This is a genomic window from Pectobacterium sp. IFB5596 (genome assembly GCF_021432585.1).
Lineage (GTDB): Bacteria > Pseudomonadota > Gammaproteobacteria > Enterobacterales > Enterobacteriaceae > Pectobacterium > Pectobacterium punjabense.
This window is the reverse complement of the sequence record NZ_LXFY01000001.1, coordinates 1-57,671: the sequence shown is the minus strand read 5'-3', so window position 1 is coordinate 57,671 and position 57,671 is coordinate 1. Positions and strand designations below refer to the sequence as shown.

Genomic DNA, 57,671 nt, shown 5'->3' with positions numbered 1-57,671 from the left:
ACCAGTTTTCTGACGCGCGATGACACCCACTTCGTCAGCCTGGTCTTTACGCTGGAAAACTACACGCGGCTGGCCGATCCACTTTATGCTTCAGTCCTGTTGCATTCGCTGAATATGGCCGTTATCGCCACGCTCTGCTGTCTGATCTTGGGCTATCCGTTCGCCTTTATTCTGGCACGCTTACCGCAAAAAGTTCAGCCATTGATGTTGTTTCTGCTGATTGTGCCATTTTGGACCAACTCGCTGATTCGCATTTACGGACTGAAAATTTTCCTTAGTACACGCGGCCATCTGAATGAGTTTCTGCTCTGGACGGGCTTGATTGATACACCGCTACGGATTATGTACACCTCCGAAGCCGTTATTCTCGGGCTGATTTATATCCTGCTGCCTTTCATGGTGCTACCGCTTTACTCCAGTATTGAAAAACTCGATAAATCCTATCTTGAAGCCGCACGCGATCTGGGTGCCAGTAAATGGCAAACCTTCATTCGCGTGGTGATCCCGCTAACCATGCCGGGAATTATCGCCGGATGTCTGCTGGTGCTGCTGCCTGCCATGGGATTGTTCTTCGTTGCCGATCTGATGGGCGGAGCCAAGAATTTGCTGATCGGTAACGTGATTAAAAGCCAGTTTCTTAATATCCGCGATTGGCCGTTTGGTGCCGCCACTAGCATCTGTCTGACGCTGGTCATGGGCGTGCTGCTGTTTATCTACTACCGTACAGCCCGCCTGCTGAATAAAAAGGGAGAGCTGGAATGATCGGACGCTTAATCCGCGGTGGATTTATGTCCATCATTTACGCTTACCTGTACATTCCGATCGTTATTCTGATCGTGAACTCCTTTAATCAGGCGCGCTTCGGCATCAACTGGCAGGGATTTACGCTGGACTGGTATCGACTGCTGATGAACAATGACAGCCTGCTTCAGGCCGCGCAGCATTCGCTGACCATGGCGGTGTTTTCCGCGACGTTCGCCACACTGATGGGTTCTCTAACGGCCGTCGCGCTGTATCGCTATCGTTTTCGTGGCAAGCCTTTTGTCGGCGGCATGCTGTTCGTGGTGATGATGTCGCCGGATATCGTGATGGCAATTTCGCTGCTGGTACTCTTCATGCTGTTGGGCATATCGCTCGGGTTCTGGTCGTTGCTGTTTTCCCACATCACGTTCTGCCTACCCTTTGTGGTAGTAACCGTCTACTCGCGTCTGAAAGGTTTCGACGTGCGGATGCTGGAAGCGGCGCGCGACTTAGGGGCCAGTGAAGTGATTATTCTGCGCAAAATTATTCTGCCACTGGCGATGCCAGCCGTCGCGGCCAGTTGGCTGCTCAGTTTCACGCTGTCGATGGACGACGTGGTGGTCTCTTCGTTTGTCACCGGCCCCGCGTATGAAATTCTGCCGTTGAAGATTTACTCGATGGTGAAGGTTGGCGTATCCCCTGAAGTCAATGCGCTGGCAACGATTTTGCTCATTCTGTCGCTTGTACTGGTGCTCAGTAGCCAACTGATTTTACGCGACCGCACCGGAAAATAAGATTGCAACTCGCATGATAACTACCGTTATTTCATATCTGCTGATACCAGCAGGTATTTCCTTTGGGACTAGGAGGTAAACATAATGAAAAAGTGGCCACACCTACTGGCAACCTGCGCGCTGGCGTTTGGTATCAACACCGCTAATGCCAACGACGGCAAAACGCTCTATTTTTATAACTGGACCGAATATGTACCGCCGGGCCTGCTGGAACAGTTCACCAAAGAAACGGGCATCAAGGTAATTTACTCCACCTATGAATCCAACGAGAGTATGTATGCCAAGCTGAAAACCTATAAGGACGGTGCCTACGATCTGGTTGTGCCATCGACCTATTTCATCTCCAAGATGAGTAAAGAAGGCATGCTGCAAAAAATTGATACCAGCAAACTCAGTAACTTCCATAACCTCGATCCGAACCTGCTGCACAAGTCCTTCGATCCGAACAATGACTACTCCATTCCCTATATCTGGGGCGCAACAGCGATAGGTATTAATCATGAAATGATTGACCCCGCCAGCGTCACCGGTTGGGCCGATCTGTGGGATAAGAAATATAAAGACAGCCTGCTACTAACGGATGATGCACGTGAGGTATTCCAGATCGCCCTGCGTAAACTGGGTTACTCCGCGAACACCACCGATCCCAAAGAGATTGAGGCGGCGTATAAAGAACTGCAAACCCTGATGCCAAATGTACTGACGTTCAACTCGGACAACCCTGGTAACCCGTTCATTGAGGGTGAGGTTAATCTGGGTATGGTATGGAACGGTTCTGCCTATGTGGCGCGTCAGGCGGGCACACCGCTGGATGTTATCTGGCCCAAAGAAGGCGGCATCTTCTGGATGGACAGCCTGGCAATTCCAGCCAACGCAAAGAATGTTGACGGTGCGATGAAGTTGATCGACTTCCTACTGCGCCCGGAAGTGGCGGCTCAGGTTGCAGAAACCATCGGCTATCCAACGCCAAATCTGGCTGCGAAGAAATTACTGCCTCCTGAAGTGTCAGGTGACAAAACGTTGTATCCAGACGATGAAACCATTGCCAAAGGCGAATGGCAGAACGACGTTGGCAGCGCCAGCACGCTATACGAAACCTATTTCCAACAGCTAAAAGCCGGCCGTTAATCACACGCGCTATCGTGATGTGCATCGGCTAAATCACAGTGGCTTCCCTTATCGGAAGCCATTTTTTTAGCGATGATATCTAAAGCACTCAAATTGACAGCTAAAAGCATTATCGTGACGGCATTAGGAAAATAATTACATGCAACTTCTCCTATAATAACACCATACTCATCAGAACCACGATAAGGAGCACCATCATGCTGCAACTCTCCAGCCACAGTTTTCAGGACGGCGAAACTATCCCAGGCGAATTTGCCTTTGCTATACCGGATGCAAACAGCCGCATTGCGCTGTCTTCTAACCACAATCCCCATCTTGTCTGGCAGGGCACTCCCGCAGGGACACAGTCTTTCGTGTTGATCTGCCACGACCCGGATGTACCTAGCCGCGGTGACGATGTGAATCAGGAAGGCCGTGAGGTAAGCGCTTCTCTGCCGCGCGTCGATTTCTACCATTGGCTATTGCTGGATATTCCCGCCAGCGTCAGCGAAATTGCCGCCGCCTCGCATTCCAATACCATCACTCCTCGTGGGAAAGCAGGCCCAAACGCCCCCGCAGGGCTCCGGCACGGCATCAATGATTACACCGCCTGGTTCGCCGCCGACGAACAAATGAAAGGCAATTACTATGGTTATGATGGCCCTTGCCCGCCGTGGAACGATGCGATCGTCCATCATTATATTTTCACACTTTACGCCCTCGCGACGTCTTCTTTAGCGATAGAAGGTGAGATCAACGGGACAAGTGTCCGTGCCGCGCTCGCTAACGCGCCCGTATTGGCTGAAGCCAAACTCACCGGGCTGTATACGTTGAATCCTCAATTGCTATGAGTGTGACCGCTTTACGCCCTGCTTCTCCGTCTATCATTGCAGAGGCGGACTGGCGTTTGCCATCAGGCCAGCCGCTACAGCGGTATGGCCTGTGTGCATTAGCACAACCTCATCTACGCGCCCCCCAGCAGACAACGCGTTTTCATTTTTATGAAGCCACGCTTCTGCTGGTTCTCTCCGGCCAACTAACCATTCTCGAACAAAACAAAACGACGATTGTCGACACGCCGTCTCAGCTTTGTCTGATTACGCCTGACGCAAGCGCCGATCTGGCGAAAACGCCCGGCGGTCGTGATTCCGCTTTCCGGTCGATCTTTCTGACGTTTTCATCCACGCTTCTGACGCGTTTTTATCTCCGCTATCCTGATGAACACGTTCCTGCGCAACCCCCATCCCCCTTCACGATTTTCACGTTGGATGACGATCTCACCAGCACATTACAGCATCTGGTTGAAGGGATTACCGGCAACACGCTCAATGAATCGCGTCTAGAGCTCCGGTTGATGGACATGCTGCTGGTGTTATCAGAGCGAGGATATCGTTTTGGCGTGCCGCCACAGCCAGGCGTTTCTACCCAGCTACGCGCGCTTATCAGTGAAGAGCCGGAGCGCCACTGGACGGCACAGTCAGCGGGGCGTTTGCTGGCTATGAGTGAAGCTACGTTACGCCGAAGGCTATCCGCCGAGCAGACGCGCTTTGAAGTATTGTTGCTAGAGACACGGATGCAGCACGCGATGATGTTGGTACAGACGACGTCATGGAGCATGCAACGTTTGGCTGAGGCCTGCGGGTATAAATCCTCTGCGCGTTTTTCCGAACGGTTTAAAAACCGTTTTGGCTGTTCACCCACCAAAATTCGTTAATCCGTCATCGACGAGACAACACCATCACCGGCAACATCCAAAACAAAGCGCCCTGTCAGATAGACCAACAGGGCGCTAAGCAACAACTCAAAATATAATCAGAACAACGTTGGCATATTACTCTTTCTGTTCTTGCGCCAAATCGTGAGCGATTTTCACCGTTTCATCCAGATAAGGATCGGGTGCCTGATAATCTTTCGGCAAATCGTCCAGCGATTTGAGTGGCTTCTTGCCTTCTCGCACGAGCCGATCGTTAATCCGGTTCAGACGCAACGCTTCATCATCGTCATTCTCTTTCTCACGCTGGGCAAGATTGAGCGAGACGAAATTGCGCTTATCCTTCATCGCGTTGTAGCGGGCAATATCCTGAGCAACAAACTGGAACTCGGGATCTTTGGCGATACGCTCCTGATGATGTTCATTCAGTTTGCTAATCAACGCCTTCAGATCGCCGCTCTTGATGTAGTTGGCTGCTTTAATGCTATCCCACGGTAACGCGTTATCTTCGAACTTCTCGCCGGTATCTACCGTTTCGGTGCCCGTTGGCATCATCACATCTGGCGTCACGCCTTTCATCTGAGTACTACCGCCGTCAATACGATAGAACTTCTGAATCGTGTACTGCACGGAACCCAACGCAGGCCAGTCAGGGCGCAGCATCTGATCGTAAATCCGATTCAGCGAGCGATACTGCTGTACGGTGCCTTTACCAAACGTCGGTTCACCCACGATCAGTGCACGACCGTAATCCTGCATCGCCGCCGCGAAGATCTCGGAAGCGGAAGCACTGAAACGGTCAACCAACACCACCAGCGGGCCTTTGTAATACACAATGCCGTCGGTATCGCTGTCTTCGCGCACCTTGCCATTATTATCGCGTACCTGAACGACAGGGCCGCTTGGGATAAACAGACCGGAAAGCCCTACTGCTTCCGTCAGCGCACCGCCGCCGTTCGTCCGCAAGTCAATCACGATGCTGCTGACGTTCTGTTTTTCCAGTTTCTGGAGCTGAACTTTTACGTCATCCGTCAGACCGACATAGAAACCTGGGATATCCAACACGCCGACTTTATCTTTGCCAACCGTCTTGACGGACATTTTAACTGCGCGATCTTCAAGGCGGATACGTTCACGCGTCAGCGTGACAATACGGGTTTTCGTCCCTTTACCTGCGGGCAGAATCTCCAAACGCACCTTACTGCCTTTCGGCCCTTTAATCAGCGCAACGACATCATCCAGACGCCAGCCGATAACATCTACCATTGGCTTACCGCTTTGGCCTACGCCAACCACGCGGTCACCGACAGTAATATTTTTGCTCTTCGCTGCGGGGCCACCGGGCACCATGGAATTAATCATGGTGTAGTCATCATCCATCTGCAACACGGCACCAATCCCTTCGAGCGATAGGCTCATTTCGGTATTGAATTGCTCGGTGTTACGCGGTGACAGGTAGCTGGTATGCGGGTCAATTTCACGCGCAAAGGCGTTCATGATCAGTTGGAAAACATCTTCGCTGTTGCTCTGCGCCAAACGACGAATCGCAAACTGGTAACGCTTGGTCAGCGTCTCTTTGATGTCTTTATCATCTTTACCCGTCAGCTTTAGGCTGAGCCAGTCATATTTCACCTTGGCATCCCACAGGCGGTTAAGTTCCCCTGCGTTCTGCGGCCAAGGCGCTTTGCTACGATCGAGCTCAAACGTATCATTACCCGTCAGATCGACCGGTTTTTCCAGCAGCGACAGTGCATATTGAAAACGCTCAAACCGACGCTTCTGCGCCAGATTGTACAACGCGTACGGAACATCCAGTTGACCGGATTTCAGCGCGTCGCCCAATTGGGCTTTTTGCCCGGAAAACTGCGCCACATCAGAGGCCAGCAGCACATTGTGGCTGTAGTCCAGCATGTTGAGGTAGCGGTTAAAAATTTTCTCAGAGAACTGCGCATCCAGCATAAACTGGCGATAATGCGAACGCAGGAAACGTGAGGCCACCCTGTCGCTTACGGTGGCATGTTGAGGCTCCTGATGTAGCTGAGGGATCTGCTCAACACGCGTAATGTTTTCATTTGCAAAACTAGAGCCCGCCAGCAGTAAACCTGCAATGGCGGTTATTCTGACTAAGTTGTTCATGCCCAGGTTGGCCTCCGTATCAGAACTGCAAGTGTTCTGCGCGTACAATCATTGCCAGTCCAGAAGCCAATTGTACTCTGACTTCGCCTTTGGCAATTTCAAGCACGGTGGCATCCATGGCATCTTTGCCGGCTCTGACTTTGATTTCCTGACCGATTTGCAGTTTGGAAACATCCGTAACCGCAACCCGCTGACGCTCATTGCTGGCAGGCTTTGCCTGACGCGGCTGAGCATTCGCTGATTGCTGAGAAGAGGACTGAGATTGGCCGGAAGAAGACTGGCGTGGTTTACGCGGTGCATGGTTTTGAGACGCAGGGTTTCGAGATGCATCGTTTGAAGCATCGCGACGCGGCGCACGTCTCTGAGCAGGACGAGGTGTACGCGCTGCATCTGCCGTTTCTCCGGCTGCTTCACGTTTTTTCGCCTGCTGCTCAGCACGCTGAGCTTGAACTCGCGCTTTCGCTTCTTCCAACTGCGTGCGAGCATGATCAACATGCTGCTGTTCCAACTCGCCACACGGGTTACCATCCAGATCTACACGTTGAGCACCCAATTTTACACCGTATAGATACCGCCAGCTTGAAGTATAAAGACGCAGCGCAGAGCGTAATTGCGTCTTACTGACGTTATCGGATTCCGGTACACGCTCAACAAGATCTTGAAAAATACCGATTTTTAACGGACGTGTTTCACCTTCAGTGGTGAAACAAAGCGGGAACCGCTCTGCCAAAAAGGCGATGACTTCTTTACTACTGTTCAACTTAGGTTGATTTTCCATGAAATTTCCTGATTACAACGGGTTTGCCAACCGGCGCAGGCATGAACAGGCGTCATTATAATGACGCCATCGGCAATTGCCACGTTAACCTTGTCTCAACGAGAGAGAATTGATGAATGTCATCACATCGCTCGCTTCCAGTTGAGCACAAAGTACGCTCACTACGGCCTTCAGCCCTTCTTCATCATCCGCGTCAAAACGTTGATAAAGGGTACTGTCAATATCCAGAACGCCAATCCGTTGCCCATTAACGACAAGCGGTAGCACGATTTCAGCATTACTCGCGGCATCACAGGCGATATGACCGGGGAACGCATGAACATCATCCACACGCTGAATGCGATTTTCAGCTATCGCCGTACCGCACACACCTTTGCCAACTGGAATACGTACACAGGCAACCTTACCCTGAAACGGTCCCAGGAAAAGCGTGTCGTTATCCAACAGGTAAAACCCTGCCCAGTTAACCCCATCCAAACGCTCAAACAGCAGCGCACTACTGTTTGACAAAATCGTAATAAAACGGTTTTCATCCGCAATAAGCGATGACATATCGCGAATGAGATCCTGATAAAACGCTTGTTTATTCATACTTGTTTATTCATAAAGTCTATCGTTGTCTTTTCGAAACAGTGCGGACAATTCCCACACAGGCTGCATTAGCATCGGCTACAGAATGCCATAAGATGAGCGCCTTCGCGCGAAGAATCATCCGCTTTACGGTATCGTTGTCGTGCATATCGTGCTATTTCCATCTGCAAAATAACATCGGTCAGCAATCATATCCTTTTATGAATTTATCATTCAGTTACACTGAGTCGCTGTGAATACGTTATCCATTAGTAATAACGGGGTTCGATACCTTCTACCGGATCGCAGGAAAGATGAAAATACATAATATAACCAGCCCTGCGCCGTTTTCTTCTCCCCGCCCACCGCTAAGCAGTGGCGCAAAAAGCACCGCGTCCGCCATAGACCGCTATCACCGCTGCCCGGAATGCGATGCTGTTTTTACGCTACCCCAGTTGAAGCGGAACCAGACAGCAAACTGTCCACGCTGTGATGCCAAAGTCAGTTCAGGCAGAGACTGGACCATTTCTCGCCTTGCTGCAATGGCCGTCGCCATGCTGGTACTCATGCCTTTTGCCTTCACTGAACCGTTGATCAGCATTCGTCTGTTGGGTGTCACGATTAATGCCAGCCTGTTTGAAGGTATTTGGCAAATCACCCGACAAGGACACCCGCTCACGGCAAGTATGGTCGCCTTTTGTACCGTTGGCGCACCGCTAACGTTAGTTTTTTCGCTGTTATACCTGTTTTTTGCCCCCCGAATCGGTATGAACCTGCGCCCTATTCTGCTCATGTTGCAACGGCTAAAAGAGTGGATGATGCTCGATATCTATCTGGTTGGTATGGCCGTCGCCGCGATCAAAGTCCGTGAATTCGCAGATGTTCAGGCGGGTATCGGGCTCGTTGCCTTTCTGGCGCTGATGATCTTAAGCCTGTTGACGTTGATCCACTTAAATACCGATCAGCTTTGGCAGCGGTTTTATCCGCGCCTGAGGCCGCTCATTTCTCCAGATCGCTACCGAATCTGCCTTTCCTGCCATTTCACCAGTTCGCCCGACAACCGTGGGCGCTGCCCCCGTTGCCATATTCCGCTTCGTTTACGCCAGCGTCAGAGCTTGCAGAAATCCTGGGCGGCGCTGATTGCCTCTATAATTTTACTGTTACCCGCCAACCTGTTGCCCATATCAATTATTTATGTCAACGGTGCACGCACGGAGGATACGATCTTTTCCGGTATTCTTTCGCTTGCATCAGGCAATATTCCGATCGCAATGGTGGTTTTCATCGCCAGTATTCTGGTGCCGTTTACTAAGGTTATAGTGCTGTTCGGCCTGCTGGTTAGCATTCATGTCCAGTCGGAAGGCAATATAATGATGCGCATGAAGCTGCTGCGTGTTATCCGTTGGATCGGCCGCTGGTCCATGCTCGATTTATTTGTGATTGCCCTGACGATGTCGCTCGTCAACCGCGATCAACTACTCGCTTTCACCATGGGGCCTGCTGCTTTTTACTTTGGCGCGGCGGTGATTCTCACTATCCTTGCCGTTGAATGGCTGGATAGCCGACTGATGTGGGACAACACTGATGTGGAATAACAATGCAAGATAATACGCCTGGGACACCAACCGAAGCTACCGTGAAAAACAAGCGCCGTCTGTCGCCATTTTGGCTGCTGCCGTTGATTGCGCTGATGATTGCCGGTTGGCTGATTTACACCAATCAGCAGGAGCGCGGCGCGACGGTTACCATTGATTTCGTCTCTGCCGACGGGATTGTCGCCGGACGTACGCCTGTGCGCTATCAAGGTGTCGAAGTCGGTACCGTACAAAATATCAAGCTGAGCGAAGACCTGCGCACCATACAGGTCGAAGCCAGCATCAAAAGCGATATGAAGGAAGCGTTGCGCAGCGGTACGCAATTCTGGTTGGTCACCCCCAAGGCCTCTCTCGCCGGGGTTTCGGGACTAGATGCGCTGGTGGGCGGTAACTACATCGGCATGATGCCCGGTTCCGGCGAGGCGCAAGAACACTTTTCTGCGCTGGATACCCAGCCCAAATACCGCGTTAACACCGGAGAATTGCTGATTCATCTTCACGCTGACGATCTCGGATCGTTGAATACCGGCTCGCTGGTTTACTACCGTAAAATTCCGGTGGGGAAAGTTTACGATTATACCGTTTCTCAGGATCGTCGCGGCGTGATGATTGACGTCCTGATTGAACGCCGTTTCACCCATCTGGTGAAAAAGAATAGCCGTTTCTGGAATGTATCCGGCTTTAATGCCGACATCAGCGTCAGCGGCGCAAAAATTGAGATGGAGAATCTGGCGGCGCTGGTCAACGGGGCAATTGCCTTCGATTCGCCAGAAGAGAGCGAGGATGCAGGCGCCGAGCAATCCTATCGCCTCTATCCCGATCTGGCGCAGAGTCAACGTGGTGTGAAAATCACGCTAGATTTACCCTCCGGTGACAGCTTATCCGAAGGCCGAACCCCTCTGATGTACCAAGGGTTGGAAGTCGGCACGTTGAACAAAATTCTCTTAAACCCGGACGACGGCAAGGTCAGCGGGGAGCTGATCATCGATCCTTCCGTGGTGTCGTTGATGCGCGAAGGTACACGTATTGAACTCAGCAAACCCCAATTTTCGCTCAGCGACCTGAATGTGTCACGCCTGCTAAGCGGTCCCACGCTGACATTACTCCCCGGCGAAGGCGAACCGCGCCAGCATTTTACTGTATTGGATAGTGGGCAGCAGCAGCTCGCCCAGCCCGGAGCACTTTCTATTCAGCTCACCGCCGCACAAAGCTATGGTATTGATAGCGGTCAACCCGTGCTACTGCACGGCGTACAAATTGGTCAGGTCGTGAAACGCACACTGGATGAACAAGGCGTCAGCTTCATTCTGGTGATCGAGCCACGTTATCGCCAGCTATTGCACCGCGACAGCAAATTCATCGTTAACAGTCGCGTGAATGTGAAGATGGGGTTGGATGGGATTCAAGTGTTGGGTGCCAGTGCACAAGAGTGGGTCAGCGGCGGCATTCAGGTTTTACCCGGTAGTAAGGGAGAGATTCAGGCACGTTACCCGCTGTTCAGCGATCTCGAAAAAGCCGAAGAAGGTATTCGCGGTGCCACCCCCTCGCCTACCCTCACCCTGGTAACCGACAGTCTACCGGATATTCAGGACGGCTCTATCGTGCTGTATCGTAAATTCCAGGTAGGTGAAATCATGCGGGTGCGACCCAAGGCGGATACCTTTGAAGTCGAGGTTTATATCCGTCCAGAACATCGCAAACTGTTGACAGAAAACAGCGTATTTTGGGCTGAAGGTGGAGCCCGTGTGCAGTTGAATACCTCGGGTCTGACCGTGCAAGCTTCCCCGCTGAATCGGGCGCTTAAGGGAGCGATCAGCTTTGATAATCTGGAAGGCGCGCCGGAAATCAAAGGCGGAAAACGCATCCTGTACAACAACGAAACGGCGGCGCGCGCCGTGGGCAGCCGCATCATTCTGCGCACCTACGACGCCAGTAAACTCGCACCGGGTATGCCGATCCGCTATCTGGGCATCGATATCGGCCAGTTGGATTCGCTGAAGCTGTCCGAACAACGCAACGACGTATTGGTGCAGGCGGTGCTCTACCCTGAATACGTGCGTAATTTCGCCCGTTCTGGAACGCGCTTTTCCGTCGTCACGCCGGAAATTTCTGCTGCGGGTGTAAATCATCTGGAGACGCTATTCCAACCTTATATTAACGTCGAACCGGGCAATGGCAGCGTAACGCGTAATTTTGAGCTTCAGCAGGCGACTATCTCTGATTCACGCTATCAGGACGGCTTGAATATCAGCGTTGATGCACCGGAAGCCGGCGCATTGCAGGTTGGTACGCCGGTTCTGTTCCGCGGTATTGAAGTCGGTACCGTCACTGGGCTGTCGCTAGGCACTTTGTCGGATCGCATCGCCGTTTCGCTGCGCATCAGTAAACGCTATCAACATCTGGTACGCGATAATTCCGTCTTCTGGCAAGCTTCTGGCTACAATCTGGAATTCGGACTGGTTGGCGGCGTTATTAAGAGTGGAACCTTCCAGCAGTTTATTCGCGGCGGCATCGCTTTCGCCACGCCGCCTAGCACACCACTCGCGCCGAAGGCTCAGGAAGGGAAGCATTTCTTGCTGAGAAACGAAGAACCTAAAGAGTGGCGGCAATGGGGTACGGCGATCCCAACTCCCCCGGATAATTAACGTTCAGCACCTAACAGGGCGGCGATAGTCGCCCTGTCGTTTTCACGCTATCGATGCAAGATCCGTGTTACACTTCGCCACTTCTTTCCCCTCGTTTTACTGAATAACCGGTACGGAACCACGTCGTGGCAAAATTTACCCCAGCCAATCTGCCTGCTGAATTTCTCGACACAATGCGGGACATTATGCCTTCATCGCTTTCGATGGAGGATTTCGTTGCCGCCTGCCAGCGTCCGCTGCGCCGGAGCATCCGCGTCAATACGTTAAAAATCAGCGTTGATGCCTTTCTACAGCTCGTGCAACCTTATGGCTGGCAGCTTGAGCCGATTCCCTGGTGTCAGGAAGGTTTCTGGCTGCTGAATGCGGAAGAGGAAAACACGCGGCTCGGCAATACATTGGAGCACCTGAGCGGACTCTTCTACATTCAGGAAGCCAGCTCCATGCTGCCCGTCAGCGCCCTGTTTCATCGTAATGATGCATTGGGGACGCTTTTGGATGTGGCCGCTGCGCCGGGTTCCAAGACGACGCAGATCGCAGCACGACTGAATAACGAAGGCGCCATTGTTGCCAACGAATACTCGGCAAGCCGGGTAAAAGTGCTACATGCTAACATCAGCCGTTGCGGCGTCAGCAATACCGCGATTACGCACTTCGATGGGCGTGTTTTCGGCGCGGCGCTGCCGGAATATTTTGATGCGATACTGCTGGATGCCCCGTGTTCAGGTGAAGGCGTGGTGCGTAAAGATCCGGCGGCGATGAGCCACTGGTCGCAAGAGAGTATTCTCGACATTGCGGCTACGCAGCGCGACCTGATTCTGAGTGCGTTCCATGCCCTAAAGCCCGGCGGCGTGATGATTTATTCCACTTGTACGCTGAATCGGCAGGAAAACCAGCAGGTTTGTCATTGGTTACAGGCACAATTCCCTGATGCCTGCGAGTTTGAGTCATTAGACGATCTCTTCACCGACGCCAAACGCGCGACAACGGAAGAAGGCTTCCTGCACGTCTTCCCGCAGATTTATGACAGTGAAGGCTTCTTTGTTGCCCGTTTACGTAAAACTGCTAGCGTACCACCACTGCCACGTCCGAGTTATAAAGTCGGCAAATTCCCGTTCTCTCCCGTCACACACAAAGATCGTGTGTTACTTACAGAGGCCGCGCGTAAACAGGGTATTCACTGGGATGAGGAGCAACTTCAACTATGGCAGCGTGATAGCGAGATTTGGCTTTTTCCTACGGCACTTGCCTCCGCTTTTGGCAATATCAAATTCTCACGCATTGGCATTAAGCTCGCCGAACGCTTCCCCAAAGGCTTCCGCTGGCAGCATGAAGCGGTTGTGGCATTGGCCGATCCAAGTGCGGACAATGCCTACGCGCTGAACGACCGCATCGCCTGCGAGTGGTTTCAGGGTAAAGACAGCTACCCAGACCCGCTTCCTACTGCGGATGAGCTGATTTTAACTTATCAGAATACGCCCGTTGGCCTGGCAAAACGCATCAGCAGCCGGATAAAAAACAGCCTACCGCGCGATTTAGTTCGGGATGGTGCTTCTTCCGCACAGCCTCTTGCTAATGAATAAATGCGCTTTCTGCATCAGGTGGCGATAAAACCACCTGATGAACCGCTCATCCGCCCTTTTCTTACTGATTCTCATCTACAATTACCCTGACAGATAGAGAAACTCAGTAATATCTGGAGAGCGACATGTTTGCGTTAGTGATATTCGTTTGTTATCTCGGGCATGGCTGTGACGATTTGGTCGTCGGTGCCTACAACACCGACGCGCAGTGTCTACAAGCGATGGACGAACAGCGTCTGCGTCGGGCTGGCTGCTTCCCCATTGAAGAGTATATTGATGGCTTCTGGGTTCCTGCCCAAGAGTACGCTGATTTCTAATCCTCTCTCTGCGTATTCTCATCGGCACACGCGGCCAATCCTTCATCTGATTATCAATTCCTATAATTGCGCCTAAATCCTGTCAGTTATTTGATTATCTTAGTGTTTAGGTTCAGTATTCTCCCCGCTCCGCATGCCCAACCAGGGAAATCATGCGGCGTTGCTTATCAATCAGGATACCTACTTTAATAACTCTCACGTGACGGATTACACATGACATTGTTATCAATACCTTCATTATTCTTGTCAGCGACGCTCATATGCGCCTTCTACACCACACCTGCGTTTTCGAGCAAATTTGACAACAAAACATTCGATGAAGTACAAACCGTAGCCAATCAAAATGATGCCGAAGCGCAGAACGCATTAGGCGATATGTATTACGATGGCTCTGGCGTAAAACAAGATTATCAGCAGGCAATCAGCTGGTATCAAAAAGCCGCCGCGCAAAACAATCCTGAAGCCCAATACAGCCTGGGTTATATGTTTGCTAACGGAGAAAGCGTCCAACAAGATTATGCTCAAGCGGTTGTCTGGTACACCAAAGCCGCCGAACAAGGTTATGCATGGGCGCAAACCAATCTGGCAGATTTATATGATACCGGTGAAGGTGTTCAGCAAGATTATGCCCAAGCTCTGATCTGGTATACCAAAGCGGCGGAACAGGGAAGTACCTACGCACAAACCAATCTGGCTTATTTGTATGATAAGGGTAACGGCGTTCAGCAAGATTATGCCAAAGCCCTTGCCTTGTACACCAAAGCGGCGGAAAAAGGGAATGCCCGCGCACAAACCAATCTGGCTTATTTATATGAAACAGGGAACGGTGTTCAGCAAGATTATGCCAAAGCCCTTGCCTGGTATACCAAAGCGGCAGAAAAGGGAAATGTCCGCGCACAAACCAATTTGGGTTTATTGTATGAATCTGGAAAAGGTGTTCCACAAGATTATGCTCAAGCCCTGATATGGTATACCAAGGCAGCAAAGCAAGGGGATGCTGATGCACAAACAGATTTGGGGTATTTATATGATACCGGAAAAGGTATTGCGCGAGATCGTACCCAAGCAATAGCCTGGTATCAAAAAGCCGCTGAACAAGGCCAAGTCCATGCGCAATACAATCTGGGTCTCGCTTATAACAATGGTAACGGCGTTAAGAAAGATCACGCCCAAGCCGTAGCGTGGTACACCAAAGCTGCCGAACAAAATCTACCGGATGCACAATATAATCTGGGTCTGATGTATTATGAGGGAAAAGGTGTTCCTCAAGATAATACGTTAGCCCACACCTGGCTTTCTATTGCATTGGCAAACGGAAAAAATGAAGCATACCAGCCAGTTATGACTCTTACTTTGAAAATGAAGCCTGAAGAACTACTGGAGTCACATAATAAACTCACCGAGTTTAGAAAAAAATTCTCAATACCTGACCCCGTGATTTCCTAACGACTCATCACTACATATCGATCAGGGCGGTGACACTACCGCCCTCACCTCGTTTTCAACGCCACCTTTTTATCGACATACGCCAAAACCGCGCATACCAAAGTGAAAGTGATTAGCATGTGCGGCATTATATTCCGGCCCCAGAGCATTACCGAAAAAATGGCAACTTTCCCTGAATGTAGTACGCAAATAACTGCCGCGTTCATCCATGGCCGGCCACTGACTCAGGACGCTAACCTGTCGACCATCAGAGAACCGAAAAGCGGCGACATCCCACGCATCTGCCGTTGCATGTTCACTCAAACGCCCTTCTGGCCTGTGATACACATTGCGGCAGGCGTAGCTGCCCATATGGTCGATACGCGCCAACGATGTGCCAAGAGCTTGCGCCTGCGGCACCGCAACCTGCGTCACAAACATGGTGCTACTCAACGCCAATGGACAACTGGCGAGAAAACTGGAACTCAGCGTGACCGCACCAAAACGTTGAACCCGAACGGGAGACATTACCGGACATTGCCCACTGATGTCATTGGCCTCGGCGAATCTCAGCCGTCCGTTTTCCTGTGCCTGCTTTAACACCGCCAAACAGGCATCAGGGTCGCTGGCGACAGACTTCATTTTCAATCGGGTAATAAACGTGGGCGGGTCATCGACAGACAGCGGAGAAAAGGGATCGTAACCGGGTGGAAGCTGGCGTTGAATCCAGGGCGACAAGGCAATTAGCGCCCCCAGCATCACAGCAAATATCAACCATCTCCGCATCAGCATTGCCCCGGTTATTTTCTTCTCCTGAACAATATTATGCTATTAATGCGAATTCGGCCGGACTCATCCCCAGTGATATTCCCGCCTCCGCGATTTTCTGCCACTCCTGATCGGACAGATAAATACCGTCAGCATGACGTTGCGCCTGAGACAATTTTTCTGGCTCGCCCGCGATTAAGATAGGCTGTGTCGGATCGGGAGCGGTTGAAGAACGGACGTAGTCCAGCATGGCATCATATTCTTTTTGCAACCACGCCATGGAAACCATGCTGGTGGGATCGATGACAATCGTCGTCATATTATTCACTATCGCCCCCTGACGTGTATTCTCCGGCTGAATAGTTCCGCCACCGGAAAGCAGCCCCGCCAACATTTCAGCCGCTAAAATCAACCCGCCACCTTTATGTTTCGCAATCGGCTTCAATGCCCCGTGTTTTTCGCCTTCCCACATGACTTTCGGATCGTTAGTGGAAACACCGTTGCAATCGAGCATCACCTCTTCATCAAACGTTTTACCTGCCAGGTACGCAACGCGGGTTTTCCCCAGCGCCACCACGCTGGTGGCAAAATCCAGAACAAAAGCCGCATTGTGCTCTGTTGGCGGGAATGCAATACAGATCGGGTTTGTTCCGAAGCGCGCTTCACTACCACACCAGGGAGCCACGATCGGGTCGAGATCGTTAACATTGACAAAGTGTATCGAAACAAGCCCGGCGTCCGCCGCCATTTCCCCATAGGTGCCGATGCGTCCTAGGTGACAGGTCGACGACAGGGTCATTAAACACACGCCTGTCGTTTTCACCCGCTCAATGGCCGCTTGCATCGCTTCTTTACCCGTACGCTGACCAAAGCCACGATCGCCGGTAAATTGCAGTACAGCTCCACTGTCACGGAGTAAACGCGCCGGAGTGTTCGGGTGCATAATCCCTTTTCCGATGAACGCCACATAGTGCGGCAACATCCCTACGCCATGGCTGTCATGCCCTTTTAAGTTAGCGGTCACAAGGTGTTCAGTGACAATACGGGCTTCACTTTTTTCACATCCTGCTTTCTGCAATACGACTTGCACTGTCGCCATCAGACGATTGACTGAAATCTGCATATCCCTTCCTTTCATCCACTGATTGATTATTCACAGAATTCATCCTACTGCGGAACCGGAATGAATGGCATAGGAAATAAAGAACAGTATTTTTGAAAAAGAAAAGCAAATCCCTCTGATATTCATTTCAATCGAGGAGGAATATCATTCAACACATCAAGTAAAAACGCCTAGTTAATCAAATAAACCGTGAAGGAATGAACCATGAAAAGCATCAAAAATTTTATCGCAGTTATCGCACTCTCTACCTTGTCCTTCGGTGCGTTTGCCGCTCAAGAAATCGCGACCGTTTCCATCAGCGGTGCAAAAACGTTGGATTCTTTCGAAGCTCAGGTCGCTCAAAAAGCCCAAAAGGCAGGCGCATCATCATATCGCATCGTTTCTGCTACCGGTCACGATCGGTTACACGGGACCGCTATTCTGTATAAATAATTCATACCAGACGTCAGGGAGCCTCAGGGCTCCTCTGTCGTATTTTGCTCAGCAACGGGGTTGCACAAAGGAGCCTTTTACATCATCCTTGTGGTGATCACGCTTGCTAGGAATTTCGTCCATCGCATCGTGTTCTATTAATTTTCTCGATAGCCTCTATTTCAGAGAAGAATAGACGAATAAAAAACATTGAGATGAACGCCTCTACATTTATATCATTTATTTTAGGTAATCCAAGGACTTACTTATTAAAACCCTCCACATATCAACAGTTTCCTTCCCCTCCGTTACCGAGTTAAAATCAATAGTATCAGAAAGATAATAAAATACCGCCCCCCCTAAAATACCGGGAGGATTAATAATTATTAAGATTTCCTTCTTTAATAACAATGATAATATTCTTCGACATTACTCTTTCAGGTATATATCAATGAAACAGAAACTCCTCATTGTGTTGCTATCTATAGCATTCTCTTCTACTGTTCAGGCAACATCGTCTTATCAGTACCATCATGATAGTAATAGCCAGAGCACTGGAAAAACAAAAATAGAAGATAAAAAACAAGAGAAAAATCGTTTCGTCTGTGATGGTAGACAATATTGTTCTCAAATGAGTTCTAGAGAAGAGGCATATTTTTTCATTCAAAATTGTCCTGATACCAAAATGGATGGCGACAATGATGGAATACCTTGCGAAAACGACTCACGTTTTCCGCCACTTAGAGCAAAGAGATATTAGCTATCCCATAAATACACACTGCATTTAAAATAGCCCGCCACGCTTTATGAGTTCATATTCAGTCACTCGCTGAGATCTAAGTACAGAAGACCAGCCGAAAATCATAATGATTTATAAACAAAAAACCCCAGCTTTACGCTAGGGTTTTTGGGTGCTTTTCTTGGCCGCTCCGGTTCAAACCATCATCGCTATCGCAAGAGAAACATTAATTCAATTTGGCTTATTACAGCGCAACTTGATTACAGCGCAACAACGTTGCCAGCTGATGGGCCTTTCTGACCATTTTCAATGGTGAACTCAACCTTTTGGCCTTCGTCCAGCGTTTTGAAATCGTTGCTCTGAATAGCAGAGAAATGTACGAATACATCTTTGCTACCGTTGTCAGGAGTAATGAAACCGAAACCTTTACCAGCGTCAAACCATTTTACTAAACCAGTCATTTTGTTAGACATAGAAATTACCTTAATTTTTTATAGCGCCTTCCGGCAAATAGGGCCTGTGCACAGAATTTAATTAGCAACAATAAGGAGGCTCAAAAGAAGGGATATCTATGGATAACACTTTGAAATGAGAACTGCTTTACTAAACTGCTTTTTAGGTCTGCGAATCAAACCGACGAGCTATTAACGCACGTATAAAAATCTTTAGCAAGCATTTATTTTAAAAGCGTTTAAAAGACACGGCACCAGACGCTGAACCGCGATAATCATGAAAATAAGCGGATGTTTTATCAGCAGCCAAGAGGATTTTTACCATTTATTTAGTTTGCCATAGCCTAATTGTCCCCAGCCCCAGCCTCTGCGACACACTCTTGTTCGTTTCCATTTGCGATAACATCAACAGCCTCTCTTATTTCCGATTGAAAGCGCATTGCACTCACTCCAGAGTAAACACTCTAGATTATTAACGTAGCGGGTATATCGCGTACGACTTGCTCCTATTACAGTAGCAACCCAAAGGTGATGGGTGTCTGAATATCCGCGGTTATCTGAGCTTTGTATGGTACTGTTGTCATTGGAGAACTTAAAAATTTCCTGTCCTAGAGAGGGATTTAGATGTTTGGCTGGCGTAAAAAAGAGTACGAGAATAACTATATCAAGCTATTGCTCAATATTCCGTCGCCCCCGACTGCATGGCATCCCAGAGTAGAGATTGCTGTTGGAGGATTAACAGAGATCGGCTTTTCTCATCGACAAAACCATCTGTTACTGGTCATATCCTCCTCAGGACGAGGAGTGTTCAACTGTATTACTGGCGAAAAGGTTGCCAGAGACGTAGAGGAATACGGGAGCTGGTACGATCCCATCAATTTAACCTGTAAAGGCATAGGTCCACTAGCCGATGAGGATATTTCCATTGCCGGACTATGTGGCGGCGGATTGCCAATGTGTAATCAATATGGTGAAACATTGGTACGGGCCGCACCAGAATGGCCCCTTGAAGTCCTAATCTGGTGCCCACCAAGTAAAGATGCGTTATGCATAGGTCATCAGGAGGGGTGCCTTAAACTGCTTTCCGACCATTTCCGTTGTACGGGATTTTCATGGAATGGTGAATTCATCATTTCCGCTACGAGTAGTGATATTACCGTGTGGCACAGAAAACCATCGTTTAGCCAAAGTACTACCGCTGTACCAGCTCAAACATAGCGGCTAGTTGACTACTACAGTTTGAACTGACCGCATATTCTTCGTACCGCTACAGCTAATGGTTAGTTAAGCTTTCTTTTACCTTTGTCACACAACGAGGAACCATCAACTCTCTGAGTGTACCCCTTATATCATCGTCATATTGTCGATTAGGAGGGCGATGATCTTGACGGAATGATTCGGCAATCTTAGCCGATGTAACAATATACTCCGACTCATCAATACCAAAATCTGAAAGGCTAAAACCGCGTTCTTTGAAACTGGATACCTCTTCATTAACAATTGCCAGTACATCTCTGTCCGTTGATCCCGCCTTGTCAGTAATATTCCACTCAGTCAGGCAGATTTCATGTGCAGCTTGGCTGGTATCATTAATGGCAGCAAACGATACTAATGGTAAAGCCAGTACTAACATAATGATGTTGCGCATTTTAACGTCAATCTCTTTGAAATAAAAAGGCTCGCTAAAGCGAGCCTGGAAATGGTTTTTCATTTGCGACGTTAAAGTCTTAGCTCCTTGCCGCCGTTCTTTATCAAGATGTCTGCTATATCCTGATTGCCGTTAGCTATAGTCACCACTAAAGGACTGTATCCGCTGTCATTAACAGCATTAACATCTGCCCCTTTTTCCAGAAGAAATATAGCCATTTCTTTGTTACCAATCATTCCCGCTAAATGCAGCGGAGTGAACCCAGCGCCAGTCTTTGAATTGATTAACTCAGGATTCTTATTGATTAATTGGATCGCTTCTTTATTTGATGTTTTTGACCAAATTAAATCCGCTAATCTTTGGTCTTCAGTCAAATCGGAAGCGCAGGCAGAAAAGGACAACAAAATAGCAACAACAAACGATAAAACCGATTTCATACACACTCCAGTGTTCACTCATCCATAAATAGAATGCCAATGATACCAGCGTTATGTTGCTAATAGTTATCTGTTAATTTACACAGCGAGCACAGTAGAAGCAGCATCGCTTTAATAAAAAACCGCACTAGTGGCAGGTTTCTGCCGCTTGCGGATACGGCCAGTTCGCGGATACTGGATACTCGGGGGGAAGAAATACACCTATCTATAAAAGGCCGTATATTAAATTTCGTGGGTTTTTCGTGTATTTTCGCGCCACCTAAAATAAACCATTAAAAATCAACAATTTAAAAAAAAGACCGAACACGATTCCTGTATTCGGTCTAGGGAAATGGCTCTTGGGAGAGCCGTGCGCTAAAAGTTGGCATTTATACAAGCTGCACTAGCCTTGTACCTTAAGCGTAGCCAACTCCACCGCGTTTTCCAGCGTCACCCCGTTCGTAATTATCACAAATGGAACAGATTTCACACTTTATCTTAACCAGATGGAAGTAATTAGTTAACATTAAATAGGTAAATCAATTACTTCATGGCTTACCATCTGGCAAGCATAATTGTTCTGCTCGCTCGATAAATGGCTGAAGGCTTTTCTTCTGTCCGGGATGCTTAGGATCGTCCAGCCAAATCACGTCTATCGGTTGTGCACTTACCTGCCCGGACTTCATCTGCTCAATGGCGATATCGTTTAGCGGATATTGCATCAGCGTCCCTGTATGTAAGGCGTACAGCGCATTGCCAGGGCGACAAATCAGTTGAACTTCTTCGCGAGTAAAAGCCCAGCGATCGCCATATTCCAGCCGGCTGATATTTGCCAGTTTGGCGGCAGCAAAAGCATTCGCAGAAAGTGAGGTAAGCACGATAGATAGCAAAAGTTTCTTCATCATGGTATTCCCGACATGCGTATTCAGACAATGATGTATGTGAGTTTTACAGCCTTATCCAGATCACAGAAAGACAGCATCAAACCTTATAAAACATAAAGTTGTATATCACTACTAGCGCGATCATAGCGACAGAGAGGGATGAAGTCGAGCGCGAAGCAAAGAATAAAATCGGCTGAGAGAGATAAGCAAGAAGATCGTTTGAGGAAAGAAATAGCGGGATAAAAAGAACATTATCCCGCGTTATTCAAATGCGTATTAACCGACAGAGGCGTCGATTGTCATTAGGCTGACGGTGCCGCCGCAGACATTTTTTTCAAGTCCTGATCGATGAAGAATAGACCGCCTTCACTCGCTTTGACCAGAGCCAATTTGTCCAAAATAGAACGGAACAGCTTTTCTTCTTCATGCTGTTCGGCCACGTACCATTGCAGGAAATTAAAGGTAGAATAATCCTGCAAAGCCATCGCCGCATGCGCCAGCTCATTAATTTTTGCTGTAATCAACTGTTCGTGTTCATAGGTCAACTTGAAGACGTCAGCCAGTGAATCAAAATCAATCGGCGGTGCAGCAATCGCGCCTAGCACAGGCAGGCTTCCCGTATCATCCAGATAGTCAAACAGGCGCTGCATGTGCTGCATTTCTTCCTGAGAATGTGTCTTCAGGAAACTCGATGCGCCTTCAAAACCTTTATCACCGCACCATGCACTCATTTGCAAATACAAATTCGCGGAATAAAACTCCAGATTAAGTTGCTCATTCAGCTTCTGAATCATTTCTTTTTTTAGCATAGTAACTCCCTATTTTTCCCGGCAGGTGAAATTATTTAGGGCATTATGCCTGAAAAAACAAAATAAAAAACACTTTATTAACAGCAACAAAATATTAATACAATAAACATAAAAAACAATGCATTACAAAAGTTGCTATTGATATTTATTATCACTTAAGAGCGATTTTAATGTATTATTGCGAATCATTTTTATTACCAAAAAAGTTACAATATCGAGCTATATCACTTACGATAAATCTGTATTAAAAATGATTCCTATTCCGTAATCAGAATAATAAACATCCACATGACAAAGTGAACACTTGCCATTTTTCTGTCGCTACTTTACCGTGACACCTATCAGTCTGTGGCCAATAGGCAGGAGAAAGCGATATGGGACATAATCTGGCAGAATTGTCCAAAGAGGATATGGATAAAGTTAACGTAGATCTGGCAGCATCAGGTGTTGCCTTCAAAGAACGTTATAATATGCCAGTCATTCCTGAGGTTGTGGAAAGAGAACAGCCCGAGCACCTGCGTAACTACTTTCGTGAACGTGTGATGTTTTATCGCCAACGCTCGTTACAGTTCTCTCGTTTACCCTACGAGCCTAAGTCTAAATAGCGATTTCCCTCCTTCCAATCCAATACGGGTTTACCGTGGAAAACATCGCTTTCCACGGGTTACATTCTTACACAGCAAAAATGATTTTCTGCTTGCATATTGGCTCGCACAAGAGGTTAATGGAATAGCACCCTAACCTTTTATCAAGCGAGGCAAGATATGAGTAAAGGACTGGATAGCAAAAAGAACGGTAAGAAAAAACCATTGAAAACGGCCGCCGAAAAACGGGCCGACAAAAGAGCGAAGAAAGCACAAGCTGATATTACCTGAGTCCTGATGTTGCCCAAGTAATGTGCCATGCCGATCGGGTAAACCCGAAAATGGGTTTACCCTCATAACCGCAGTTGCTAGCCCTTATTCGTGACCGTCTTCTGCTTTTTCAAGCACCATCAATAGGAAAGCATATTCTAGCGCGATATCATCATAGCGTTTGAAGCGACCGGATTTTCCACCGTGCCCAGCATCCATATCGGTGTATAACAACACCAGACGATCGTCCGTTTTAACTTCCCGTAATTTTGCTACCCACTTTGCAGGTTCCCAATACTGAACCTGAGAGTCGTGTAACCCAGTAGTCACCAGTAAATGTGGATAGCGCTGAGCGGTCACACCGTCATAAGGACTATATTGCTTGATGTAGTCATAGTAGGTTTGTTCATTCGGATCGCCCCACTCGTCATATTCTCCGGTCGTCAGCGGAATTGACTCATCCAGCATTGTCGTCAACACATCAACAAACGGAACCTGGGCCACAACCCCTTTGAACAGATCGGGTGCCATATTGACTACCGCGCCCATCAAGAGCCCTCCCGCACTCCCTCCCATCGCGAACATGTTTTCTCTGTCGCCATAGCCTTTTTCTATCAATGCCTGGGACACATCGATGAAATCCGTGAAGGAATGCATCTTATTGAGCAACCGACCATCGTCATACCACCGCTGACCCAATTCACCACCGCCACGAATGTGCGTTAAGGCAAAAACGAACCCTCGATCCAACAGGCTCAGACGGCTAACGCTGAAATCTGGCTCCATGCTATTTCCATAGGCACCATAACCGTAAACCAGTATCGGGTTCTTACCAGGGCTGAAGTGATCGCGGTGATAAACGAGGGAAACGGGTACATCAACACCGTCCCTGACGGTGATCCATAAACGCTCGCTCCGATAGTTATCCGGGGAGAAATCTTTTACCTCAGCTTGCTTAAGTAACTGCTGGTCGCCCGTGTCCAGATTCAATTCATACAGCGTGCTGGGCGTTGTCATTGATGAGTAACCATATCGCATCAATGCCGTTTCTGGCGTAGGATTGTACGACAGCCACGTCACATAGCTCGCATCATTGAAAGCGATCGTTTTCTCTTCCTGTGTATGCCAATGGATCTGACGTAATCGGGTTAAACCGCGTTCCCTTTCTTCGACCACCAGCCAATCACGGAACAGTTCAAAACCTTCCAGAACGCGGTGTTCACTTGGAACAATCAGTGTTTCCAGCGTTTGCTCATCAGGTTTATCCGAACGGTAAAGGCCGAAGTTCTTTCCTTCTCGGTTGGAGCGTAGGTAAAATCGTCCCTGATAGTGATCGATGCCATATTCATGATCTTTCCGGCGTGGAATGTATACCTGCGGCACAGCCTCTGGGATTGTCGCGTCGAGCAATAGCACCTCAGTCGTTGTGGTGCTGCTGAGATAAATGGTGATGTAGTGCTCTGATGTCGTTTTGCTCAGGCTGACATAATAGGTGTCATCTTTCTCTTCATATATCAGTTCATCTTGTGCCGGGTCGCTCCCCAGACGGTGACGGTAGACCTGATACGGCAACAGCGTTTGTTCATGTTTACGCACGTAGTACAACACCGTCGAATCTGCCGACCATTCAGCACCTGCGGTCACATTTTCGATCACATCCGGTAACCATTCGCCGCTGTTAAGATCGCGAAAACGAAGTGTGTACTGCCGACGGGATAAAAAATCCTCCGAGAGCGCCAACAGTGTGTTGTTTGGGCTAACCTCAAGTGCGCCGAGACTATAAAATTCATGTCCCTCCGCACGTTGATTCCCATCTAACAGCATTTCCCACGTTTCTGTTGCGTGCTCAAGCTGGCGCAGATAGATGGCGTACTCTTTACCCGGCTCATAGCGACTTTGGTAGCGATAGCCTTTTCTGACATACGGCACCGACATGTCCGTCGACGGTATGCGTTTAACCATTTCGTCATACAGCGACCGTTTACGTGCTTCGTGAGGCGCCATAATGGCTTCACTATAGGCATTTTCCTGTTCCAGGTAGGACAACACCTGCGGATCGGTACGCTGGTCATCACGCAGCCAGTAATAATTGTCGATACGCGTATCGCCATGTGTGCTTATCGCGTGGGGCTTTTTTTCAGCTTGCGGTGTCTTCATCGCGTCGGATCTCATTGTCTTGACATAAAATTTTCACTCTGTAAGAAGAGTGGCACGATTGCCCAGCAATGCCAAGCCACGTCCTTGTCTCTTGGTGCGCTTTTGCGTAATACATTCCAGAGCCCGCCCTCTTTAATGCGCACGCAAACGTTTTCGTTTATACTGCGGCCATTTTTCACAACCCGATCAGGTATAAGGTTATGTTAACGATTGGAACCGCCCTGCGTGCGGATGCCACACGAGTGATGCTGCTTGGCTCCGGTGAATTAGGCAAAGAAGTGGCGATTGAGTGTCAGCGCCTTGGAATCGAAGTGATTGCGGTCGATCGCTATGCCGATGCCCCTGCGATGCAGATTGCACATCGCAGCCACGTCATCAATATGTTGGATGGCGACGCATTAAAAGTGTTGGTTGAAGCAGAACGTCCTGATTATATCGTGCCGGAAATTGAAGCCATCGCCACCGATATGCTGGTGGCATTGGAAAAACAAGGCCACCATGTTGTCCCCTGTGCTGAAGCGACACGCCTGACGATGAACCGTGAAGGCATCCGTCGTCTAGCTGCCGAAACCCTCGGTGTGCCGACATCCACCTACCGTTTTGCCGACAGCAAAGAGAGCTTTCATCAGGCAGTAGAGGCAATTGGCTACCCCTGCATTGTGAAGCCAGTCATGAGTTCATCCGGCAAAGGGCAAAGCCTGATTCGCTCCGCTGAGCAGTTAGATCAAGCGTGGAACTACGCCCAACAGGGTGGTCGTGCAGGCGGCGGGCGCGTCATCGTTGAAGGGTTGGTAAATTTTGATTTTGAGATCACCCTGCTGACCATCCATGCAATTGACGGCATTCATTTCTGTGCACCAATCGGTCACCGACAAGAAGAGGGTGACTATCGTGAATCCTGGCAGCCGCAACAGATGAGTGAACTGGCACAGAAACGCGCGCAAAAAATGGCCAGCGATGTCGTAAAAGCGCTCGGCGGTTATGGCCTGTTCGGCGTTGAACTGTTCGTCTGCGGGGATGACGTCATCTTTAGTGAAGTCTCCCCTCGCCCACACGATACCGGCATGGTGACGATGATCTCTCAGGATCTGTCCGAATTTGCCCTACACGTTCGCGCTTTCCTTGGGCTGCCAATTGGCGCGATTCGTCAGTACGGCGCATCGGCTTCTGCCGTGATTTTGCCTGAACTGGAGAGCAACAACGTACGCTATCAGGGACTGGAAAGCGCGCTCCTCCCTCATACGCAAATTCGCCTGTTTGGCAAACCGGATATCAGCGGCAAACGCCGTATGGGCGTTGCGCTAGCCAGTGCAGAAACGACGGACGATGCTGTTGAAATCGCCAAGCGCGTCGCGGCGAGCGTAAACGTTAGCGGTTAATATCTACTGTTGCTGATTAGGTGGGGTAAACCGTCACTGACGGCGTACACAACGCTTGTCATAAAAAAACGTAGGGAACGTTTTTCAACGTCGCTTGCGACGGCCCGCAGGGTGATGGACAAGGATATCCGTCATAAAAAAACGTAGGGAACGTTTTTTAACGTCGCTTGCGACGGCCCGAAGGTTGACGGACAAGGATGTCCGTCATAAAAAAACGTAGGGAACGTTTTTTAACGTCGCTTGCGACGGCCCGCAGGGTGATGGACAAGGATGTCCGTCATAAAAAAGGCCACTCGCAGTGAGTGGCCTTCGTCATTCAGTAGCCAGTAAACTTACGCTTTTGCGCCTGCAACAGCTTCACGCGCCAGTTCAGTAATACGTGCGTAATCACCGCTTTCCAGTGCATCGTTCGGCACCAGCCAAGAACCACCCACACACAGCACGCTTTTCAGCGCCAGGTAATCACGGTAGTTATTCGGCGTAATACCACCAGTCGGGCAGAAACGGATATGAGCAAATGGACCCGCGATCGCCTGAAGCGCTTTCACGCCGCCGTTAGCTTCGGCTGGGAAAAATTTGAACTCACGTAAGCCGTAATCCATACCCAACATCAGTTCAGACACGGTACTAATACCTGGAATCAACGGAATATTGCCTTCCGTTGCCGCTTTCAGCAGCGGCTCGGTCAATCCCGGACTAATGGCAAACTGCGCACCCGCCTCAACCACCGCAGCCAGTTGCTCAGGGTTTGTCACCGTACCCGCACCCACAATGGCTTCAGGTACTTCTTTGGCAATCGCACGGATCGCATCGATAGCACAGTCGGTACGCAATGTCAGTTCCAGAACGCGAACGCCGCCCGCGACTAACGCTTTTGCCATCGGCACCGCGTGTTCCAGTTTGTTGACCACAATCACAGGAACAACGGGACCCGTTGTCAAAATCTGTTCCGCGCTCGTTTTCCAGTTTTTCATCAAAAGTTATCTCCAGTCATGCCCGAAGGCATCATTAATTATATAGCGCGCCCCTGCCACAGGGATCTGCGTTGCCGCAGATGCCAACCGCACCGTAAGCCATACATTAAAACCGTGGAATGCCGGCATACTTCGGCATTCCAGCTACTGACGTATTATCAAAAAATTACTCGAACTCATTCCAGGAACGACCATCGCGAGTGATCATCGCTACGGATGCGACAGGCCCCCAGCTTCCCGCCTGGTAAGGCTTCGGTGCATCGTTGTCCATCGCCCACGCATCCATGATGGAATCCACCCATTTCCAGGCTTCTTCAACTTCATCACGGCGGACGAACAGCGCCTGAATCCCGCGCATCGTTTCAAGCAACAGACGCTCATAGGCATCTGCCAAATGCTGCTGATTAAAAGTTTCAGAAAAACTCAAATCCAGCTTCACCGTTTGCAGGCGGTGCTTATGCTCTAATCCCGGAATTTTATTCAGAATCTGGATTTCCACACCTTCATCCGGCTGTAAGCGAATGATCAGTTTGTTCTGCGGTAACTGCTGGTATGAATCATGGAACAGATTCAACGCAGGATTTTTAAAGTACACCACCACTTCTGAGCATTTTGTCGGCAAACGTTTACCCGTACGCAGGTAGAACGGCACGCCAGACCAGCGCCAGTCGTCGATGTCGACACGAATCGAGACAAAGGTTTCCGTACTGCTACTTTTATTCGCACCTTCTTCTTCCAGGTAGCCCGGCACTTTATGACCCTGAACAAAACCAGAAGTATATTGGCCGCGTACGGTCGTTTCGTGCACGTTGGAACGGTCAATACGACGCAGTGAACGCAACACTTTCACTTTTTCGTCACGGATGCGATCCGTCGTCAAATCAGACGGCGGTGACATCGCAATCATCGTCAGAATTTGTAACAGGTGATTCTGGATCATGTCGCGCATCTGACCGGCTTTGTCAAAATAGCCCCAGCGCCCTTCAATCCCGACTTCTTCCGCTACCGTAATCTGTACATGGTCGATCGTCCGGTTGTCCCAATTTGAAGAGAACAACGAGTTGGCAAAGCGCAACGCCAACAGGTTTAGAACGGTTTCTTTACCCAGATAGTGGTCGATGCGGTAAACCTGGCATTCGTTAAAGAATTCCGCGACCTGATCGTTAATCACACGCGAGGACGCTAAATCGGTACCCAGCGGTTTTTCCATCACCACACGTGCCGGGTCTTTATTTAGCCCTGCGGCCCCCAACCCTTTGCAAATCGCACCAAATGTGCTGGGCGGCATCGCAAAATAGTTGATGGTAGTACGATTTTTCTGGTCAAGCATCTTGCCCAGTTTGTTGAACGCTTTCGTGTCTTCCACATCAAGATTGCAGAAATCCAAACGACTGCTTAGCGTTTCCCACAACTTATCGTCGATGGCTTCTTTCATAAAGGTGTCAAGCGCTTCGCGCACGACGCGGGTATACTCCGCTTTATCCCAATCCGCACGACCCACTCCAATAATTTTGGTGTCCGTATGGATGTGCCCTGCTTTTTCCAACTGGTACAGGGAAGGCAGCAATTTACGGCGCGCCAGATCGCCCTTGGCACCGAAAATAACCAGATCGCACGCTTGGGCTGTTGAAGTTACCGCCATGTTCATCTCCTCGTTGCAGGATGCTGTAATTTTATTACAGCGCTAATGTACTCTTTTTGACTACAGCCAGTAAACCCATCATAAAAATGCCAAATAACGGGTGGTATTGACCGAAAACCACACATAAATCGGTCTGTGCCGTGGTTGGAATCACTTATTGATTTGCCCTAAACCGAAATTTTTCGTCGTTTTTGACAGTCGATTACTTTTCTGAAAGTTAGACACATGTCATGTTCTGGCAAAAAAAGGACCCAACTTAGCATGTTGCCCGCTGCCAACCACCACAGGGTCGTAGTATATTTTCATGACCTGCATTTTTTCACGTAATGCATGCCAGTTGTACCTTTAGTTGAAATTGGAAAAAACTTACATGGCCCTTGTCGTATGAATATGCTGGAAAAAATCCAGAGTCACTTAGAACTCTTGAGCAAATCAGAAAGAAAAGTGGCTGAAGTGATCCTGAGCACTCCGCAGACGGCCATTCACTCCAGCATCGCGACCTTGGCAAAAATGGCCGACGTCAGTGAACCAACGGTTAATCGTTTCTGTCGTCGCCTTGAAACTAAGGGTTTTCCCGATTTTAAACTACATCTGGCGCAAAGTCTGGCAAACGGTACGCCGTATGTGAACCGTAACGTTGAAGAAGATGACAGCGTTGACGCCTACACCAGTAAAATCTTTGAATCCGCGATGGCTGGCTTAGAGCAGGTGAAATCCAGTCTGGATGTCACTGCCGTCAACCGCGCCGTGGATTTGCTCACGCAGGCAAAGAAAATCTCTTTCTTTGGCTTGGGTGCCTCCGCCGCCGTCGCACACGATGCGATGAACAAATTTTTCCGCTTCAATATCCCCGTCGTTTATTTCGATGACATCGTTATGCAGCGCATGAGCTGCATGAATTCCAGCGACGGCGATGTCGTAGTGTTGATCTCCCATACTGGCAGAACCAAGAGTCTGGTCGAAATGGCGCAGTTAGCGCGCGAGAATGATGCAACCGTGATCGCCATTACCTCGGACGGCACACCGCTGGCGCGTGAAGCCTCGCTAGCACTGCGGCTTGATGTGCCTGAAGATACCGATGTCTATATGCCGATGGTGTCCCGTATCGCTCAGTTAACGCTGATCGATGTGCTGGCGACAGGATTTACTTTACGCCGCGGAGAAAAATTTCGTGATAACCTGAAACGGGTCAAAGAGGCCTTGCGCGAATCACGCTTTGATAAAGATGAACGATTGATCAATCCCTTCAGGTGATAGGTCATTTTTAGATTGTGCTTTGTTTTTGAGTTATACCTTATACCCTAAATAATTCGAGTTTCAGGAAGGCGGCAAGCGAGGGAGTCCCGATGAGCTTACTCAAGTAAGTGATTCGGGTGACTAAACGCAGCCAACGCACATGTAACTTGAAGTATGACGGGTAATGAGAAATGAGCGGTATCATCAACCTGTTTCATCTTGAGGTGACCAGAGACTACGGTCATGGAAAGATGACGGGGATTACCTGTACAGTATGATAATCAGACTCAACACGATGTTCGAATAACGCAGGTGAAATAGTTTTGTTGTAAAGTGACATTTTGCACCGTTATTCGACGCTTAATCGCAACACGACAGCTTCACAAGTGAACGGAGTTATACATGTCCAGACGGCTCAGAAGAACCAAGATTGTCACCACCCTGGGGCCCGCTACCGACCGTGATAATAATCTTGAAAAGATTATCAGTGCGGGCGCTAACGTAGTACGCATGAATTTTTCTCACGGCACAGCAGAAGACCATCAATTACGTGCCAACAAAGTTCGTGAAATTGCGGCAAAATTAGGCCGCCATGTTGCCATTCTTGGCGATCTACAGGGTCCAAAAATCCGTGTTTCTACCTTCAAAGAAGGTAAAATTTTCCTGAATGTCGGCGACAAATTCTTACTAGATGCCAATTTAGCGAAAGGCGAAGGCGATAAAGAAAAAGTCGGGATCGATTATAAAGGCTTGCCGAGCGACGTGGTGCCAGGCGATATCCTGCTATTGGATGATGGTCGGGTACAGTTGAAAGTCCTTCAGGTTGAAGGTCTGAAAGTATATACCGAAGTCACCGTTGGTGGGCCGTTGTCTAACAACAAAGGTATCAACAAACTCGGTGGCGGCTTATCTGCCGAAGCGCTGACGGAAAAAGATAAAGCCGACATTATTACTGCCGCAAAAATTGGCGTCGACTATCTGGCTGTCTCTTTCCCTCGTACCGGTGAAGACCTCAACTACGCACGCCGACTCGCACGTGACGCAGGCTGTAACGCCAAGATCGTATCAAAAGTTGAACGCGCAGAAGCCGTTTGTTCAGATGCCGCAATGGATGACATTATTCTGGCTTCCGACGTGGTGATGGTCGCGAGGGGCGATCTGGGCGTCGAAATTGGCGATCCAGAACTGGTGGGGATTCAGAAGAAGTTGATTCGCCGCGCCCGTCAGTTGAACCGTGCGGTTATTACCGCTACGCAGATGATGGAATCGATGATCACCAATCCGATGCCAACACGCGCCGAGGTGATGGACGTCGCCAACGCCGTACTCGATGGCACCGATGCAGTGATGCTGTCAGCAGAGACCGCGGCGGGTCAATATCCTGCTGAAACCGTCGCTGCCATGGCGAAAGTGTGTTTAGGCGCGGAGAAAATTCCAAGCATCAACGTTTCCAAACATCGCCTTGACGTGCAGTTTGATAACACGGAGGAATCCATTGCGATGTCTTCCATGTACGCGGCCAACCACCTGAAAGGGGTTACCGCGCTGATCGCCATGACGGAATCTGGCCGCACTGCGCTAATGATGTCCCGTATCAGTTCCGGCCTGCCCATTTTCGCCATGTCTCGTCATGAGCACACGCTGAATCTGACCGCACTGTATCGCGGCGTCACCCCTGTACATTTCGATAGTTACACCGATGGCGTTGCCGCGGCCAATGATGCGGTGATCCGACTGCGCGATAAAGGCTTCCTGATGTCTGGGGATCTGGTCATCGTTACACAGGGCGACATCATGGGGACGGTAGGTACAACCAACACGATTCGCATTCTACGCGTGGAATAATCATTGCATGACCGATCCGCTACGCAGTGGTGGGCGGTTCATTCGAGCAAAAAGCCGGACGATTTCTCGTCCGGCTTTTTTATCAATCAGCGGCTACCCGCGATTCATCTCGCAATTAATTACGGTATAAATCATCCCGACAATACGGTTCAATTTCTCCCGGCTTACGGGTTTTTAACAGCTTCAGAATCCAGGTGTACTGTTCTGGGTTCGGCCTGACCAGAATCTCTACTTCTTCATTCATGCGCCGTGCAATGTAAGCATCATCCGCTTCCGCCAAATCATCCATCGGCGGACGAATAAACACATCCAGACAACCGTCTTTGGCGTTATACACCGGGAACAGCGGCACAATATCAGCGCGACACACTTTCATCAGCCGTCCGACGGCAGGCAACGTTGCCTTATAGGTTGCGAAGAAATCCACAAACTCGCTGTGCTCAGGGCCGTGATCCTGATCGGGTAAATAATATCCCCAGCACCCGGAGCGCACGGAGCTAATAAATGGTTTAATACCATCGTTGCGGGCATGGATGCGTCCACCGAAGCGACGACGTAACCGATTCCACCAATAATCCACCAGCGCATTTTTCTGGTTGTGGAACATCGCCGCCATACGCTGCCCGCGAGAGGTCAGCAGCATCGCTGGGATATCAACGCCCCATCCATGCGGAACCAGAAAGATCACGTTCTTCTCTTGCGCTTTAATGCGTTCAAGAATGTCTTCACCATGCCAGCGCACATACTTCTCTATTTTCTTCGGGTTACGAATCCCCACTTCTACCATCATGATCATCGACTGAGGTGCCGTCGCAAACATGTCATCAATGATGGCTTCGCGCTGTGCTTCCGTTAATTCCGGCATGCAATACAGCAGATTAATGCGAGCACGGCGGCGAGCACCTTTTGATATTCTCCCAACAAAACGCCCTAACCCGCCCAGCACCGGGTTTCTTAACCGAGCGGGAATATAGGCTGCGAGTGCCATCACACCAACGCCTAACCAAACGCCCCAATAGCGCGGATGAAAAAAGGCGCGTTGAAACTGGGGAACAAATTCAGCGTTCGATTTTTTTTCTTTTTCCATGCCTAAACTCTTCAGATCAATCAATAAACACAATCATAATTGTCGCTTAGCGTTTAGCAACACCCGCCAACAATTACGCAAAAACACATCTGCTCGACAATAAAAACCAAGAGCCTGCGTTCTATAAATGAAAATGCCGGCAGCAAGCCACCGGCATAACATGCAGTCCGTACTATCCTAAATCATTCGAGTTGCGTGACAAAACGTTAACATTTTGACCAACGCACAAACAACGTAAAGTATGACGGATATCGTTAATCAAACTTAAGCTGCGGCACGACTTCCTTCACCTGCGCCAGATAGTCACGACGCTCTTTACCTGCCAGCCCTTCAGAGCGCGGCAGTTGCGCCGTTAACGGGTTAACTGCCTGCTGGTTGATCCAGAATTCGTAGTGCAGATGCGGCCCAGTGGAGCGCCCTGTGTTACCAGATAGCCCGATGCGATCGCCACGTTTCACTTTCTGCCCTGGCTTAACCAGAATACGGTGCATATGCATGTAGCGCGTGGTGTACTGGCGGCCGTGACGTATAGCGACATAATTCCCCGCAGCACCGCTGCGCTTTGCAATCACCACTTCGCCATCCCCAACAGCTAGAACGGGTGACCCTACCGGCATAGCAAAATCGACACCTTTATGCGGTGCGACGCGCCCGGTCACCGGATTCAAACGACGTGGATTAAAGTTGGAGGAAATTCGGAACTGTTTCATGGTCGGGAAACGCATAAAACCACGCGTCAGACCAGAGCCTTCGCGATCGTAGAATTTGCCGTCTTCCGCACGAATGGCGTAATAGTCTTTACCACCGGTATTCAGGCGAACACCGACCAGCTCACTTTGTTCACTTTTACCATCAAGCATTTCACGGGACATCAGCACAGAGAAGGTATCGTCTTTGCGTAATTTACGGAAATCCAACTGCCATTGCAGTGCTTTGATGACTTCACGCACTTCTGTGCTGGTCAAGCCAGCATTTTTTGCGCTGCTGACAAAACTGCCACTCACCCGACCATTCAGTACGCTGTTGCGCCACTCACCTTTCAGCGTTTCAATTCGCTCTTTAAAATCTGTACCCACACGCTCATAAATGCGAGTTTCACGGCGGGACATCTGCCAGGTCAAGCTTTGCAGATCGCCATTCTCTCCCAAAGCCCAGGATAGCTGTTGACCAATTTTCAAGTTTCGCAAATCTTTATTCTGGTCAGCGAGTTGGGTGACATCGGCAATATCAATGCCGTACTGCGTCAAAATACTGCTTAAGGTATCCCCCGTAGAGACGATGTACTCGTGGACGCCGCCTTCATCGGCAACCTTATCATCGAGCTCATCTTGTGGGATGTCATCATCAGGCGAGGGTTGATCTATCGGCTCACTGGCTTCAGGCGTCAGAGTACGCAGTTGGCTGGTTTCCAGGTCGATATCTTTCACAATGACAGGGGCATCATCGACGTGGGGATAAACAAAAGGCCGCCAAACAGCGACGGCCAATGTCACAACGGTAAGCGACCCCAGCATGACGCGATGGGGGCGTGGTAAACTGTTATACGCCAGAGCGATAGTTCGGACTATCTGCTGCACTTATTCGTATCCTCATAATTTTTCCTCCAGACAGCTCACATACTGGTTCGATAGTTGCAACAAGAAATCGGCATAGCTATCTCTACCCAGTGCAATATTGCTTCCCAATGGATCGAGCACACCCGAGCGCACGTCGGTTCCCTTGGCAACAGCATTAATAACGGCTGGCCTGAATTGTGGTTCAGCAAAAACGCATACGGCTTTGTGCTCAACCAACTGTGTTCGTATTTGATGTAAACGCTGTGCACCGGGCTGAATTTCGGGGTTAACAGTAAAGTAACCCAAGGGACTTAATCCATAGTGTTTCTCAAAATAGCCATAGGCATCATGGAACACGAAATAGCCTCTACCCTGCACAGGCGCTAGCATCTTAACAATTTTTTCATCTGCTTGTGCAATTTTATCCGTGAAATAAAGCAGATTCGCGTCTAGTTTGTCCTTATTCTGAGGCATAAGTTCCAATAATTTTGCATGAATAGCGATTACCGCCTGTTTTGTCATCTCCGGCGAGAGCCAAATGTGCATATTGTACTCACCATGATGGTGATCATCGTCGCCGTCATCATGGCTGTGCTCGTGACCTTTTTCATGCTCATCATGTGCCTGCTCATGGCTATCTTCATGATCGTGTCCTGCCTCTTTTTCCAGCGCAGATTTAATGCCTGGCAGCGTGGAAAGCGCAATTTGCTTTGCTGGCGAAATTTTCGCTAACGGTTTCCCAAGGAAGGCTTCCATTTCCGGCCCAACCCAAATCACCAGGTCGGCGGACTGTAAACGCTGGACATCAGACGGGCGCAAGGCATAATCGTGGGGCGATGCACCATCAGGTAATAGAACCTCAGTTGGCGTCACGCCATCGGCAATCGCCGACGCAATGAATCCCAAAGGGCGAATGGACGTAATAACCGCAGCGGATGCCGCGTTGATTGACATCCCACTTGCGAGTAGCGCGCTGGCAACAAACACACTTTTTAACCATTTTTTGGGCTGAATACATTTTTTTTGTTGAATTGATTGCTGCATGAAAGTCGATCCCATCGATTTTTATCGTGTTGTTTGTTATATTATAACGTTACATGAGTTATGCAAACCGAATTATATGTCTACATTGGTATCACTTAATAATATTTCAGTAACATTTGGCAGCCGAAAGGTTCTGTCAGATATTTCTCTGACCTTGCAGGAAGGTCGAATTCTGACGCTGCTTGGGCCGAATGGCGCAGGAAAATCAACGTTAGTGCGCGTGGTCCTGGGACTGCTTTCCCCCACTTCTGGCTCGCTGGTGCGCGATCCTGCGCTGCGTATCGGTTACGTTCCACAGAAGCTGCATCTGGATACCACCCTGCCCTTAACCGTCAGCCGTTTTATGCAACTGCGCCCCGGCGTGAAAAAGCAGGATATTTTACCCGCCCTTAAACGCGTTCAGGCTGCGCACCTGCTGGAACAACCGATGCAGAAACTCTCCGGTGGCGAAACCCAGCGCGTCCTCTTAGCTCGCGCACTGCTCAACCAGCCTCAGCTTCTGGTGCTGGATGAACCGACACAGGGTGTCGACGTCAATGGGCAACTGGCACTGTACGACCTGATTAATCAGCTACGGCAGGAATTCCACTGCGGCGTACTGATGGTGTCACACGATCTGCATTTGGTGATGGCGAAAACCGATGAAGTCCTGTGCCTTAATCAGCATGTTTGTTGCTCCGGTACGCCCGAAGTGGTTTCCCTTCATCCCGAATTTTTAGCCATGTTTGGTCACCGCGGCACGGAGCAATTAGCCATTTATCGCCATCATCATAATCATCGCCATGACCTGCAAGGGCGCATCATTCTAAAAAGACAAGGTGGAAACGACGCATGATAGAGCTGCTGTTTCCCGGTTGGCTGGCGGGGATTTTGCTGGCTATTGCCGCAGGCCCGCTCGGTTCGTTCGTCGTCTGGCGACGGATGTCTTACTTCGGCGATACGCTGGCGCACGCATCCTTACTCGGCGTTGCATTTGGTCTGCTGCTAAACATCAACCTTTTTTCCGCCGTCATCGCCGTAACGCTCATTCTGGCACTTGGATTGGTCTGGCTGGAGCGACGCCCCTATCTGGCCGTCGATACCTTGCTCGGCATCATGGCACACAGTGCGCTTTCGCTTGGATTGGTCGTCGTCAGCCTAATGAACAATGTACGCGTGGACCTGATGGCGTACCTGTTTGGCGATTTACTCTCCGTCACCACAGAAGATCTGTGGGTTATCAGTGCTGGCGTGATCGTCGTTGTCGCCGTCATGCGTTGGCAATGGCGCGCCCTGCTTTCCATGACGATCAGCCCTGAGCTGGCGCATGTCGACGGCGTGAAACTCCAACGCACCAAGTTGCTTCTCATGCTGACGACTGCATTAACGATTGGCATTGCCATGAAATTTGTTGGCGCATTGATCATTACCTCACTGCTGATCATTCCCGCCGCTAGCGCCAGACGTTTTGCACGGACGCCGGAACAAATGGCAAGCATCGCGATTATTGTTGGCATGATTGCCGTGACAGGCGGTTTGGCCTTCTCGGCTGGCTACAATACACCGGCGGGACCCTCGGTGGTACTGTGCGCATCATTGCTGTTTATTGTCAGCCTGATTAAGCGGCAACCCACTTAGTCATTGGTAAAAAACCAAAACGAAAAGCCCTTCTGAATCAGATATTCAGAAGGGCTTTATATTTTGAAGGCAGCGTGACCCGTTTCTATTTCCGGTTGGCCATATCTGGAATGATTAAATCGCCCCGTAAGACATACGAACCCAGTACATCCTGCGTTTTTTCATTGAGCCAGGAGACAATTCTGGCGGCTACCGCATCCATCGAGTATTCAATTGCCGGTATTGCCGGGATGCCCGGAACATCGAGAGAACCGGCAAGACTGAATACCATAATGTCTTTTGGCACCGATTTATTAAACGCCTGAAGCTGTGTAATAACACGCTTGGCTTCCAGTTCATCCGCGACCAGCAACGCATTGAAATTCAGCGTCGTACTGTTATTGAGCAGCACTTGCAACGCTACCGATGACGATGAAGAGGAATCCATAAAAATCAGGTTGCGGTTAAACGGCAGAAAGTTATTTTCTAGCGCTCGCTTATACCCTAACAGCACCTGTTCCGCCGAGCTGCTGGCGGCGGGATTAATCAGTGCGATTTGCCGTCGTCCCTGCCGAATCAGGTAATTACACGCTGTTTCTGTGGCAAAAGCATGATCGAATTGTAGGCTGTTGGTGGTATCAGCCTCCATGCAGTCGATCAGAATAATGTTCTTATCGGCCAGATTCAGCGGAAAACGGGCGCCGATGATTAAAATATCATCACACAAGCCGCTAGTCAGTTCATCCAGCACACTCAGCACTTCTGTCCTACTGCTGGCAAACCGTAACAAGAGGTGCTTTTGATGCCGACTAAAGTGTTTTTCCAGCGCATAGAGATAGCCGGTCGTCTGGTTGATGTTGTCCTGTGCGCAAATGACGCCGATACACCCAGTTGACTGGCTTAACAGCGATTGAGCGATAACGTTTGGCCGATATTTAAGCTCATCAACCGCTTTTAATACCGCAAGCCGGCTGGCTTCCTTTACACCGCGTGAACCACTCAACACCCGGGAGACTGTGGCTTTGGACACCCCAGCTAAACGCGATACATCGTTGATTGTAGACATTATTTGCCCCTGGAGAACGCTAAATCCGACTCGAAATCTGTGCACTGACCCTAAATTATATTGCCTTGCAGTATAACCGTTTCCATTCAGCATGGAAACCGATTATCCATTTAACAGCCAATAGACATTTCAGCCATTAAGATGTGATGTAAATCTAATTAATACCGCCGGAAATCGTCACACATTGACGGGCATCACAGTTCTCTTTTCTTTGAATGGAAAACGGTTTCCATATGATATCCAATCATCCTGGCAATAACTTTTTACATTCTGCTTAGCGAAAAATGCGATCCGTTGCGGAAGAAACATAACGGTATAAGCCTATGTTCATAAAAGGTTGCAGCACGCGACATTTTCATCGGACCTGTTAATACAAGGGGTTACGAGATGTAATGTAGCGATAACGTACTTGATGATGATCTATCGCCGCCGCGGCGATACATAAAAAGGTGTTCATATGAGTTCCTTATATCAATCAATGATTGCCGCTATCGAACAATCGATTACCCCACTGGCTGGGCGTTTAGGGCAACAAAAGTATGTGATCGCTATCCGCGATGGCTTTACCGCCGCTCTCCCCTTTATGATCATCGGCTCGTTTATGTTGGTGTTTATTTTCCCCCCCTTCTCCGCCAATACCACCGTCGGGTTTGCGCGCGCCTGGTTGGACTTTTCTATCACCTATCGCGAACAATTGATGCTGCCTTTCGAGTTGAGCATGGGCGTGATGACATTTTTCATCTCCGTAGGTGTGGGGGCCAGCCTGGGACGACAGCTTCAACTCGATTCCGTGATGTCTGGCCTGTTGGCATTTATGGCTTTCCTGCTCGTCGCGGCGCCTTACGCAGATGACAAAATTTCTACCGAGTATCTGTCAGGGCAAGGCATCTTTACCGCCTTACTGACGTCTATCTACGCCACTCGCGTTTATGCCGCCCTGAAGCAGCACAAGATTACGATTCGCCTGCCGAAAGAGGTGCCAACGGGAGTCGCCCGCTCATTTGAAATTCTCATTCCCGTGTTAGTGATTGTCGCCACACTGCATCCACTTAACCTCTTCGTTGAGGCGCAAACAGGGATGATCATTCCCGAAGCGATTATGCACCTGCTGGCACCGCTGGTTTCCGCCTCAGATTCTCTGCCCGCTATTCTGCTGTCCGTGCTGCTGTGCCAGCTTTTCTGGTTTTCGGGTATCCACGGTTCGCTGATTGTCACGGGCATCATGAATCCATTCTGGATGACTAATCTGGCCGTGAATCAGGCCGCGCTGGCGGCAGGCGAAGTATTGCCGCATATCTATTTACAGGGATTTTGGGATCACTATCTGCTAATCGGTGGCGTCGGCTCAACGTTGCCTTTGGCATTTCTGCTGTTACGCAGCAAAGTCTCGCACTTGCGTACCATCGGCAGAATGGGTGTTGTACCGAGCTTCTTCAACATCAACGAGCCGATCATGTTCGGCGCACCGATCATCATGAACCCGATGCTGTTTCTCCCTTTCGTCTTCGTACCTATGATCAATGCCGTACTGGCGTACACGGCAACCAAAATGGGCTGGCTGGCACAGGTCGTATCGCTCACACCCTGGACGACACCGGCTCCCATTGGCGCATCGTGGGCAGCAAACTGGAGTTTCAGCCCGCTGATCATGTGCCTGCTGTGTATGGTGTTTTCCGCGCTAATGTATTTACCGTTCCTGCGTGCCTATGAACGTACGCTAATGAAAACTGAGGAACAAAAAATACAGAGCGATCTGTCATTAATTAAACCAGCAAAGAGTAATTAATTCGGTTAGATAAAAAGAGTAAATAACAGCGAGGAAGCGTTCAGGATAAATATATTTCCATTTTCCGCCTTAGATAGCATTAAAGAATGCGGCATAAGAGACATAACTATTGTCGCTAATATTCAGTTAAATAAAAAATAGGTTCTATGATGATTACATTAGAAGATGCAGTAATGGAAATTATCGTCAATGCTGGGCAGTCGCGCAGTCTGTGTTTTGAAGCACTGCATGCAGCAAGAAAAGGCGATATTGATGAAGCTAAAAATTTGTTGAAGGAAGCCGATGGCTATGCACGTAAAGCGCATCATATGCAAACCCAGTTGATCGAGCAGGATGCAGGGGAAGCCAGACAACCGATGACATTAATTATGGTTCATGCTCAAGATCATTTAATGACATCGCTACTTGCTCGCGAATTATCAGAAGAAATTATTCATCTTTATCAACGGCAATAATGCAAATAATGAATGCCTCTTGAAAGGAGGAGCGATTACGTCAGTTATTTAATTACGTCATGCTGTTAAAAAAATAACAATCACCTTGTTCTGAGCGTCGCATCATTATTACGCCAATCAGAGCGGGATGGTTATTGTCTGAAAATAACTTACCGAATTGAGATGACTATGACAAATTGCAAAAAACTTCCCGTTACGCTGGCGGTACTGGCTGCCCTTTGCTCCGGTTCCGCGCTCGCACAAGAAACGATTACTCAGGAACAATTAGACCGAATTGTTGCTCAGGCAGTGGAAAAAGCGCTGGCAGAGCGTCAGGCCAAGTTAGACGCGATTGCCAGCAAGCAAGTCGATCCTCTGACAACACCTGAGGCACCAAAAACCCCTGACATGGCGATACCCTATGGCGTCGAATTCACCGGTTATGCACGTTACGGCGCGCAATTCCAGAGCGGTGACCAGAAATATGTTGCGGTTGACGGTTCCTACAACGGGGGTTCCGCGCTGGGTCGTCTGGGTAATGAAGGCAACGGCGGTGAATTTCAACTTTCCAAGGCATTCAAGAGTGACAACGGCGCAATCTGGGATGTCGTCGTGATGATCGACCACTGGGGTGATGAGGTTAATCTGAAGAAGGCCTATGCGGGCGTTACTAACCTTTTCGCCTCTCAGCCAAATGCCTACCTGTGGGCCGGTCGTGATTTCCATCAGCGTCCACAGCAGGGTATCAACGACTACTTCTGGATGAACCACGACGGTCAGGGCGCGGGGATAAAGAATTTTGATCTCGGCGGTATTCAATTTGATGTCGCGGCCGTCGCGGCCGTGGAATCCTGTAACCCTGAAATAATCACGAATAATGCGAACCCTTCACGCATCAGCTGTACTGGCAGTTCTGGTACGGGTGATAAAGGCAATTACGCGCTGACGTCCAAAGTTCATGGCATCAAGCTGGGGCCGTTGGACCTCGCTCTGTACGCAAACTACGGTTTTGATTCAAAAGCAGTGGATAACAATGCGCGTCTGAAAGCCTGGCAAGGCGGCGCGGTCCTGAGCCACACGGGGAAAAATAGCCTCAATCAGTTTATCACTCGCTATTCGAACAATGCGGATAACAGCGTTTACAACAAAACGGACAACCTGAAAACCTTCTATGCCAGCTTTGAAGGCAAATACAAATTCACGCCGCAAACGCAGGTCGAATATCTGCTGGCCTACCACGACTACTCGAATGACTCAGCCAGTCAGGACGATCGTCGTAACTACAATGCCATCGTTCGCCCGATGTATTTCTGGAATGATGTGCATTCCACCTGGCTTGAAGCAGGCTATCAGCATGTAGATTACGGTCAGGGAGGTGATAACAAAGGATGGAAACTGACGCTTTCCCAGAATGTCTCGATCGCCATGGGACCGGAGTTCAGACCGATGCTGCGCTTCTATGTCACCGGCGGTGAAGTGGATAACAAGCACACCGCGCGGACAACGACCGGCGTCAACACGCAGCTGGATTCGTTCAACGTTGGGGCAATGTGGGAAGCCTGGTTCTAATCACATAAATTCAGGGAGACCGCGTGGTCTCCCTGAGTATGGAAAGCATTTCTTAAGCGATACGTTTTTTCACTCGTTAACTTAAATCTTCACGCGTTAAGCCAAAATGCCGATAGGCGTGCTGCGTCGCCATTCGACCACGCGGTGTACGCTGAATAAATCCTTGTTGAATAAGAAACGGTTCCAATACATCTTCGATAGTTTCGCGCTCTTCGCCAATCGCGGCGGCCAAATTGTCCAGCCCGACAGGGCCGCCCATGAATTTATCGATGATCGCCAACAGCAGCTTACGATCCATGTAGTCAAAACCTTCGGTATCCACCGCCAGCATATCCAACGCCTGCGTCGCTACGGCTCCGGTAATCGCACCTTCCGATTTAACCTCAGAGAAATCACGTACCCGGCGCAACAGCCGGTTAGCAATACGCGGCGTGCCACGCGCACGACGAGCCACTTCAAGGGAACCTTCCGGTGTCAGATCCAGCCCCAGGCACTGTGCGCTGCGGCCAACGATATACTGTAAATCCGCCACATTATAAAATTCCAGACGCTGCACGATGCCAAAACGATCGCGCAGCGGCGAGGTTAACGACCCCGCACGCGTCGTTGCGCCAATCAGCGTGAAAGGAGGTAAATCGAGCTTAATTGAGCGGGCCGCTGGCCCCTCGCCGATCATGATATCCAGTTGATAATCTTCCATCGCCGGATACAGCACTTCTTCCACCACGGGCGACAAACGATGAATTTCATCGATAAACAAGACATCATGCGGCTCGAGATTGGTCAACAACGCAGCAAGATCGCCCGCTTTTTCCAACACCGGGCCCGACGTTGTGCGCATGTTCACGCCCATCTCATTGGCGACAATATTCGCCAACGTCGTTTTACCCAAGCCGGGAGGACCAAAAATTAGCAGATGATCCAGCGCATCCCCACGTTTGCGAGCGGCTTGAATGAAAATTTCCATCTGCTCACGCACCTGTGGCTGGCCCACATACTCTTTCAGCAGCTTAGGGCGCATCGCGCGGTCGAGAAATTCTTCTTCGGGAATAGCGTCAGCGGAAATTAAACGATCGGCTTCTATCATGAATACCTCACAGCGCTGCGCGCAGTGCATCCCTGATCAGGGTTTCACAGTCAGCATCAGGACGCGCGATCTTGGAAATCATACGGCTGGCTTCCTGCGGCTTATAGCCCAGCGCCACCAGCGCCGCGGCAGCTTCCGATTCGGGATCGCTGGCACGGCTTTCTGCGCTAGCTGGCGATGCCAACGGAATATCGCTGACCGGATTAAACAGATCGCCGCTCAAGCCCTTGAAGCGATCTTTCATTTCCACCACCAGCCGTTCTGCCGTTTTCTTACCGACGCCAGGGAGTTTAACCAACGCACCGATCTCTTCACGCTCGACCGCACTGACAAACTGCGGCGCGGACATGCCAGAGAGAATCGCCAGCGCCAGCTTAGGCCCAACGCCGTTCACTTTAATCAGCTCGCGGAACAGTGCCCTCTCCTGCTTATCATTAAAGCCGTACAGCAATTGCGCATCTTCGCGAACCACAAACTGGGTAAAAATAATCGCTTCCTGATTGAGTTCAGGAAGCTCGTAAAAGCACGTCATCGGCATATGGACTTCATAACCCACACCGTTAGCTTCTATCAGCACCTGCGGTGGCTGTTTTTCCAGAATAATGCCTCTGAGACGACCTATCACGTTGCGCTTCCTTTTACGTAGGGAATGAATGGCTTGAAGTATGACGAGTATATAACATAAAAAAGGCTGGATGAATATCCAGCCTCCTGTTTCAACGCAGTCGTCCTGCCAGCGGGTTAACTTTCGCCGCCGCAGTTCGCAGCAGGCTCTGATTAAAGTGGCAATGTGTAATGGCAATCGCCAAGGCATCTGCGGCATCTGCCTGCGGACTAGCCGACAGTTTCAGCAATGAGCGAACCATATGCTGCACCTGCTTTTTATCCGCCGCACCTGTTCCTACCACGGTTTGCTTGACCAACCGCGCCGCGTATTCAAACACGGGCAGATCCTGATTCACGCCGGCGACGATAGCCACACCGCGTGCCTGCCCCAGCTTCAAAGCCGAATCCGGGTTTTTCGCCATGAAAACTTGCTCAATCGCCATACAGTCTGGCCGAAATTGCGTAATGATTTCACTGACGCCCGCATAAATCAGCTTCAACCGCGTGGGCATGTCATCCACCACGGTACGAATGCAACCACTACCGAGATACGTCAGATGCCGTCCCTGCTGGCGGATAATGCCATAACCCGTGACGCGCGAACCGGGGTCAATGCCGACTATTATTGTCATAGTGCTACGATTGTCATAGTGCTACGATCATCATCATGCTGCTCCGCCGATTCGCCCGTGTAGATAGTCGTTTCTATTTAGCATTACCGAGCGGCCGTTACAGCAGTTCAGCCACCTCATCGGAGATCTCACCGTTATGGTAAACCTCCTGCACATCGTCGCAGTCTTCCAGCATGTCGATCAGACGCATCAGCTTCGGTGCCGTTTCTGCATCCATATCCGCCTTGGTTGACGGAATCATGGACACTTCAGCCGCTTCGGCTTTCAGGCCAGCCGCATCCAACGCATCTTTCACGTTACCGAACGTTTCCCACGGCGTGAAGACGTCAATCGCACCGTCGTCATACGTCACAACATCATCAGCACCGGCTTCTAGCGCCGCATCCATCACCGCATCTTCATCCAGACCCGGCGCATAAGAAATGACGCCTTTCTTGGTGAAGAGGTATGACACGGAACCATCAGTCCCCAGATTACCGCCGGTTTTGGTAAACGCATGACGCACCTCGGAAACGGTACGGTTGCGGTTGTCACTCAGGCATTCCACCATGACAGCCGTGCCACCCGGTCCGTAACCTTCATAAATGATGGTTTCCATGTTGGCATCATCGTCACCGCCGACACCACGAGCAATGGCGCGATTCAGCGTATCGCGCGTCATGTTGTTGGACAGTGCTTTATCGATCGCTGCGCGCAGACGTGGGTTAGACCCAGGATCGCCGCCACCCAGACGGGCTGCGGTAACCAGTTCGCGGATAATCTTGGTAAAGATCTTACCGCGCTTGGCATCCTGTGCTGCTTTACGATGCTTTGTGTTAGCCCACTTACTATGACCTGCCATAAAAATCTCCGAAAAAAGCCTGTTCAGGCCGGATAAATAACAAACTCTTCAATCGCCTGCCGATTGCTCCAGGACTTAGTTAACTGTGCCGCATGGGGCACATCCAGCCACTGGTAAGCAAGATGCTCGGATAATTGCACCTCGCGCTCAGCAGGTAACGCAAGGCAATACCAATGTTCGGTATTGTGCGTGACCCCCGGCGCATAGCGACGTCTCAAATGAGCAAATAGCTCAAACTCAATACAGCGCTGACAGTCAAAGAGTGATAACGCTTCAGCGGATATATCAATGTTAACTTCTTCTTTGACTTCACGCTGTGCAGCATACGGCGCACTTTCCCCTTCTTCTATACTCCCCGTCACGGATTGCCAGAATTCAGGATCGTCGCGCCGTTGCAGCATCAGCACTCGCCCAGTGTCACGGGCATAAATCACCACCAACACCGAAACGGGTCGCTTATATACCATCTTATTCGTTCTCGGATTTTCCATCCTGAGCCGCTTTCCCTTTCACAACAACCGCAATCGCAAGCTCTTCCAGCGAGGCCGGGTTGGCGAAGCTTGGCGCTTCCGTCATCAGGCACGCCGCCGCCGTTGTTTTCGGGAAGGCGATAACGTCACGAATGTTATCGGTACCCGTCAGCAACATCACCAGACGGTCAAGGCCAAACGCCAGACCCGCGTGCGGTGGTGTACCGTATTTCAGCGCGTCCAACAGGAAGCCAAATTTCTCACGCTGTTCTTGCTCGGTAATGCCCAGAATACCGAACACCGTTTGCTGCATTTCACCACTGTGAATACGCACGGAACCGCCGCCCACTTCATAACCGTTAATCACCATGTCATAGGCGTTGGCGATCGCCGCCACTGGATTGGCTGACAGTTCTGAAGGCAACATGTCACGCGGCGCGGTAAACGGATGGTGCATCGCGGCCAGCCCACCTTCGCCATCTTCCTCAAACATAGGGAAATCAACCACCCACAGTGGTTCCCAACTATCGTCTTTCGTCAAGCCCAGATCGCGACCCAGTTTAAGGCGCAGCGCGCCCAGCGCATCAGTCACCACTTTCGCGCTGTCCGCACCGAAGAACAGAATGTCACCATCTTGCGCCGCTGTGCGTTCCAACAATGCAGACAGCCTGTCTTCATTCAGGAATTTTGCGACCGGACTTTGAACGCCTTCCAGTCCTTTGGCACGCTCGTTGACCTTGATATAAGCCAAACCTTTCGCGCCATAAATTTCAATAAACTTGCCGTATTCATCAATCTGCTTACGGCTCAGCTGTGCGCCGCCCGGTACGCGGATAGCGGCAACGCGACCTTTGGCATCGTTTGCCGGGCCGGAGAACACTTTAAAGTCAATGTCTTTAACCAGATCGGCAACGTCAACCAGCTCCAGCGGGTTGCGCAGATCTGGCTTGTCGGAACCAAAACGACGCATGGCCTCTGCGAACGTCATGATCGGGAAATCGCCCAGATCGACGCCTTTCACATCCAGCCACAACTCACGCACCAGTTTCTCCATCACTTCACGCACCTGTGGCGCAGTCATGAAAGAGGTTTCCACATCGATCTGAGTAAATTCAGGCTGTCTGTCGGCGCGCAGGTCTTCATCACGGAAGCATTTGACGATCTGATAGTAACGGTCAAAACCAGACATCATCAGCAACTGTTTGAACAGCTGTGGGGACTGCGGCAGCGCATAAAATTTGCCTTTATGTACGCGGCTCGGCACCAGATAGTCACGCGCGCCTTCCGGCGTCGCTTTCGTCAACATCGGCGTTTCAATGTCCAGAAAACCGTGATCGTCCATAAAGCGGCGAACAAAACTGGTGATGCGAGCACGCGTTTTCAGGCGTTGCGCCATTTCTGGGCGACGCAAATCCAGATAGCGGAATTTGAGACGCGCTTCTTCGGTGTTGGTTTGGTTGGAATCCAGCGGCAATGCCTCAGAACGGTTAACGATCGTCAGAGCATTAGCAAAAATCTCGACTTCGCCCGTCGCCATATCTTTGTTGATTTGGCTTTCTGGACGTGCACGTACTACACCGGTAAGTTGGATACAGAACTCGTTACGCAACTCGGATGCCAGTTTAAATGCGTCCTGACGATCCGGGTCAAAGAACACTTGAACCAGCCCTTCACGGTCACGCATATCAATAAAAATCAAACCACCCAGATCGCGGCGGCGGTTAACCCAACCGCACAATGTCACTTCCTGGCCCACATGGGACGAATTCAACTGCCCGCAATAATTAGTACGCATCACGATGTCCTTTTACTCATCCGCCAGCTCACACGTTTTCACGGTAGATCACGCTTCACGGTAGATCACAATGCAAAAACCGTGGCATTTTCGCTGCGCGGTATGGTTTTTCTGGGTTACTGTTCGGTGAAAAAAGGCGGCTATTATAAAGGATAATAGCGCGGACGATAAGTATGAAGGTAACGCTCTACGATGCAGGTGCCTACTCTTTTTACGAAATTTCTCTGCTGGTTAACGAAATGTTCACCGATCAGGACAGTGTTGTTGCAAAACACGGCACCATAACGTCCAAAGGCATCACTTCTCAGCAATGTCGACGTGAAGCCACTTCCGTTTTCCCCCTCCCAGCCCATCGCGCAAGGATTTGTGGAAACCCGCCTTCCCTTTTAATAAAACCTGCTAAAGTTAATAAGTAACTCATTATTTTTATAAAAATTTTAATAAAAAGCGCTTTCCCATTATTGGCCAATGCGTATGATTTACATGGAGAACAGCTATGTATTCATTTGTTGCCCGTCAGCCTATCTTAAATCAGCACCTACAAACCGTTGCCTACGAGCTACTTTTTCGCATGGACATCACCAATAAATTTCCTGATGTCAGCCCTGAATTTGCGACTGCACAGCTTATTTCCGATCAGTTCTTGACCAACCCACTGACAAAATCTGTCGTGGAACAACCTTACTATATTAATTTTCCCCATCAGATGCTGATCAATGGCCAGGCCGAAGTATTGCCACAGGAAAAGGTCGTGATTGAAATCCTTGAAAATGCGATACCCAATAATGATCTCTTTGCTGCTGTAAAAAAGCTAAAAAGAAAGGGCTTCAGAATTGCACTTGATGATTTTTCGATGGATTCAGAATGGGATCGCTTTTTGCCTTACACGGATATCATCAAATTTGATTTGACCCAGTCGACGTTTGATGAAATTGAAAAATTCATCAAAAGAACAGCACCGCGCAAGTTAACCTACCTGGCGGAAAAAGTAGAGACACATGAGCAATATCTGCAAAGCAAAAAGCTGGGAATCTCACTTTTTCAGGGATATTTCTTCAGTCGTCCTGAAATGATTAAGTCGAAAAAATTAGTTAATAACTCCAGCAACACCGTCAGGTTGCTGAGAGAAGTCAATAAACCTGAGATCAACTATGCCACGATCGAAGAATTGGTCTGCGCCGATCTGTCGCTTTATTATAAGTTGATGCGCCATATCACCAATATCAAATACAATACCCGCTTTGGCATCACCGCGACCTCGATGTCGTTTCGTTCGATGGCAATGCTGCTTGGGCAGCGTGAACTTAAACGTTTTGTCTCATTAATTAGCATTACCAACAGTAATGAAAATAAACCCAGCGAGCTTTATCGTACCAGCTTAATTCGCGCCAGATTTTTTGAATTATTGTATGCCTCCTTTAATGTGAAGGAAGATACCACTGAAGCGTTTCTATGCGGATTATTATCGCTGCTTGATGCCGTACTCGATTCCCCCATGCCGCTGCTGCTTTCACAAATCGCGCTATCCGAAAAAATTAACCAGAGCTTATTAGAAAACACCGGCGAACTGGCAATTTATCTGACGTTAATTGCTAAATACGAACAGCAAGAATGGGAAGAACTTGAACACCTCTTAAACCAGTTAGGTGTCGATGAAGAAAACTTCTTTACCATGATAATGGAGGCCACACAGTGGGCGGATGAGATTTTATAAACGATTTCCCTCAACTCACTCGCGCTCCCCTGTCGATTACGCAATAATGGCAAACATCCTATTGAGGCTCAATGATGTGATGGTGCAGTAGATGTACATCGGATTACCACAATGGCAGCACCCTGCGTGGAGTCGGCTGGGGTTAAACGACCTTGCCGACTACAGCCGTTATTTTACCTGTGTTGAAGGTAACACGACCTTTTATGCGTTACCTTCGCGCGAGATTGTCGGGCGCTGGCGTGATATGACGCATGATAACTTCCGCTTTTGCTTCAAATTTCCCTCAACGATCAGCCATAAAGCAGCCTTGCAAAACTGTGATAGCGATGTTGCCCTTTTTTATCAATGCCTTGAGCCGATTGAGCACCGTATCGGACAGCTATGGCTACAGCTTCCTGCCGTCTTCAGCCCCGCACAATTGCCCATTTTGTGGCGCTTTCTTGAGGCCTTACCGCAGGAATTTAGCTACGGCGTGGAAGTGCGCCACCCGCTATTTTTTGCTAAAGGTGATGAGGAACGTGCGCTCAATCAGGGGCTACAGCAGCGCGGCGTCAATCGCGTGATTTTAGACAGCCGCCCAGTTCATCACGCCGCACCAGATAGTGCCGCTATGCGTGAGGCACAGCGTAAAAAGCCGCGCGTACCGGTACACGCCGTACTGACCGCCACGCAGCCGCTGATCCGCTTTATTGGCAGTGAAACACAGGAAGAAAACCTGCGCTGGTTCGAGTCATGGCGTAATAAGCTGCCGCAGTGGCCTGAGGCAAATCCCTTCTTCTTTATTCACACGCCGGATATTGGTGATGCCCCACCGCTAGCACAACGGCTTTGGCCATTACTCGCCGAGATCGACCCAACATTGCCACCGCAACCGGATTGGCCGCAGCAGGCAACGCTTTTTTGATCCAGTAAACAGGGGATGTGTTAGTTCGTTTAGTTATAAACACTCCCTCAACGTAACCCATTTCCGCTAAAAAAATTGGGCTTTACAGGCGACAGGTGCGCCAGGTAAAGCTATTATTCTGCAAGCCGTTTTCGGTTAGGTCACGGAGTAAAAAATGGTAAGTGCGCTCTATATCGTGCTCGGCGCAATCTTGTTGATAAAGCTGTCTATTGATGTTGTAAAACTGAGAATGCAGTATCGCGTGGCGTATGGCGACGGTGGATTTTATGAGTTACAAACCGCAATCCGAGTACATGGCAATGCGGTGGAATATATTCCGATTGCGGCGATTTTGCTGGTGCTGATGGAAATGAATGGCGCGCTTATCATCATGATCCACTTTTGCGGCATTTTATTGATCGCCGGGCGCTTAGTTCACTACTACGGCCTTCGGCATCGCGAATTCCGCTGGCGACGTTCAGGTATGGCAGCAACCTATGCCTCACTCATTCTGATGATTGCAGCAAACCTCTATTACCTTCCTTGGGATCTGGTTTTCACGCTGTATTGATATCGTGAGACAAAAATAATACCCGCCGTTCTCGGGCGCACAGACATAATGCGTCCGGGAATCAAAAACCGCGTCCACATGTGGAAGGCGAAGATCATATACCCTAAATAATTCGAGTTTCAGGCAGGCGGCAAGCGAGTGAGTCCCGATGAGCTTACTCAAGTAAGTGATTCGGGTGAGTAAGCGCAGCCAACGCACATGCAACTTGAAGTATGACGGGTATGGCGTATTCTGCTAGAATACGCGCCTCTTTATTACTCTCAGTGCACTTTCTGCCATGCCAAACCGCGATATGCTTTTTTCTGTGCCAATTGCCAATTTAGGCGACTGGACATTCGATGAACGCGTTGCCGACGTATTTCCCGATATGATCCAACGTTCTGTACCCGGTTATTCCAACATCATTTCGATGATTGGTATGCTGGCAGAGCGATTCGCCCGCCCGGATAGCCTTGTCTACGATCTAGGGTGTTCGCTAGGCGCAGCCACGCTATCTATGCGACGTAATATCCACGTTCCGGGTTGCAAAATTATCGCGGTAGATAATTCTCCGGCAATGGTGAAACGCTGCCGTAGCCACATTGATGCTTTCCGCTCCAATACCCCTGTCGAGATTGTCGAAGCCGACATCCTGAATATTGATATTGAAAATGCTTCCATGGTTGTGCTGAATTTCACCCTTCAATTTCTGGAACCGTCTCAGCGTCAGGTGCTTATCGAGCGTATTTATCAGGGATTAAATCCCGGCGGCGTTCTGGTGCTTTCTGAGAAGTTCAATTTTGCAGACAAAGACGTCGGTGAATTGCTGTTCAATATGCATCTCGATTTCAAACGAGCCAATGGTTACAGCGAGTTAGAAATCAGTCAGAAACGCAGTATGCTGGAAAACGTCATGCTGACCGACTCGGTAGAAACTCATAAGGCGCGACTGGCAGATGCTGGCTTTGAACACAGCGAAGTGTGGTTTCAGTGTTTTAATTTTGGTTCGTTATTAGCCGTGAAAGCAGAGGAAAAGGCGTGATCGATTTCGGCAATTTTTATCAGCAAATCGCAAAGGGTCCGCTCAGCCACTGGCTTAATACGCTACCTTCACAGCTCAGCAGTTGGCAGCAAGAATCCTTACACGGTAAGTTCAAGTTATGGTTTAACTCGTTGGAACATCTCCCCTCGCTGACGCCGACCTCGCTGGATTTGAACGATAGCGTCACCGCGCGCGTGGAACCCGATATTTCCATCGGCCAGCGTGAAGGCATTGAAAAACTGCTGCGTAACCTGATGCCCTGGCGTAAAGGCCCGTTTTCGCTTTACGGCGTGGATATCAACACGGAATGGCGTTCAGATTGGAAATGGCAGCGCGTTCTGCCGCACATCAGCCCGCTGAAGAATCGCCTCATTCTGGATGTAGGCTGTGGTAGCGGCTATCACCTGTGGCGGATGGTCGGAGAAGGCGCCACGATGGCAGTCGGTATCGATCCCATGCAGCTGTTCTTATGTCAGTTTGAAGCCGTGCGCAAGCTGCTCGGTGACGATCAGCGCGCGCACGTTCTACCGCTCGGCATTGAACAACTTCCTGAACTTGCGGCTTTCGATACCGTATTTTCCATGGGTGTACTGTACCATCGTCGTTCCCCACTCGATCATCTGTGGCAATTGAAAAACCAACTGGTGGCAGGCGGCGAGCTGGTGCTGGAAACGCTGGTCATTGAAGGTGATGAGAATCAGGTGTTAGTGCCAGGAGAACGTTACGCGCAAATGCGCAATGTGTACTTCATTCCGTCCGCTGCGGCCTTAACAACGTGGCTTGAGAAATGTGGGTTCGTTAATGTCCGTATCGTCGATAGTTGTGTCACCACGACGCAGGAACAACGCCGGACAGACTGGATGATCACGGAGTCGCTGGCCGAATTTCTCGATCCAGAAGATCCAACGAAAACGGTAGAAGGCTACCCTGCGCCAGTACGGGCGGTATTGGTTGCCAATAAACCGGGTACCTATCAGCCCTAAATGACTGCACTCAATAAAAAAAGCCCCAGTAAGACACTGGGGCTTGGTACTTGCCATGCAAACCTGATGGTATGCGGCGCGGCAAAATTGAAGAATGACGATGGGGTGTTTATCGCAATACAGTCTATTCCTATACTGTGAAATTTCTTACGTCATGACGCGCACTGCGTTTCACGGTCTGGGCTGACCGCCCGCTTCATTGCTGCGACCACGTCGCCATCCACACAGTACTGACTAAATTCATCTAACTCCGCGTCAGAACACATCGACACACCGATCTTGCGATAACGCATAGGAGATGGGGCCCACTGCCCAGCAGAGCTATGCAACTCCCGGATACCCGCTTGCTGAAATTTATGCACGTTGGTTAACCGCACGCCGGAACCCGCCATAATAATAGGACCGCGACTGGCCTGCGTTAGTTCACGTAACAGTCGTAATCCATTTTCCGCAGTCTGCTGCTGCCCAGAACTCAATATGCGCGATACGCCAAGATCGGTAAGTTGTTCTAATGCAATATAAGGGTTCAGGCACATATCAAATGCTCGATGGAAGGTGACTGCCATCCCCTGCGCCACCGCCATGATTTCGCGCATTTTGGGCAAATCAATGTGCCCTTCCTCATTGAGTACGCCGACAACGACGCCGGGAAATCCCATCTCGCGAATCTGCTCAATGTCATACTTGATAGCAGCAAACTCCGTCGGGCTGTAGCAAAAATCCCCTCCTCTCGGGCGTACAATAGGGTGAACAGGAATCGCGACCTTTTCGCTGGCACCACGCAGCGCACCATAGGATGGCGTTAATCCCCCCTCTCGCTGTCCTGCGCAGAGTTCAATTCTGTCGGCCCCAGACTGCGCTGCCGTTATCGCACAATCAACGCTATAACAGCATACTTCCAGTTTCGTCATCGCGACTCCTCCATATAAACTCCCAGACTCTTTTTCTTAATCATCGAAAATCGACGAATCATCACGCCGATTAAAGTCATAACTATGGCATTCACATTCATATCGTGAGGAGACAGGAGTCACAATGAACACGATACATTAGCGAAATAAACATGACATAAACCACAATTTTATTAATATGTTCTACAGCAAAAGCAATTGGCATGAATAACGCGATATCGCATTTTATCTTTCAGCCATGGTTATCTTTCTGATTACCTTATGTTCAGGTTATTTACTATTTTCTTTCTATAGAGGAGAGCTTTCACTCGCGACAACATCTCGTATATCACATGGGTGAAATTTTATTGTCACTTTCCCATTGGTTATCGCCAATGTTGGGTTAGGCATTCGTTCTTTTTCGCCTTGCGGAGAGCTAAATTTAAGTTTGATACCCGGTGTACGCAATGCGTCATCAGACAAGCAGGCTAGCGCACGCTGATGCAGCGTCTCCGCATCGCCAGGCAGTACCAGTTCTACATGCTCCCAGCCTTCATGGGGATAGTACTTCTCTCCTGGCCACGGCAGCTCAATACACGTAATCTGCCAAGGACCAATCAGGATGGCTTTATCCAGTATAAACAAGCAGATTGGACGACCATTGATACGGTTTTCAGACAACAAAGTGCCCGCTTTTAGTAACGCCGTTTTCCATGATTCAGCCGTCGTATTCTGATGGCAACGCAAAGAAATATGGTCAGCCTGAAATGCATGTAAATCCAACTGAAGTGCACCAGCGAATTCCTGTAGTTCTTGCTCAAAACGCGCTAAATCTGTTATCAAATCATCGGGCAACATATCAGGTAAGGCTCCTCACAGCATCTCACATATCAACGGCTATTCACGCAGTGAGAATATCACATTCATAACATTTTCTAATTAAATTATACGTCCCTCGCGAATGTATTGACTTACCCTGTTTCCACATAAAACGCATTAAATGCAAAGAAAAGAAAATCATGTCACTCAGTTAATAAACGGCAATGTTTTTTACCTGACGTTAATTTGAGATACTTTTCGCAATCTATTCTGGGAAGAATCTTAAATAAGACCTAGCCCATTGAGTATTAGAATGAAAAAGTATAAATTAGGGAATCAAATAATAACGCAGAGATATCACTATGGTTTTACTCATTATATCTATCGTGCTTATTGCTATTGCGGCATATGCTATTTTTCGTCATTTTAAAACCAGAGACTCACATAAAATTGGTGTAAATAATCGTTCAAGAAAACGTTAAGAGCGCGACTTCTATTTATTTTCATTCTGCCTAACGTTACTTTCTCTTTTTTCGTGTTCTCCTTGTTTATTTTTTCATATCCCCCTCTTTTTTCATCTCTCGCTCGGCAGGCATTTTTCATCTGAATATCTCTCAGTTCCCCCCTGCCCGTCTGCTGACGGGGAAAGGCAAATATGGTATAAGCAAGGCTTGATTTTTTATTTAAGGTAAACCGGTGAATATTCAGGCTCTTCTCTCCGAAAAAGTCAGCCAGGCGTTAACTGCGGCAGGCGCGCCAGCAGACAGCGAAGCTCAGATCCGCCAGTCGGCAAAAGCACAGTTTGGTGATTACCAGGCTAATGGCGTCATGGCCGTGGCAAAAAAACTAGGCATGCCGCCGAGACAATTGGCCGAAAAAGTCGTCCAGCTTTTGGAACTGGAGGGCGTTGCGGAAAAAACAGAAATCGCAGGCCCGGGATTTATTAATATTTTTCTCGATAAGCAGTGGGTTGCGAGCCAGGTTGAGAACGCCCTGAATGCACCAAAACTGGGTTTAACGCCCGTTGAACCACAAACGATCGTGATTGACTACTCCGCCCCCAACGTCGCGAAGGAAATGCACGTCGGCCATCTACGCTCAACCATTATTGGTGATGCAGCCGCCCGTACGCTGGAGTTTTTAGGCCACAATATCATTCGCGCTAATCACGTTGGCGATTGGGGTACGCAGTTCGGCATGCTGATTGCGTACCTTGAAAAAATGCAAAACGAAAGCGCCAGCGAAATGGATCTGTCCGATCTCGAAGCGTTTTATCGTGAAGCAAAGAAACACTACGATGAAGATGCTGATTTCGCCGAACGCGCACGCGGTTACGTAGTGAAATTACAGGGTGGCGACGAATATTGCCGTCAGATGTGGCGTAAGCTCGTCGATATCACTATGACGCAGAACCAGATCAACTATGAACGTCTTAATGTCACGCTGACTAAACAGGATGTGATGGGTGAAAGCCTGTATAACAGTATGCTGCCGGGCATCGTTGCCGATCTGAAAGCGAAAGGTTTAGCGGTTGAAAGCGAAGGTGCAACGGTGGTTTTCCTTGATGAATATAAAAACAAGGAAGGCGAACCGATGGGCGTCATCATCCAGAAAAAGGATGGTGGCTACCTCTACACCACGACAGATATCGCCTGTGCCAAATACCGTTATGAAACCCTGAACGCCGATCGTGTGCTTTACTATATCGATTCTCGCCAGCATCAGCATTTGATGCAAGCTTGGACCATCGTGCGTAAAGCTGGCTACGTGCCTGACTCTGTCAGCCTGGAACACCATATGTTCGGTATGATGCTGGGCAAAGACGGTAAACCATTCAAAACACGTGCAGGTGGAACGATCAAGCTGTCCGAACTGTTGGACGAAGCCTACGATCGCGCACTGAAACTCATCACAGAAAAAAATCCACAGATGGAAAGCGATGAGTTAGAAACATTGGCGAAAGTGGTTTCTATCGGCGCCATTAAATATGCCGACCTGTCGAAGAGCCGCACCACAGATTACGTTTTTGATTGGGACAACATGCTGGCGTTTGAGGGCAATACCGCGCCTTATATGCAATACGCCTATACACGTGTCGCGTCCATTTTCAAGCGAGCAGGAATACAGGAAGACACCTTAACGCAGCCGATTACGCTGAGCGATGAGCGTGAGTTTGCGCTTGCCACACGCCTGCTGCAATTTGAAGAAACCATCACCTCCGTCGCCCGTGAAGGCACGCCGCATGTGATGTGTAGCTATCTGTACGACCTGGCTGGCCTGTTCTCTGGTTTTTACGAGCACTGCCCGATTCTTAATGCTGAAAATGACAACGTGCGTCAGAGCCGTCTGAGACTGGCGCTGCTTACAGCGAAAACGCTGAAGCAAGGTCTGGATACACTAGGTATCGAAACCGTCGAGAAGATGTAATTCTGCCATCAACGGACAACAAAAACGCCATGGATGCAGTATCCATGGCGTTTTTTTT

55 protein-coding genes (1 of these 55 running past the window's edge) are annotated in these 57,671 nt (G+C 49.4%); 29 read left to right on the top strand and 26 right to left on the bottom strand.

Annotation, left to right across the window (positions count from 1 at the left end):
- The 3 genes from potB to potD all read left to right on the top strand — a co-directional run.
- Positions 1-762 carry the 3' portion of a spermidine/putrescine ABC transporter permease PotB gene (potB, locus tag A6301_RS00275; protein WP_234256832.1) on the top strand. 99 nt of this gene lie to the left of the window's left edge, so the window shows 762 of its 861 coding nt (coding positions 100-861); its start codon lies beyond the left edge, outside the window; it ends in the stop codon at positions 760-762.
- Positions 759-1,535 (top strand): spermidine/putrescine ABC transporter permease PotC, encoded by a 777-nt coding sequence (potC, locus tag A6301_RS00270; protein ID WP_107170634.1) that lies wholly within the window; start codon positions 759-761, stop codon positions 1,533-1,535. The genes potB and potC overlap by 4 nt, the downstream gene beginning before the upstream one ends.
- 84 nt (positions 1,536-1,619) lie before the next feature.
- Positions 1,620-2,663 (top strand): spermidine/putrescine ABC transporter substrate-binding protein PotD, encoded by a 1,044-nt coding sequence (gene potD, locus A6301_RS00265; protein ID WP_107170635.1) that lies wholly within the window; start codon positions 1,620-1,622, stop codon positions 2,661-2,663.
- On the opposite strand, the gene A6301_RS00260 is transcribed toward potD, so the two are convergent.
- Positions 2,660-2,881, bottom strand: a complete 222-nt coding sequence (locus A6301_RS00260) for a hypothetical protein (protein WP_133169877.1) — start codon at positions 2,879-2,881, stop codon at positions 2,660-2,662. The two genes, potD and A6301_RS00260, sit on opposite strands and share 4 nt — an antisense overlap.
- Between A6301_RS00260 and A6301_RS00255 the strand changes: the two genes are divergently transcribed.
- Together A6301_RS00255 and A6301_RS00250 are read left to right on the top strand one after the other, a co-directional pair.
- Complete coding sequence (locus A6301_RS00255) at positions 2,861-3,493, top strand: YbhB/YbcL family Raf kinase inhibitor-like protein (protein ID WP_107170636.1); 633 nt, start codon at positions 2,861-2,863, stop codon at positions 3,491-3,493. The genes A6301_RS00260 and A6301_RS00255 overlap by 21 nt on opposite strands.
- Complete coding sequence (locus A6301_RS00250; RefSeq protein WP_234256831.1) at positions 3,490-4,356, top strand: AraC family transcriptional regulator; 867 nt, start codon at positions 3,490-3,492, stop codon at positions 4,354-4,356. Before A6301_RS00255 ends, A6301_RS00250 begins: the two co-directional genes overlap by 4 nt.
- Positions 4,357-4,473: 117 nt before the next feature.
- Here A6301_RS00250 and prc read toward each other — a convergent pair whose 3' ends face one another.
- From prc to A6301_RS00235, 3 genes are all read right to left on the bottom strand, one after another.
- Positions 4,474-6,489 (bottom strand): carboxy terminal-processing peptidase, encoded by a 2,016-nt coding sequence (gene prc / locus A6301_RS00245; RefSeq protein WP_234256830.1) that lies wholly within the window; start codon positions 6,487-6,489, stop codon positions 4,474-4,476.
- A gap of 19 nt (positions 6,490-6,508) precedes the next feature.
- Positions 6,509-7,267 (bottom strand): RNA chaperone ProQ, encoded by a 759-nt coding sequence (gene proQ, locus A6301_RS00240; protein ID WP_107170639.1) that lies wholly within the window; start codon positions 7,265-7,267, stop codon positions 6,509-6,511.
- Between the two features lie 84 nt (positions 7,268-7,351).
- The gene (locus tag A6301_RS00235; protein WP_107170640.1) at positions 7,352-7,858 is read right to left on the bottom strand and encodes a GAF domain-containing protein; all 507 of its coding nucleotides are present in this window, start codon (positions 7,856-7,858) and stop codon (positions 7,352-7,354) included.
- Between the two features lie 293 nt (positions 7,859-8,151).
- Here A6301_RS00235 and yebS point away from each other — a divergent pair, with 293 nt between their 5' ends.
- The 5 genes from yebS to A6301_RS00210 all read left to right on the top strand — a co-directional run bounded on the left by yebS (position 8,152) and on the right by A6301_RS00210 (position 15,420).
- On the top strand, positions 8,152-9,432 hold the full coding sequence (yebS, locus tag A6301_RS00230; protein ID WP_107170641.1) for a membrane integrity lipid transport subunit YebS: 1,281 nt from the start codon (positions 8,152-8,154) through the stop codon (positions 9,430-9,432).
- Positions 9,433-9,434: 2 nt separating this feature from the next.
- Positions 9,435-12,077 (top strand): PqiB family protein, encoded by a 2,643-nt coding sequence (locus tag A6301_RS00225; protein ID WP_234256829.1) that lies wholly within the window; start codon positions 9,435-9,437, stop codon positions 12,075-12,077.
- 125 nt (positions 12,078-12,202) lie between these two features.
- Positions 12,203-13,657 (top strand): 16S rRNA (cytosine(1407)-C(5))-methyltransferase RsmF, encoded by a 1,455-nt coding sequence (gene rsmF / locus A6301_RS00220; RefSeq protein ID WP_234256828.1) that lies wholly within the window; start codon positions 12,203-12,205, stop codon positions 13,655-13,657.
- 125 nt (positions 13,658-13,782) lie between these two features.
- Positions 13,783-13,974 (top strand): YebW family protein, encoded by a 192-nt coding sequence (locus A6301_RS00215; protein WP_234256827.1) that lies wholly within the window; start codon positions 13,783-13,785, stop codon positions 13,972-13,974.
- Between the two features lie 213 nt (positions 13,975-14,187).
- Entirely contained in the window at positions 14,188-15,420 is a 1,233-nt protein-coding gene (locus A6301_RS00210) for a tetratricopeptide repeat protein (RefSeq protein ID WP_234256826.1), read from the top strand.
- A 69-nt stretch (positions 15,421-15,489) separates the two neighbouring features.
- On the opposite strand, the gene A6301_RS00205 is transcribed toward A6301_RS00210, so the two are convergent.
- Positions 15,490-16,185, bottom strand: coding sequence for an extensin family protein (locus A6301_RS00205; RefSeq protein ID WP_215484279.1), 696 nt, complete (start codon positions 16,183-16,185; stop codon positions 15,490-15,492).
- Positions 16,186-16,222: 37 nt separating this feature from the next.
- Positions 16,223-17,290, bottom strand: a complete 1,068-nt coding sequence (locus A6301_RS00200) for a malate/lactate/ureidoglycolate dehydrogenase (RefSeq protein WP_205542298.1) — start codon at positions 17,288-17,290, stop codon at positions 16,223-16,225.
- Between the two features lie 204 nt (positions 17,291-17,494).
- On the opposite strand from A6301_RS00200, the gene A6301_RS00195 reads away from it, so the two are divergent.
- Complete coding sequence (locus A6301_RS00195; RefSeq protein ID WP_107170647.1) at positions 17,495-17,722, top strand: YdgH/BhsA/McbA-like domain containing protein; 228 nt, start codon at positions 17,495-17,497, stop codon at positions 17,720-17,722.
- A 430-nt stretch (positions 17,723-18,152) separates the two neighbouring features.
- Positions 18,153-18,461 carry an excalibur calcium-binding domain-containing protein gene (locus A6301_RS00190; RefSeq protein WP_234256825.1) on the top strand — a complete coding sequence of 103 codons (309 nt, stop codon included), beginning with the start codon at positions 18,153-18,155 and terminating at the stop codon, positions 18,459-18,461.
- 239 nt (positions 18,462-18,700) lie between these two features.
- Here A6301_RS00190 and cspA read toward each other — a convergent pair whose 3' ends face one another.
- Positions 18,701-18,913, bottom strand: coding sequence for an RNA chaperone/antiterminator CspA (gene cspA, locus A6301_RS00185; protein WP_005967874.1), 213 nt, complete (start codon positions 18,911-18,913; stop codon positions 18,701-18,703).
- Positions 18,914-19,516: 603 nt separating this feature from the next.
- Here cspA and A6301_RS00180 point away from each other — a divergent pair.
- Positions 19,517-20,110 carry a hypothetical protein gene (locus tag A6301_RS00180; RefSeq protein ID WP_234256824.1) on the top strand — a complete coding sequence of 198 codons (594 nt, stop codon included), beginning with the start codon at positions 19,517-19,519 and terminating at the stop codon, positions 20,108-20,110.
- Positions 20,111-20,165: 55 nt separating this feature from the next.
- Here A6301_RS00180 and A6301_RS00175 read toward each other — a convergent pair whose 3' ends face one another.
- The 4 genes from A6301_RS00175 to ftnA form a co-directional block, all read right to left on the bottom strand.
- Complete coding sequence (locus A6301_RS00175) at positions 20,166-20,603, bottom strand: hypothetical protein (RefSeq protein WP_234256823.1); 438 nt, start codon at positions 20,601-20,603, stop codon at positions 20,166-20,168.
- An 8-nt stretch (positions 20,604-20,611) separates the two neighbouring features.
- Positions 20,612-20,977 (bottom strand): ankyrin repeat domain-containing protein, encoded by a 366-nt coding sequence (locus A6301_RS00170; RefSeq protein ID WP_107170650.1) that lies wholly within the window; start codon positions 20,975-20,977, stop codon positions 20,612-20,614.
- A gap of 527 nt (positions 20,978-21,504) precedes the next feature.
- The gene (locus A6301_RS00165) at positions 21,505-21,861 is read right to left on the bottom strand and encodes a YebY family protein (protein ID WP_205542296.1); all 357 of its coding nucleotides are present in this window, start codon (positions 21,859-21,861) and stop codon (positions 21,505-21,507) included.
- 281 nt (positions 21,862-22,142) lie between these two features.
- Positions 22,143-22,649, bottom strand: coding sequence for a non-heme ferritin (gene ftnA / locus A6301_RS00160; RefSeq protein ID WP_015840082.1), 507 nt, complete (start codon positions 22,647-22,649; stop codon positions 22,143-22,145).
- A 374-nt stretch (positions 22,650-23,023) separates the two neighbouring features.
- On the opposite strand from ftnA, the gene A6301_RS00155 reads away from it, so the two are divergent.
- Complete coding sequence (locus tag A6301_RS00155; protein ID WP_014699768.1) at positions 23,024-23,254, top strand: DNA polymerase III subunit theta; 231 nt, start codon at positions 23,024-23,026, stop codon at positions 23,252-23,254.
- A gap of 354 nt (positions 23,255-23,608) precedes the next feature.
- Here A6301_RS00155 and A6301_RS00150 read toward each other — a convergent pair whose 3' ends face one another.
- Positions 23,609-25,660, bottom strand: a complete 2,052-nt coding sequence (locus A6301_RS00150) for a S9 family peptidase (protein WP_234256822.1) — start codon at positions 25,658-25,660, stop codon at positions 23,609-23,611.
- Between the two features lie 200 nt (positions 25,661-25,860).
- On the opposite strand from A6301_RS00150, the gene purT reads away from it, so the two are divergent.
- The gene (purT, locus tag A6301_RS00145) at positions 25,861-27,039 is read left to right on the top strand and encodes a formate-dependent phosphoribosylglycinamide formyltransferase (protein ID WP_234256821.1); all 1,179 of its coding nucleotides are present in this window, start codon (positions 25,861-25,863) and stop codon (positions 27,037-27,039) included.
- Between the two features lie 332 nt (positions 27,040-27,371).
- On the opposite strand, the gene A6301_RS00140 is transcribed toward purT, so the two are convergent.
- Both A6301_RS00140 and zwf read right to left on the bottom strand, forming a co-directional pair.
- Positions 27,372-28,013 carry a bifunctional 4-hydroxy-2-oxoglutarate aldolase/2-dehydro-3-deoxy-phosphogluconate aldolase gene (locus A6301_RS00140; protein WP_039489711.1) on the bottom strand — a complete coding sequence of 214 codons (642 nt, stop codon included), beginning with the start codon at positions 28,011-28,013 and terminating at the stop codon, positions 27,372-27,374.
- A gap of 166 nt (positions 28,014-28,179) precedes the next feature.
- The gene (zwf, locus tag A6301_RS00135) at positions 28,180-29,655 is read right to left on the bottom strand and encodes a glucose-6-phosphate dehydrogenase (protein WP_107170656.1); all 1,476 of its coding nucleotides are present in this window, start codon (positions 29,653-29,655) and stop codon (positions 28,180-28,182) included.
- A 384-nt stretch (positions 29,656-30,039) separates the two neighbouring features.
- Here zwf and A6301_RS00130 point away from each other — a divergent pair, with 384 nt between their 5' ends.
- Complete coding sequence (locus tag A6301_RS00130) at positions 30,040-30,909, top strand: MurR/RpiR family transcriptional regulator (protein WP_010275858.1); 870 nt, start codon at positions 30,040-30,042, stop codon at positions 30,907-30,909.
- 384 nt (positions 30,910-31,293) lie between these two features.
- Positions 31,294-32,736: a pyruvate kinase gene (gene pyk, locus A6301_RS00125; protein WP_107170657.1), complete on the top strand. Its 1,443-nt coding sequence runs from the start codon at positions 31,294-31,296 to the stop codon at positions 32,734-32,736.
- Positions 32,737-32,851: 115 nt separating this feature from the next.
- Here the strand turns inward: pyk and lpxM are convergent, their stop codons facing one another.
- From lpxM to znuA, 3 genes are all read right to left on the bottom strand, one after another.
- Complete coding sequence (gene lpxM / locus A6301_RS00120; protein WP_107170658.1) at positions 32,852-33,823, bottom strand: lauroyl-Kdo(2)-lipid IV(A) myristoyltransferase; 972 nt, start codon at positions 33,821-33,823, stop codon at positions 32,852-32,854.
- A 254-nt stretch (positions 33,824-34,077) separates the two neighbouring features.
- Positions 34,078-35,400, bottom strand: coding sequence for a murein DD-endopeptidase MepM (mepM, locus tag A6301_RS00115; protein ID WP_215484283.1), 1,323 nt, complete (start codon positions 35,398-35,400; stop codon positions 34,078-34,080).
- 12 nt (positions 35,401-35,412) lie between these two features.
- Positions 35,413-36,423, bottom strand: coding sequence for a zinc ABC transporter substrate-binding protein ZnuA (gene znuA, locus A6301_RS00110; RefSeq protein WP_234256820.1), 1,011 nt, complete (start codon positions 36,421-36,423; stop codon positions 35,413-35,415).
- Positions 36,424-36,499: 76 nt separating this feature from the next.
- On the opposite strand from znuA, the gene znuC reads away from it, so the two are divergent.
- On the top strand, positions 36,500-37,258 hold the full coding sequence (gene znuC / locus A6301_RS00105; RefSeq protein ID WP_107170688.1) for a zinc ABC transporter ATP-binding protein ZnuC: 759 nt from the start codon (positions 36,500-36,502) through the stop codon (positions 37,256-37,258).
- Positions 37,255-38,040: a zinc ABC transporter permease subunit ZnuB gene (gene znuB, locus A6301_RS00100; RefSeq protein ID WP_205542285.1), complete on the top strand. Its 786-nt coding sequence runs from the start codon at positions 37,255-37,257 to the stop codon at positions 38,038-38,040. The genes znuC and znuB overlap by 4 nt, the downstream gene beginning before the upstream one ends.
- Before the next feature lie 85 nt (positions 38,041-38,125).
- Here the strand turns inward: znuB and A6301_RS00095 are convergent, their stop codons facing one another.
- Positions 38,126-39,085, bottom strand: a complete 960-nt coding sequence (locus tag A6301_RS00095; RefSeq protein WP_234256819.1) for a LacI family DNA-binding transcriptional regulator — start codon at positions 39,083-39,085, stop codon at positions 38,126-38,128.
- A 457-nt stretch (positions 39,086-39,542) separates the two neighbouring features.
- Here A6301_RS00095 and A6301_RS00090 point away from each other — a divergent pair, with 457 nt between their 5' ends.
- From A6301_RS00090 to A6301_RS00080, 3 genes are all read left to right on the top strand, one after another.
- Positions 39,543-40,871: a PTS sugar transporter subunit IIC gene (locus A6301_RS00090; RefSeq protein ID WP_234256818.1), complete on the top strand. Its 1,329-nt coding sequence runs from the start codon at positions 39,543-39,545 to the stop codon at positions 40,869-40,871.
- Positions 40,872-41,020: 149 nt separating this feature from the next.
- Positions 41,021-41,326, top strand: a complete 306-nt coding sequence (locus tag A6301_RS00085; protein ID WP_107170664.1) for a PTS lactose/cellobiose transporter subunit IIA — start codon at positions 41,021-41,023, stop codon at positions 41,324-41,326.
- 168 nt (positions 41,327-41,494) lie between these two features.
- Positions 41,495-42,874, top strand: coding sequence for a carbohydrate porin (locus A6301_RS00080; RefSeq protein WP_107170689.1), 1,380 nt, complete (start codon positions 41,495-41,497; stop codon positions 42,872-42,874).
- Positions 42,875-42,950: 76 nt separating this feature from the next.
- Here A6301_RS00080 and ruvB read toward each other — a convergent pair whose 3' ends face one another.
- The 6 genes from ruvB to aspS form a co-directional block, all read right to left on the bottom strand.
- A complete protein-coding gene (gene ruvB, locus A6301_RS00075; RefSeq protein ID WP_107170690.1) occupies positions 42,951-43,961 on the bottom strand; it encodes a Holliday junction branch migration DNA helicase RuvB in 1,011 nt (336 codons plus the stop codon).
- A gap of 7 nt (positions 43,962-43,968) precedes the next feature.
- Positions 43,969-44,586, bottom strand: a complete 618-nt coding sequence (gene ruvA, locus A6301_RS00070) for a Holliday junction branch migration protein RuvA (protein ID WP_107170665.1) — start codon at positions 44,584-44,586, stop codon at positions 43,969-43,971.
- Between the two features lie 91 nt (positions 44,587-44,677).
- A complete protein-coding gene (gene ruvC, locus A6301_RS00065; protein ID WP_107170666.1) occupies positions 44,678-45,199 on the bottom strand; it encodes a crossover junction endodeoxyribonuclease RuvC in 522 nt (173 codons plus the stop codon).
- Between the two features lie 97 nt (positions 45,200-45,296).
- On the bottom strand, positions 45,297-46,040 hold the full coding sequence (locus A6301_RS00060) for a YebC/PmpR family DNA-binding transcriptional regulator (protein ID WP_107170667.1): 744 nt from the start codon (positions 46,038-46,040) through the stop codon (positions 45,297-45,299).
- A 23-nt stretch (positions 46,041-46,063) separates the two neighbouring features.
- A complete protein-coding gene (gene nudB / locus A6301_RS00055) occupies positions 46,064-46,507 on the bottom strand; it encodes a dihydroneopterin triphosphate diphosphatase (RefSeq protein ID WP_005967739.1) in 444 nt (147 codons plus the stop codon).
- A gap of 1 nt (position 46,508) precedes the next feature.
- Positions 46,509-48,305 (bottom strand): aspartate--tRNA ligase, encoded by a 1,797-nt coding sequence (gene aspS / locus A6301_RS00050; RefSeq protein ID WP_234256817.1) that lies wholly within the window; start codon positions 48,303-48,305, stop codon positions 46,509-46,511.
- 173 nt (positions 48,306-48,478) lie between these two features.
- Here aspS and A6301_RS00045 point away from each other — a divergent pair, with 173 nt between their 5' ends.
- From A6301_RS00045 to cmoB, 6 genes are all read left to right on the top strand, one after another.
- A complete protein-coding gene (locus A6301_RS00045) occupies positions 48,479-48,721 on the top strand; it encodes a hypothetical protein (RefSeq protein ID WP_133169878.1) in 243 nt (80 codons plus the stop codon).
- A gap of 80 nt (positions 48,722-48,801) precedes the next feature.
- Positions 48,802-50,019, top strand: coding sequence for an EAL and HDOD domain-containing protein (locus A6301_RS00040; RefSeq protein WP_234256816.1), 1,218 nt, complete (start codon positions 48,802-48,804; stop codon positions 50,017-50,019).
- 91 nt (positions 50,020-50,110) lie between these two features.
- Positions 50,111-50,923: a DUF72 domain-containing protein gene (locus A6301_RS00035; protein WP_107170670.1), complete on the top strand. Its 813-nt coding sequence runs from the start codon at positions 50,111-50,113 to the stop codon at positions 50,921-50,923.
- A 154-nt stretch (positions 50,924-51,077) separates the two neighbouring features.
- A complete protein-coding gene (locus A6301_RS00030; protein WP_010275916.1) occupies positions 51,078-51,473 on the top strand; it encodes an MAPEG family protein in 396 nt (131 codons plus the stop codon).
- Between the two features lie 277 nt (positions 51,474-51,750).
- The gene (gene cmoA, locus A6301_RS00025) at positions 51,751-52,494 is read left to right on the top strand and encodes a carboxy-S-adenosyl-L-methionine synthase CmoA (protein WP_107170671.1); all 744 of its coding nucleotides are present in this window, start codon (positions 51,751-51,753) and stop codon (positions 52,492-52,494) included.
- On the top strand, positions 52,491-53,477 hold the full coding sequence (gene cmoB, locus A6301_RS00020) for a tRNA 5-methoxyuridine(34)/uridine 5-oxyacetic acid(34) synthase CmoB (RefSeq protein ID WP_215483713.1): 987 nt from the start codon (positions 52,491-52,493) through the stop codon (positions 53,475-53,477). The genes cmoA and cmoB overlap by 4 nt, the downstream gene beginning before the upstream one ends.
- Before the next feature lie 152 nt (positions 53,478-53,629).
- On the opposite strand, the gene cutC is transcribed toward cmoB, so the two are convergent.
- Positions 53,630-54,388 (bottom strand): copper homeostasis protein CutC, encoded by a 759-nt coding sequence (gene cutC / locus A6301_RS00015; protein ID WP_107170673.1) that lies wholly within the window; start codon positions 54,386-54,388, stop codon positions 53,630-53,632.
- A gap of 288 nt (positions 54,389-54,676) precedes the next feature.
- Positions 54,677-55,225 carry a VOC family protein gene (locus A6301_RS00010; RefSeq protein ID WP_107170674.1) on the bottom strand — a complete coding sequence of 183 codons (549 nt, stop codon included), beginning with the start codon at positions 55,223-55,225 and terminating at the stop codon, positions 54,677-54,679.
- A 657-nt stretch (positions 55,226-55,882) separates the two neighbouring features.
- Between A6301_RS00010 and argS the strand changes: the two genes are divergently transcribed.
- The gene (gene argS / locus A6301_RS00005) at positions 55,883-57,613 is read left to right on the top strand and encodes an arginine--tRNA ligase (protein WP_234256815.1); all 1,731 of its coding nucleotides are present in this window, start codon (positions 55,883-55,885) and stop codon (positions 57,611-57,613) included.
- The last annotated feature ends 58 nt before the right edge of the window (positions 57,614-57,671 follow it).

What these genes read in the sequence shown, in the direction of transcription:
- potC (WP_107170634.1), top strand. Translation starts at nt 759, where the DNA reads ATGATCGGACGCTTAATCCGCGGTGGATTTATGTCCATCATTTACGCT.
- potD (WP_107170635.1), top strand. Translation starts at nt 1,620, where the DNA reads ATGAAAAAGTGGCCACACCTACTGGCAACCTGCGCGCTGGCGTTTGGT.
- A6301_RS00255 (WP_107170636.1), top strand. Translation starts at nt 2,861, where the DNA reads ATGCTGCAACTCTCCAGCCACAGTTTTCAGGACGGCGAAACTATCCCA.
- A6301_RS00250 (WP_234256831.1), top strand. Translation starts at nt 3,490, where the DNA reads ATGAGTGTGACCGCTTTACGCCCTGCTTCTCCGTCTATCATTGCAGAG.
- prc (WP_234256830.1), bottom strand. Translation starts at nt 6,489, where the DNA reads ATGAACAACTTAGTCAGAATAACCGCCATTGCAGGTTTACTGCTGGCG.
- proQ (WP_107170639.1), bottom strand. Translation starts at nt 7,267, where the DNA reads ATGGAAAATCAACCTAAGTTGAACAGTAGTAAAGAAGTCATCGCCTTT.
- A6301_RS00235 (WP_107170640.1), bottom strand. Translation starts at nt 7,858, where the DNA reads ATGAATAAACAAGCGTTTTATCAGGATCTCATTCGCGATATGTCATCG.
- yebS (WP_107170641.1), top strand. Translation starts at nt 8,152, where the DNA reads ATGAAAATACATAATATAACCAGCCCTGCGCCGTTTTCTTCTCCCCGC.
- A6301_RS00225 (WP_234256829.1), top strand. Translation starts at nt 9,435, where the DNA reads ATGCAAGATAATACGCCTGGGACACCAACCGAAGCTACCGTGAAAAAC.
- A6301_RS00215 (WP_234256827.1), top strand. Translation starts at nt 13,783, where the DNA reads ATGTTTGCGTTAGTGATATTCGTTTGTTATCTCGGGCATGGCTGTGAC.
- A6301_RS00210 (WP_234256826.1), top strand. Translation starts at nt 14,188, where the DNA reads ATGACATTGTTATCAATACCTTCATTATTCTTGTCAGCGACGCTCATA.
- A6301_RS00205 (WP_215484279.1), bottom strand. Translation starts at nt 16,185, where the DNA reads ATGCGGAGATGGTTGATATTTGCTGTGATGCTGGGGGCGCTAATTGCC.
- A6301_RS00200 (WP_205542298.1), bottom strand. Translation starts at nt 17,290, where the DNA reads ATGCAGATTTCAGTCAATCGTCTGATGGCGACAGTGCAAGTCGTATTG.
- A6301_RS00195 (WP_107170647.1), top strand. Translation starts at nt 17,495, where the DNA reads ATGAAAAGCATCAAAAATTTTATCGCAGTTATCGCACTCTCTACCTTG.
- A6301_RS00190 (WP_234256825.1), top strand. Translation starts at nt 18,153, where the DNA reads ATGAAACAGAAACTCCTCATTGTGTTGCTATCTATAGCATTCTCTTCT.
- cspA (WP_005967874.1), bottom strand. Translation starts at nt 18,913, where the DNA reads ATGTCTAACAAAATGACTGGTTTAGTAAAATGGTTTGACGCTGGTAAA.
- A6301_RS00180 (WP_234256824.1), top strand. Translation starts at nt 19,517, where the DNA reads ATGTTTGGCTGGCGTAAAAAAGAGTACGAGAATAACTATATCAAGCTA.
- A6301_RS00175 (WP_234256823.1), bottom strand. Translation starts at nt 20,603, where the DNA reads ATGAAAAACCATTTCCAGGCTCGCTTTAGCGAGCCTTTTTATTTCAAA.
- A6301_RS00170 (WP_107170650.1), bottom strand. Translation starts at nt 20,977, where the DNA reads ATGAAATCGGTTTTATCGTTTGTTGTTGCTATTTTGTTGTCCTTTTCT.
- A6301_RS00165 (WP_205542296.1), bottom strand. Translation starts at nt 21,861, where the DNA reads ATGATGAAGAAACTTTTGCTATCTATCGTGCTTACCTCACTTTCTGCG.
- ftnA (WP_015840082.1), bottom strand. Translation starts at nt 22,649, where the DNA reads ATGCTAAAAAAAGAAATGATTCAGAAGCTGAATGAGCAACTTAATCTG.
- A6301_RS00155 (WP_014699768.1), top strand. Translation starts at nt 23,024, where the DNA reads ATGGGACATAATCTGGCAGAATTGTCCAAAGAGGATATGGATAAAGTT.
- A6301_RS00150 (WP_234256822.1), bottom strand. Translation starts at nt 25,660, where the DNA reads ATGAAGACACCGCAAGCTGAAAAAAAGCCCCACGCGATAAGCACACAT.
- purT (WP_234256821.1), top strand. Translation starts at nt 25,861, where the DNA reads ATGTTAACGATTGGAACCGCCCTGCGTGCGGATGCCACACGAGTGATG.
- A6301_RS00140 (WP_039489711.1), bottom strand. Translation starts at nt 28,013, where the DNA reads ATGAAAAACTGGAAAACGAGCGCGGAACAGATTTTGACAACGGGTCCC.
- zwf (WP_107170656.1), bottom strand. Translation starts at nt 29,655, where the DNA reads ATGGCGGTAACTTCAACAGCCCAAGCGTGCGATCTGGTTATTTTCGGT.
- A6301_RS00130 (WP_010275858.1), top strand. Translation starts at nt 30,040, where the DNA reads ATGAATATGCTGGAAAAAATCCAGAGTCACTTAGAACTCTTGAGCAAA.
- pyk (WP_107170657.1), top strand. Translation starts at nt 31,294, where the DNA reads ATGTCCAGACGGCTCAGAAGAACCAAGATTGTCACCACCCTGGGGCCC.
- lpxM (WP_107170658.1), bottom strand. Translation starts at nt 33,823, where the DNA reads ATGGAAAAAGAAAAAAAATCGAACGCTGAATTTGTTCCCCAGTTTCAA.
- znuA (WP_234256820.1), bottom strand. Translation starts at nt 36,423, where the DNA reads ATGCAGCAATCAATTCAACAAAAAAAATGTATTCAGCCCAAAAAATGG.
- znuC (WP_107170688.1), top strand. Translation starts at nt 36,500, where the DNA reads ATGTCTACATTGGTATCACTTAATAATATTTCAGTAACATTTGGCAGC.
- znuB (WP_205542285.1), top strand. Translation starts at nt 37,255, where the DNA reads ATGATAGAGCTGCTGTTTCCCGGTTGGCTGGCGGGGATTTTGCTGGCT.
- A6301_RS00095 (WP_234256819.1), bottom strand. Translation starts at nt 39,085, where the DNA reads ATGTCTACAATCAACGATGTATCGCGTTTAGCTGGGGTGTCCAAAGCC.
- A6301_RS00090 (WP_234256818.1), top strand. Translation starts at nt 39,543, where the DNA reads ATGAGTTCCTTATATCAATCAATGATTGCCGCTATCGAACAATCGATT.
- A6301_RS00085 (WP_107170664.1), top strand. Translation starts at nt 41,021, where the DNA reads ATGATTACATTAGAAGATGCAGTAATGGAAATTATCGTCAATGCTGGG.
- A6301_RS00080 (WP_107170689.1), top strand. Translation starts at nt 41,495, where the DNA reads ATGACAAATTGCAAAAAACTTCCCGTTACGCTGGCGGTACTGGCTGCC.
- ruvB (WP_107170690.1), bottom strand. Translation starts at nt 43,961, where the DNA reads ATGATAGAAGCCGATCGTTTAATTTCCGCTGACGCTATTCCCGAAGAA.
- ruvC (WP_107170666.1), bottom strand. Translation starts at nt 45,199, where the DNA reads ATGACAATAATAGTCGGCATTGACCCCGGTTCGCGCGTCACGGGTTAT.
- A6301_RS00060 (WP_107170667.1), bottom strand. Translation starts at nt 46,040, where the DNA reads ATGGCAGGTCATAGTAAGTGGGCTAACACAAAGCATCGTAAAGCAGCA.
- nudB (WP_005967739.1), bottom strand. Translation starts at nt 46,507, where the DNA reads ATGGTATATAAGCGACCCGTTTCGGTGTTGGTGGTGATTTATGCCCGT.
- aspS (WP_234256817.1), bottom strand. Translation starts at nt 48,305, where the DNA reads ATGCGTACTAATTATTGCGGGCAGTTGAATTCGTCCCATGTGGGCCAG.
- A6301_RS00045 (WP_133169878.1), top strand. Translation starts at nt 48,479, where the DNA reads ATGAAGGTAACGCTCTACGATGCAGGTGCCTACTCTTTTTACGAAATT.
- A6301_RS00040 (WP_234256816.1), top strand. Translation starts at nt 48,802, where the DNA reads ATGTATTCATTTGTTGCCCGTCAGCCTATCTTAAATCAGCACCTACAA.
- A6301_RS00035 (WP_107170670.1), top strand. Translation starts at nt 50,111, where the DNA reads ATGTACATCGGATTACCACAATGGCAGCACCCTGCGTGGAGTCGGCTG.
- A6301_RS00030 (WP_010275916.1), top strand. Translation starts at nt 51,078, where the DNA reads ATGGTAAGTGCGCTCTATATCGTGCTCGGCGCAATCTTGTTGATAAAG.
- cmoA (WP_107170671.1), top strand. Translation starts at nt 51,751, where the DNA reads ATGCCAAACCGCGATATGCTTTTTTCTGTGCCAATTGCCAATTTAGGC.
- cutC (WP_107170673.1), bottom strand. Translation starts at nt 54,388, where the DNA reads ATGACGAAACTGGAAGTATGCTGTTATAGCGTTGATTGTGCGATAACG.
- A6301_RS00010 (WP_107170674.1), bottom strand. Translation starts at nt 55,225, where the DNA reads ATGTTGCCCGATGATTTGATAACAGATTTAGCGCGTTTTGAGCAAGAA.